This is a genomic window from Olleya namhaensis (assembly GCF_900114005.1).
GTDB lineage: Bacteria > Bacteroidota > Bacteroidia > Flavobacteriales > Flavobacteriaceae > Olleya > Olleya namhaensis.
The window spans coordinates 1-56592 of record NZ_FORM01000008.1 but is presented as its reverse complement, the minus strand read 5'-3'; the positions used below and the strand labels follow the sequence as shown (position 1 = coordinate 56592).

The 56592-nt window shown below is 33.5% G+C and carries 64 protein-coding genes (1 of these 64 only partly in view); 49 read left to right on the top strand and 15 right to left on the bottom strand.

The genetic code is table 11. The features are described 5' to 3' along the window. From fusA to BMZ09_RS12755, 34 genes are all read left to right on the top strand, one after another. On the top strand, nt 1–1514 hold the 3' portion of the coding sequence (fusA, locus tag BMZ09_RS12920) for an elongation factor G (RefSeq protein WP_090841288.1). It extends 613 nt beyond the left edge of the window; 1514 of the gene's 2127 nt are visible here — the last part of the coding sequence; its start codon lies off the left edge, out of view; its stop codon occupies nt 1512–1514. An 11-nt stretch (nt 1515–1525) separates the two neighbouring features. Beyond that, complete coding sequence (gene rpsJ / locus BMZ09_RS12915) at nt 1526–1831, top strand: 30S ribosomal protein S10 (protein ID WP_010181931.1); 306 nt, start codon at nt 1526–1528, stop codon at nt 1829–1831. 144 nt (nt 1832–1975) lie between these two features. Then, complete coding sequence (gene rplC, locus BMZ09_RS12910; RefSeq protein ID WP_090841286.1) at nt 1976–2593, top strand: 50S ribosomal protein L3; 618 nt, start codon at nt 1976–1978, stop codon at nt 2591–2593. Next, complete coding sequence (rplD, locus tag BMZ09_RS12905; RefSeq protein ID WP_090841283.1) at nt 2593–3222, top strand: 50S ribosomal protein L4; 630 nt, start codon at nt 2593–2595, stop codon at nt 3220–3222. The genes rplC and rplD overlap by 1 nt, the downstream gene beginning before the upstream one ends. A 7-nt stretch (nt 3223–3229) precedes the next feature. Further along, nucleotides 3230–3520, top strand: a complete 291-nt coding sequence (gene rplW / locus BMZ09_RS12900; RefSeq protein ID WP_090841281.1) for a 50S ribosomal protein L23 — start codon at nt 3230–3232, stop codon at nt 3518–3520. Nucleotides 3521–3530: 10 nt separating this feature from the next. Beyond that, nucleotides 3531–4355 (top strand): 50S ribosomal protein L2, encoded by an 825-nt coding sequence (rplB, locus tag BMZ09_RS12895; protein ID WP_090841279.1) that lies wholly within the window; start codon nt 3531–3533, stop codon nt 4353–4355. A 6-nt stretch (nt 4356–4361) separates the two neighbouring features. Then, nucleotides 4362–4640, top strand: coding sequence for a 30S ribosomal protein S19 (gene rpsS, locus BMZ09_RS12890; protein ID WP_090841277.1), 279 nt, complete (start codon nt 4362–4364; stop codon nt 4638–4640). A 3-nt stretch (nt 4641–4643) separates the two neighbouring features. Further along, nucleotides 4644–5051, top strand: coding sequence for a 50S ribosomal protein L22 (rplV, locus tag BMZ09_RS12885; RefSeq protein ID WP_090841275.1), 408 nt, complete (start codon nt 4644–4646; stop codon nt 5049–5051). A 7-nt stretch (nt 5052–5058) separates the two neighbouring features. Further along, entirely contained in the window at nt 5059–5775 is a 717-nt protein-coding gene (rpsC, locus tag BMZ09_RS12880) for a 30S ribosomal protein S3 (RefSeq protein ID WP_090841273.1), read from the top strand. A 20-nt stretch (nt 5776–5795) separates the two neighbouring features. Further along, on the top strand, nt 5796–6215 hold the full coding sequence (gene rplP / locus BMZ09_RS12875; RefSeq protein WP_090841271.1) for a 50S ribosomal protein L16: 420 nt from the start codon (nt 5796–5798) through the stop codon (nt 6213–6215). Between the two features lie 13 nt (nt 6216–6228). Further along, the gene (gene rpmC / locus BMZ09_RS12870) at nt 6229–6420 is read left to right on the top strand and encodes a 50S ribosomal protein L29 (protein WP_090841268.1); all 192 of its coding nucleotides are present in this window, start codon (nt 6229–6231) and stop codon (nt 6418–6420) included. Between the two features lie 13 nt (nt 6421–6433). Beyond that, nucleotides 6434–6691: a 30S ribosomal protein S17 gene (rpsQ, locus tag BMZ09_RS12865; protein ID WP_028283878.1), complete on the top strand. Its 258-nt coding sequence runs from the start codon at nt 6434–6436 to the stop codon at nt 6689–6691. A 2-nt stretch (nt 6692–6693) separates the two neighbouring features. Further along, entirely contained in the window at nt 6694–7062 is a 369-nt protein-coding gene (rplN, locus tag BMZ09_RS12860) for a 50S ribosomal protein L14 (protein ID WP_028283879.1), read from the top strand. Between the two features lie 11 nt (nt 7063–7073). Beyond that, a complete protein-coding gene (rplX, locus tag BMZ09_RS12855) occupies nt 7074–7385 on the top strand; it encodes a 50S ribosomal protein L24 (RefSeq protein ID WP_090841266.1) in 312 nt (103 codons plus the stop codon). Between the two features lie 2 nt (nt 7386–7387). Further along, a complete protein-coding gene (rplE, locus tag BMZ09_RS12850) occupies nt 7388–7939 on the top strand; it encodes a 50S ribosomal protein L5 (protein WP_090841264.1) in 552 nt (183 codons plus the stop codon). 3 nt (nt 7940–7942) lie between these two features. Next, entirely contained in the window at nt 7943–8212 is a 270-nt protein-coding gene (gene rpsN, locus BMZ09_RS12845; protein WP_090841262.1) for a 30S ribosomal protein S14, read from the top strand. Between the two features lie 59 nt (nt 8213–8271). After that, nucleotides 8272–8670 (top strand): 30S ribosomal protein S8, encoded by a 399-nt coding sequence (gene rpsH, locus BMZ09_RS12840; protein WP_090841260.1) that lies wholly within the window; start codon nt 8272–8274, stop codon nt 8668–8670. An 18-nt stretch (nt 8671–8688) separates the two neighbouring features. After that, nucleotides 8689–9231 carry a 50S ribosomal protein L6 gene (gene rplF, locus BMZ09_RS12835; RefSeq protein ID WP_090841258.1) on the top strand — a complete coding sequence of 181 codons (543 nt, stop codon included), beginning with the start codon at nt 8689–8691 and terminating at the stop codon, nt 9229–9231. Between the two features lie 5 nt (nt 9232–9236). Then, the gene (gene rplR / locus BMZ09_RS12830) at nt 9237–9590 is read left to right on the top strand and encodes a 50S ribosomal protein L18 (RefSeq protein WP_090841255.1); all 354 of its coding nucleotides are present in this window, start codon (nt 9237–9239) and stop codon (nt 9588–9590) included. 6 nt (nt 9591–9596) lie between these two features. Further along, complete coding sequence (gene rpsE / locus BMZ09_RS12825) at nt 9597–10121, top strand: 30S ribosomal protein S5 (RefSeq protein ID WP_090841253.1); 525 nt, start codon at nt 9597–9599, stop codon at nt 10119–10121. Nucleotides 10122–10132: 11 nt separating this feature from the next. Continuing rightward, complete coding sequence (gene rpmD, locus BMZ09_RS12820) at nt 10133–10315, top strand: 50S ribosomal protein L30 (protein WP_028283887.1); 183 nt, start codon at nt 10133–10135, stop codon at nt 10313–10315. A gap of 11 nt (nt 10316–10326) precedes the next feature. Continuing rightward, complete coding sequence (gene rplO / locus BMZ09_RS12815) at nt 10327–10779, top strand: 50S ribosomal protein L15 (RefSeq protein WP_090841251.1); 453 nt, start codon at nt 10327–10329, stop codon at nt 10777–10779. A gap of 14 nt (nt 10780–10793) precedes the next feature. Beyond that, a complete protein-coding gene (gene secY, locus BMZ09_RS12810) occupies nt 10794–12143 on the top strand; it encodes a preprotein translocase subunit SecY (protein ID WP_090841249.1) in 1350 nt (449 codons plus the stop codon). Between the two features lie 11 nt (nt 12144–12154). Further along, the gene (infA, locus tag BMZ09_RS12805; protein WP_007094967.1) at nt 12155–12370 is read left to right on the top strand and encodes a translation initiation factor IF-1; all 216 of its coding nucleotides are present in this window, start codon (nt 12155–12157) and stop codon (nt 12368–12370) included. Nucleotides 12371–12374: 4 nt separating this feature from the next. Continuing rightward, the gene (gene ykgO / locus BMZ09_RS12800; RefSeq protein WP_013305171.1) at nt 12375–12491 is read left to right on the top strand and encodes a type B 50S ribosomal protein L36; all 117 of its coding nucleotides are present in this window, start codon (nt 12375–12377) and stop codon (nt 12489–12491) included. 2 nt (nt 12492–12493) lie between these two features. Then, nucleotides 12494–12868, top strand: coding sequence for a 30S ribosomal protein S13 (rpsM, locus tag BMZ09_RS12795; RefSeq protein WP_090841247.1), 375 nt, complete (start codon nt 12494–12496; stop codon nt 12866–12868). Between the two features lie 8 nt (nt 12869–12876). Continuing rightward, nucleotides 12877–13269, top strand: coding sequence for a 30S ribosomal protein S11 (gene rpsK, locus BMZ09_RS12790; protein WP_090841244.1), 393 nt, complete (start codon nt 12877–12879; stop codon nt 13267–13269). A gap of 177 nt (nt 13270–13446) precedes the next feature. After that, nucleotides 13447–14052, top strand: coding sequence for a 30S ribosomal protein S4 (rpsD, locus tag BMZ09_RS12785; protein WP_090841241.1), 606 nt, complete (start codon nt 13447–13449; stop codon nt 14050–14052). 94 nt (nt 14053–14146) lie between these two features. Beyond that, a complete protein-coding gene (locus tag BMZ09_RS12780; protein WP_090841239.1) occupies nt 14147–15139 on the top strand; it encodes a DNA-directed RNA polymerase subunit alpha in 993 nt (330 codons plus the stop codon). 60 nt (nt 15140–15199) lie between these two features. Further along, nucleotides 15200–15664, top strand: coding sequence for a 50S ribosomal protein L17 (rplQ, locus tag BMZ09_RS12775; protein ID WP_090841237.1), 465 nt, complete (start codon nt 15200–15202; stop codon nt 15662–15664). A gap of 90 nt (nt 15665–15754) precedes the next feature. Beyond that, nucleotides 15755–16858: a glutamine-hydrolyzing carbamoyl-phosphate synthase small subunit gene (gene carA, locus BMZ09_RS12770; RefSeq protein ID WP_090841234.1), complete on the top strand. Its 1104-nt coding sequence runs from the start codon at nt 15755–15757 to the stop codon at nt 16856–16858. 151 nt (nt 16859–17009) lie between these two features. Then, on the top strand, nt 17010–18305 hold the full coding sequence (gene eno, locus BMZ09_RS12765) for a phosphopyruvate hydratase (protein WP_090841232.1): 1296 nt from the start codon (nt 17010–17012) through the stop codon (nt 18303–18305). 182 nt (nt 18306–18487) lie between these two features. Next, nucleotides 18488–19774: a citrate synthase gene (locus BMZ09_RS12760; protein ID WP_090841229.1), complete on the top strand. Its 1287-nt coding sequence runs from the start codon at nt 18488–18490 to the stop codon at nt 19772–19774. Between the two features lie 65 nt (nt 19775–19839). Next, a complete protein-coding gene (locus tag BMZ09_RS12755; RefSeq protein WP_090841227.1) occupies nt 19840–20754 on the top strand; it encodes a dimethylarginine dimethylaminohydrolase family protein in 915 nt (304 codons plus the stop codon). Between the two features lie 94 nt (nt 20755–20848). Here the strand turns inward: BMZ09_RS12755 and BMZ09_RS12750 are convergent, their stop codons facing one another. From BMZ09_RS12750 to BMZ09_RS12740, 3 genes are read right to left on the bottom strand one after another with little or no spacing between them, the layout of a single operon-like run. Further along, on the bottom strand, nt 20849–23125 hold the full coding sequence (locus tag BMZ09_RS12750) for a TonB-dependent receptor plug domain-containing protein (protein WP_090841225.1): 2277 nt from the start codon (nt 23123–23125) through the stop codon (nt 20849–20851). Further along, a complete protein-coding gene (locus tag BMZ09_RS12745) occupies nt 23118–24017 on the bottom strand; it encodes a FecR family protein (RefSeq protein ID WP_090841223.1) in 900 nt (299 codons plus the stop codon). Before BMZ09_RS12745 ends, BMZ09_RS12750 begins: the two co-directional genes overlap by 8 nt. Nucleotides 24018–24073: 56 nt before the next feature. Beyond that, on the bottom strand, nt 24074–24589 hold the full coding sequence (locus BMZ09_RS12740) for an RNA polymerase sigma factor (RefSeq protein ID WP_090841221.1): 516 nt from the start codon (nt 24587–24589) through the stop codon (nt 24074–24076). A 137-nt stretch (nt 24590–24726) separates the two neighbouring features. On the opposite strand from BMZ09_RS12740, the gene BMZ09_RS12735 reads away from it, so the two are divergent. From BMZ09_RS12735 to BMZ09_RS12720, 4 genes are all read left to right on the top strand, one after another. Continuing rightward, a complete protein-coding gene (locus BMZ09_RS12735) occupies nt 24727–26382 on the top strand; it encodes a hypothetical protein (protein WP_143067822.1) in 1656 nt (551 codons plus the stop codon). 132 nt (nt 26383–26514) lie between these two features. Beyond that, nucleotides 26515–27843, top strand: a complete 1329-nt coding sequence (ffh, locus tag BMZ09_RS12730; protein ID WP_090841217.1) for a signal recognition particle protein — start codon at nt 26515–26517, stop codon at nt 27841–27843. Nucleotides 27844–27958: 115 nt separating this feature from the next. Continuing rightward, the gene (locus tag BMZ09_RS12725; RefSeq protein ID WP_090841215.1) at nt 27959–28843 is read left to right on the top strand and encodes a bifunctional 5,10-methylenetetrahydrofolate dehydrogenase/5,10-methenyltetrahydrofolate cyclohydrolase; all 885 of its coding nucleotides are present in this window, start codon (nt 27959–27961) and stop codon (nt 28841–28843) included. A 58-nt stretch (nt 28844–28901) separates the two neighbouring features. Continuing rightward, nucleotides 28902–29609: a YwaF family protein gene (locus tag BMZ09_RS12720; protein WP_090841213.1), complete on the top strand. Its 708-nt coding sequence runs from the start codon at nt 28902–28904 to the stop codon at nt 29607–29609. 73 nt (nt 29610–29682) lie between these two features. Here BMZ09_RS12720 and BMZ09_RS12715 read toward each other — a convergent pair whose 3' ends face one another. From BMZ09_RS12715 to BMZ09_RS12690, 6 genes are all read right to left on the bottom strand, one after another. Then, nucleotides 29683–30105: a VOC family protein gene (locus BMZ09_RS12715; RefSeq protein ID WP_090841211.1), complete on the bottom strand. Its 423-nt coding sequence runs from the start codon at nt 30103–30105 to the stop codon at nt 29683–29685. 3 nt (nt 30106–30108) lie between these two features. Continuing rightward, on the bottom strand, nt 30109–31011 hold the full coding sequence (rluF, locus tag BMZ09_RS12710) for a 23S rRNA pseudouridine(2604) synthase RluF (protein WP_090841209.1): 903 nt from the start codon (nt 31009–31011) through the stop codon (nt 30109–30111). A gap of 6 nt (nt 31012–31017) precedes the next feature. Beyond that, the gene (locus BMZ09_RS12705) at nt 31018–31857 is read right to left on the bottom strand and encodes an alpha/beta fold hydrolase (RefSeq protein ID WP_245741150.1); all 840 of its coding nucleotides are present in this window, start codon (nt 31855–31857) and stop codon (nt 31018–31020) included. Nucleotides 31858–31860: 3 nt separating this feature from the next. Further along, a complete protein-coding gene (locus tag BMZ09_RS12700) occupies nt 31861–32232 on the bottom strand; it encodes a cupin domain-containing protein (RefSeq protein WP_090841207.1) in 372 nt (123 codons plus the stop codon). Nucleotides 32233–32282: 50 nt separating this feature from the next. Continuing rightward, a complete protein-coding gene (locus BMZ09_RS12695; RefSeq protein ID WP_090841205.1) occupies nt 32283–32834 on the bottom strand; it encodes a hypothetical protein in 552 nt (183 codons plus the stop codon). Between the two features lie 72 nt (nt 32835–32906). Further along, nucleotides 32907–34448 carry a helicase HerA-like domain-containing protein gene (locus BMZ09_RS12690; RefSeq protein WP_090841203.1) on the bottom strand — a complete coding sequence of 514 codons (1542 nt, stop codon included), beginning with the start codon at nt 34446–34448 and terminating at the stop codon, nt 32907–32909. A 106-nt stretch (nt 34449–34554) separates the two neighbouring features. Here BMZ09_RS12690 and BMZ09_RS12685 point away from each other — a divergent pair, with 106 nt between their 5' ends. The 9 genes from BMZ09_RS12685 to secDF all read left to right on the top strand — a co-directional run bounded on the left by BMZ09_RS12685 (nt 34555) and on the right by secDF (nt 47233). Beyond that, nucleotides 34555–35184 (top strand): 7-carboxy-7-deazaguanine synthase QueE, encoded by a 630-nt coding sequence (locus tag BMZ09_RS12685; protein ID WP_090841201.1) that lies wholly within the window; start codon nt 34555–34557, stop codon nt 35182–35184. 64 nt (nt 35185–35248) lie between these two features. Further along, a complete protein-coding gene (locus BMZ09_RS12680) occupies nt 35249–35797 on the top strand; it encodes an HNH endonuclease (RefSeq protein ID WP_090841199.1) in 549 nt (182 codons plus the stop codon). 467 nt (nt 35798–36264) lie between these two features. Continuing rightward, nucleotides 36265–37941: an asparagine synthase B gene (asnB, locus tag BMZ09_RS12675; RefSeq protein ID WP_090841197.1), complete on the top strand. Its 1677-nt coding sequence runs from the start codon at nt 36265–36267 to the stop codon at nt 37939–37941. 302 nt (nt 37942–38243) lie between these two features. Further along, nucleotides 38244–40193 (top strand): DNA topoisomerase (ATP-hydrolyzing) subunit B, encoded by a 1950-nt coding sequence (gene gyrB, locus BMZ09_RS12670; protein WP_090841195.1) that lies wholly within the window; start codon nt 38244–38246, stop codon nt 40191–40193. A gap of 174 nt (nt 40194–40367) precedes the next feature. Continuing rightward, entirely contained in the window at nt 40368–41381 is a 1014-nt protein-coding gene (locus BMZ09_RS12665) for a DUF6588 family protein (protein WP_090841194.1), read from the top strand. A gap of 93 nt (nt 41382–41474) precedes the next feature. Next, entirely contained in the window at nt 41475–42401 is a 927-nt protein-coding gene (locus BMZ09_RS12660) for a malate dehydrogenase (protein WP_090841192.1), read from the top strand. Between the two features lie 298 nt (nt 42402–42699). Further along, entirely contained in the window at nt 42700–43350 is a 651-nt protein-coding gene (locus BMZ09_RS12655; RefSeq protein ID WP_090841190.1) for a DUF4412 domain-containing protein, read from the top strand. Nucleotides 43351–43472: 122 nt separating this feature from the next. Then, on the top strand, nt 43473–44063 hold the full coding sequence (locus BMZ09_RS12650; RefSeq protein WP_090841188.1) for a hypothetical protein: 591 nt from the start codon (nt 43473–43475) through the stop codon (nt 44061–44063). 155 nt (nt 44064–44218) lie between these two features. Beyond that, the gene (secDF, locus tag BMZ09_RS12645; protein WP_090841186.1) at nt 44219–47233 is read left to right on the top strand and encodes a protein translocase subunit SecDF; all 3015 of its coding nucleotides are present in this window, start codon (nt 44219–44221) and stop codon (nt 47231–47233) included. 229 nt (nt 47234–47462) lie between these two features. On the opposite strand, the gene BMZ09_RS12640 is transcribed toward secDF, so the two are convergent. The 6 genes from BMZ09_RS12640 to folE form a co-directional block, all read right to left on the bottom strand. After that, nucleotides 47463–48320, bottom strand: a complete 858-nt coding sequence (locus BMZ09_RS12640) for an alpha/beta hydrolase family protein (protein WP_090841184.1) — start codon at nt 48318–48320, stop codon at nt 47463–47465. A 9-nt stretch (nt 48321–48329) separates the two neighbouring features. Next, nucleotides 48330–48833: a DUF192 domain-containing protein gene (locus tag BMZ09_RS12635; RefSeq protein ID WP_090841182.1), complete on the bottom strand. Its 504-nt coding sequence runs from the start codon at nt 48831–48833 to the stop codon at nt 48330–48332. Further along, nucleotides 48833–49762, bottom strand: a complete 930-nt coding sequence (gene lgt / locus BMZ09_RS12630; protein ID WP_090841179.1) for a prolipoprotein diacylglyceryl transferase — start codon at nt 49760–49762, stop codon at nt 48833–48835. Before lgt ends, BMZ09_RS12635 begins: the two co-directional genes overlap by 1 nt. A 187-nt stretch (nt 49763–49949) precedes the next feature. Continuing rightward, complete coding sequence (gene yidD, locus BMZ09_RS12625) at nt 49950–50171, bottom strand: membrane protein insertion efficiency factor YidD (protein ID WP_090841177.1); 222 nt, start codon at nt 50169–50171, stop codon at nt 49950–49952. Between the two features lie 43 nt (nt 50172–50214). Next, complete coding sequence (gene cysS, locus BMZ09_RS12620) at nt 50215–51699, bottom strand: cysteine--tRNA ligase (protein ID WP_090841175.1); 1485 nt, start codon at nt 51697–51699, stop codon at nt 50215–50217. 9 nt (nt 51700–51708) lie between these two features. After that, nucleotides 51709–52386, bottom strand: a complete 678-nt coding sequence (folE, locus tag BMZ09_RS12615; RefSeq protein WP_090841173.1) for a GTP cyclohydrolase I FolE — start codon at nt 52384–52386, stop codon at nt 51709–51711. Between the two features lie 198 nt (nt 52387–52584). Here folE and BMZ09_RS12610 point away from each other — a divergent pair, with 198 nt between their 5' ends. Continuing rightward, complete coding sequence (locus BMZ09_RS12610) at nt 52585–53061, top strand: hypothetical protein (RefSeq protein ID WP_090841171.1); 477 nt, start codon at nt 52585–52587, stop codon at nt 53059–53061. Between the two features lie 46 nt (nt 53062–53107). Then, a partial coding sequence (locus tag BMZ09_RS16365) for a PKD domain-containing protein (protein WP_245741149.1) occupies nt 53108–56592 on the top strand: 3485 nt, incomplete at its 3' end.

Sequence of the window (56592 nt, the reverse complement as noted above, 5' to 3'; positions counted from 1 at the left end):
CTTTCGATGTAATCGAAATCCCTGAGGATATGAAAGAAGAAGCTCGTAAGTACCGTGCACTTTTAATTGAAGAGGTTGCAAGTTATGATGAGAATCTTTTAGAAAAATTCATGGAAGATGAAAATTCTATTACTGAAGACGAGGTGCATAAAGCGCTTAGAGCAGCAGTAATGGATATGGCAATTATTCCTATGATTTGTGGTTCTGCGTTTAAAAACAAAGGTGTTCAGTTCTTATTAGATGCTGTATGTCGTTACTTGCCTTCTCCAATGGACAAGGAAGGTATTGTTGGTATGAACCCAGATACAGAAAAAGAAGAATTACGTAAGCCAAGTGTAGACGAGCCTTTCGCTGCATTAGCCTTTAAAATTGCAACGGATCCTTTTGTTGGACGTTTAGCATTTTTTAGAGCATATTCTGGTCGTTTAGATGCAGGTTCTTACGTGTTAAATAACCGTTCTGGTAAAAAAGAGCGTATTTCACGTATCTATCAAATGCATGCTAATAAGCAAAATGCAATTGATTTTATCGAAGCTGGAGATATTGGAGCTGCTGTTGGATTTAAATCTATCAAAACAGGAGATACACTTTCAGATGAGAAACATCCAATAGTTTTAGAGTCTATGGACTTCCCTGATCCAGTAATTGGTATTGCGGTTGAACCAAAAACTAAAGCTGATGTTGATAAATTAGGTTTAGGTTTAGCTAAGTTAGCTGAAGAAGATCCTACATTTACTGTGCGTTCTGACGAGGCTTCAGGTCAAACTATTATTTCTGGAATGGGCGAATTACACTTAGATGTAATTGTAGACCGTTTAAAACGTGAGTTTAAAGTGGAAGTAAATCAAGGACAACCTCAAGTTGAGTACAAAGAAGCTATTACACAAGCTGCTGATCACAGAGAAGTTTACAAAAAGCAATCTGGTGGACGTGGTAAATTCGCAGATATTGTATTTACAGTAGAGCCAGCAGATGAAGGAGTTGTTGGACTTCAATTTACATCTGTAATTAAAGGTGGTAACGTTCCTAAAGAATTTATCCCTTCAATTGAGAAAGGATTTAAAATGGCAATGGTTAATGGACCATTAGCTGGTTTTGAAGTTGATGCGATGAAAGTTACTTTAAGAGATGGATCTTACCATGATGTGGATTCTGATCAATTATCTTTCGAATTAGCAGCAAAGTTAGGATTTAAAAACTGTGCAAAAGCTGCAAAAGCAGTAATCATGGAGCCTATTATGAAGCTAGAAGTTATTACTCCAGAAGAAAACATGGGTGATATCGTAGGAGATTTAAATAGAAGAAGAGGTCAAGTTAGTGATATGGGAGATAGAGCAGGTGCAAAAACTGTAAAAGCTACTGTACCATTATCAGAGATGTTTGGATATGTAACAACATTAAGAACATTATCTTCTGGTAGAGCTACTTCTACAATGGAATTTTCTCACTATGCTGAAACACCTTCAAATATTTCTGAAGAAGTAATCAAAGCAGCTAAAGGCGTTGAATCGTAAATCTTAATAAAATGAGTCAAAAAATTAGAATAAAATTAAAATCTTACGATCATAACTTAGTAGATAAGTCTGCTGAAAAGATTGTAAAAACAGTAAAAAGTACAGGTGCTGTTGTAACTGGTCCAATTCCATTACCAACGCACAAGAAAATTTTCACTGTGTTACGTTCACCTCACGTTAATAAGAAGTCTAGAGAACAATTTCAATTAAGCTCTTACAAGAGATTATTAGATATTTACTCTTCATCTTCTAAAACAATTGACGCTTTAATGAAACTTGAATTACCAAGTGGAGTAGAAGTTGAAATTAAGGTTTAAGTAAATTTATTCGTTTAACGTTGATTAAACGAAACATGTCCTAAGCTTCGAGCGAAGGAAAAACGGTTAAAATACAATTCAAGGCTGAAACGTATTTTTCAGCCTTGTGTTTTAATAAATAGTAATAACAAATAAATAAAAATTATGTCTGGGTTAATTGGAAGAAAAATCGGTATGACCAGCATTTTCGATGAAAATGGTAAGAATATGCCATGTACAGTAATCGAAGCTGGACCATGTATCGTTACCCAAGTCAGAACTGAAGAAGTTGACGGCTATAGTGCTGTTCAACTTGGTTTCGATGACGCGACAGAAAAAAGTGCTACTAAAGCTGACTTAGGTCATGCTAAAAAAGCAGGGACTTCTGTAAAACGCAAAATCGTTGAATTTAGAGGTTTTGATTCGGAGTACAAATTAGGTGATGCAATCACTGTAGATCACTTTGCAGAAGGTGAATTTGTTGATGTATCAGGTACATCAAAAGGAAAAGGATTTCAAGGGGTTGTAAAACGTCATGGTTTTGCGGGTGTAGGTCAAGCTACTCACGGACAACATAACCGTTTAAGAGCACCGGGATCTATTGGAGCAGCGTCTTATCCAGCTAGAGTATTCAAAGGAATGCGTATGGCAGGAAGAATGGGAACGGACTCAGTTAAAGTTGAAAATTTAAGAGTTTTAAAAGTAGTTCCTGAAAAGAATTTACTTGTTGTTAAAGGTTGTGTACCTGGACACAAAAACGCTTATGTAATTATTAGAAAATAATGAAAGTAGCAGTTTTAGATATAAACGGAAAAGAAACAGGTAGAAAGGCAGACCTTTCTGACGGTGTTTTTGCTATTGAACCTAATAATCATGCTGTATATTTGGATGTTAAGCAATACTTAGCTAACCAAAGACAAGGTACTCACAAAGCTAAAGAGCGTGCTGAGATAACTGGAAGTACACGTAAGATTAAAAAACAAAAAGGTACTGGTACAGCCAGAGCTGGTAGTATTAAGTCAGGAGTTTTTAGAGGAGGTGGACGTATGTTCGGACCAAGACCTAGAAATTATTCATTTAAACTTAACAAAAACCTGAAGCGTTTAGCACGTAAATCAGCGTTTAGTATTAAGGCAAGTGAAAAGTCAATTATTGTTTTAGAAGACTTTAATTTTGACGCTCCAAAGACTAAGAATTTCACAGCGGTTTTAAATGCGTTAGACCTACAAAACAAAAAATCATTGTTTGTGTTGGGTACGTCAAATAATAATGTATATTTGTCATCACGTAATTTAAAAGGCTCTGAAGTTATAATGAGCTCAGAATTAAGTACTTATAAAATATTAAATGCAAATCAAGTTATTCTTCTAGAGAGTTCTTTAGAAGGTATTGAGTCGAATTTAAGCAAATAGAAACAAAATGAATATCTTAATTAAACCTATAATCACAGAAAAAGCAACTGCTAACAGCGAGTTAAACAATTGTTTTAGCTTTTTTGTGAACACTAAGGCGAACAAGGTAGAAATCAAAAAAGCAGTGGAAGCTGCTTATGGAGTTTCTGTTGAAAAAGTTCGTACTATAAATGTCCGTCCAGATAGGAGTACCAAGTTTACAAAAACTGGTATTCAGCATGGTAAAACAAATGCTAAGAAAAAAGCAATTGTACAACTGGCGGAAGGTGAAATGATTGATTTATACACTAACATGTAATTAAAGACAAATGTCAGTAAGAAAATTAAAACCAATCACACCAGGTCAGCGATTTAGAGTAGTAAACGGATTTGACGCCATTACTACTGATAAGCCGGAAAAAAGCCTATTGGCTCCGAAAAAACGATCAGGTGGTAGAAACAGTCAAGGACGTATGACAATGCGCTACAAAGGTGGTGGTCATAAACGTAGATATCGTATTATCGATTTCAAGAGAACTAAAGCAGGTATTCCTGCTGAAGTTGCTTCAATCCAATACGATCCAAATAGAACAGCATTCATCGCTTTGTTAAATTATCAAGATGGTGAAAAGACTTATATCATTGCTCAAAATGGTTTACAAGTTGGACAAACTGTTGTTTCTGGTGAAGGTGCAGCTCCTGAAATAGGAAATGCAATGCCATTAGCAAATATTCCACTTGGAACAATTATTTCTTGTGTAGAGTTAAGACCAGGACAAGGTGCTGTAATGGCAAGAAGTGCTGGAGCTTTTGCTCAATTAATGGCTAGGGATGGTAAATTTGCAACAATTAAATTGCCTTCAGGTGAAACTAGATTAATACTAGTAACATGTGCAGCGACAATTGGAGCAGTATCTAACTCTGATCATCAACTATTAGTTTCTGGTAAAGCGGGACGTAGCAGATGGTTAGGTAGAAGACCAAGAACAAGACCAGTTGTAATGAACCCAGTTGATCACCCAATGGGAGGTGGTGAAGGTAAGTCATCAGGTGGACATCCACGTTCTAGAAACGGTATACCAGCTAAAGGATATAGAACACGTTCTAAAACTAAAGCGAGTAATAAATATATTATAGAACGTAGAAAGAAATAAGAAATCATGGCAAGATCATTAAAAAAAGGACCTTACGTTCACTATAAATTAGAGAAAAAAGTAGCTGCTAATGTTGAAGCTGACAAGAAAACAGTAATCAAAACTTGGTCAAGAGCAAGTATGATTACTCCAGATTTTGTTGGACAAACAATCGCAGTACATAACGGTCGTCAGTTTGTTCCAGTTTATGTTACAGAAAACATGGTTGGGCATAAATTAGGAGAATTTTCACCAACAAGATCTTTTAGAGGTCATGCAGGTGCTAAAAATAAAGGTAAAAAGTAAGCTATGGGAAGTCGTAAAAAACAAATGGCAGACGCTATTAAGGAAGGTAAAAAGCAAATCGCTTTTGCTAAGCTTAATAACTGTCCTACGTCACCAAGAAAAATGCGTTTAGTAGCCGATTTAGTAAGAGGTGAACGCGTAGAAAAGGCACTTAATATTTTGAAATTCAGTCAAAAAGAAGCTTCAAATCGTTTAGAGAAATTATTACTTTCAGCGATAGCTAATTGGCAGGCAAAAAACGAAGATGCAAGTATCGAAGATGCTGAATTAGTCGTTAAAGAAATAAGAGTAGATGGTGGATCTATGTTAAAAAGATTACGTCCAGCACCACAGGGACGTGCTCACAGAATAAGAAAACGCTCTAACCACGTAACAATCGTGGTTGGTGCTAACAATAACACACAAAGCTAAGATAGATATGGGACAAAAGACAAATCCAATCGGAAATCGCTTAGGAATTATCAGAGGATGGGAATCTAACTGGTACGGAGGAAACGATTATGGTGATAAACTTGCCGAAGACGATAAGATCAGAAAATACGTTCACGCGCGTTTATCTAAAGCTAGTGTATCTCGTGTAATTATTGAGAGAACTTTAAAACTTGTAACCGTTACTATCACTACTGCTAGACCTGGTATTATTATTGGGAAAGGTGGACAAGAGGTAGACAAGTTAAAAGAAGAACTTAAGAAAATTACAGGAAAAGAAGTTCAAATAAATATATTTGAAATTAAAAGACCTGAGCTTGATGCATTTTTAGTAGGATCTAGTATTGCTCGTCAAATTGAAAACAGAATTTCATACAGACGTGCAATTAAGATGGCTATTGCTGCTACAATGAGAATGAATGCTGAGGGAATTAAAATCCAGATTAGTGGACGTTTAAACGGGGCAGAGATGGCACGTTCAGAACACTACAAAGAAGGACGTATTCCTTTATCTACATTCAGAGCCGATATTGACTATGCTTTAGTTGAGTCTCATACTACTTATGGTAGATTAGGGGTTAAAGTATGGATCATGAAAGGTGAAGTATATGGTAAAAGAGAACTTTCTCCTCTTGTTGGCTTAGCTAAGAAGCAAGGAAAAGGTGGACGCCAAGGTGGAAAGCCACAACAACGTCGTAGAAAGTAATTTTTTAAAGAACAGAAAAAATGTTACAGCCTAAAAGAACAAAATTTAGAAAAATGCAAAAGGGACGTATGAAAGGGAACTCTGGTAGAGGTCACTTACTTTCAAACGGAACTTTTGGAATAAAATCATTGGATTCTAATTTTTTAACATCACGTCAAATAGAAGCAGCTCGTATTGCCGCTACTCGTCACATGAAAAGAGAAGGTCAGCTTTGGATTAAGATATTTCCAGATAAGCCGATCACTAAGAAACCTCTTGAAGTACGTATGGGTAAAGGTAAAGGGGGAGTAGAGTATTGGGCAGCAGTTGTTAAACCAGGAAGAATCCTTTTCGAAGTTGGAGGAGTGCCTTTAGAAATAGCTAAAGAAGCATTAAGACTTGCAGCTCAAAAATTACCAGTAAAAACTAAGTTTGTAATCGCTAGAGATTACGAAGCATAATTTATTTGATATTATGAAACAATCAGAAATTAAAGAATTATCTGTAGCTGAGTTACAAGAGAAACTTAGTGAAACAAAGAAGAGTTATTCAGATTTAAAAATGGCTCATGCAGTTTCTCCTTTAGAGAACCCAATTCAATTACGTCAAGTAAGACGTTCGGTTGCAAAAATTGCAACAGAATTAACTAAAAGAGATTTACAATAATTCTGCTTACAAGATGGAAAAAAGAAACTTAAGAAAAGAGCGTATCGGGATAGTTACTAGTAACAAGATGCAGAAATCAATTGTGGTTGCTGAAGTTAAAAAAGTAAAACACCCTATGTACGGAAAGTTCGTGTTAAAAACAAAGAAATATGTTGCACACGATGAGACAAACGATTGTAATATTGGAGATACAGTAAAGATCATGGAAACAAGACCTTTAAGTAAATCTAAATGTTGGAGATTAGTTGAAATAATTGAAAGAGCGAAGTAATTATGGTACAACAAGAATCAAGACTAAGAGTAGCAGATAACACTGGAGCAAAAGAAGTATTAACAATACGTGTTCTAGGTGGTACTAAGAGAAGATACGCTTCTGTAGGTGACAAAATTGTTGTCACTGTAAAAGATGCAACTCCTAATGGAAACATTAAAAAAGGAGCGGTATCAACAGCAGTTGTTGTACGTACAAAGAAAGAAGTTAGACGTCCAGACGGATCTTATATTAGATTTGACGACAATGCTTGTGTACTTTTAAACCCAACGGGTGAAATGAGAGGAACACGTGTATTTGGACCTGTAGCTAGAGAACTTCGTGATAAACAATTCATGAAAATTGTATCATTGGCACCAGAGGTGCTTTAATTGATAAAAAAATGACAAAGCTTAAAATTAAAACAGGAGATACAGTCAAAGTTATAGCTGGAGACCATAAAGGTTCTGAAGGTAAAGTCCAAAAGGTCTTTATTGAGAAAAATAAGGCTATAGTTGAAGGTGTGAACATGGTTAAGAAACATACTAAACCAAGTGCACAAAGCCCTCAAGGAGGTATCGTAGAAAAAGAGGCGCCAATCAATATTTCTAACTTATCATTGTTAACTTCTAAAGGAGAAGCTACAAGAATAGGTTATAGAGTTGAAGGTGATAAAAAAGTCAGATTTTCTAAAAAATCTAATGAAGTAATATAGTTATGGGATATTCACCGAGACTTAAAGAAGAGTATAAAAGCAAAGTAATTGCTGCTCTTACAGAAGAATTTGGATACAGTAATGTAATGCAAGTTCCAAAACTAGAAAAGATAGTATTATCTAGAGGAGTTGGAGCTGCAGTTGCAGATAAAAAGCTTGTAGATCATGCAGTAGACGAGTTTACAACAATAACTGGTCAAAAAGCAGTTGCTACTATATCTAAGAAAGATGTTGCATCTTTTAAACTACGTAAAGGGATGCCAATTGGTGCGAAAGTTACGTTAAGAGGAGAAAGAATGTATGAGTTTTTAGATCGTTTAATAACTTCAGCACTTCCACGTGTTAGAGATTTTAACGGAGTTAAAGCTACAGGATTTGATGGAAGAGGTAATTATAACTTAGGAGTTACTGAGCAAATTATCTTTCCAGAAATAAATATCGATAAAGTTAATAAAATTGACGGAATGGATATTACATTTGTAACTTCTGCTCCGACAGATAAGGAAGCAAAATCATTATTAACTGAATTAGGTTTACCTTTTCAAAAAAATTAAGATATGGCTAAAGAATCAATGAAGGCCCGTGAGGTCAAAAGATCAAAAACTGTAGCTAAATATGCTGAAAAACGTAAGGCTTTGAAAGAAGCTGGAGATTATGAGGCGTTACAAAAGTTACCGAAAAACGCTTCACCAGTTCGTCAACATAATAGATGTAAATTAACTGGTAGACCAAAGGGATATATGCGTACCTTTGGTGTTTCTCGTGTAATGTTTAGAGAAATGGCTAACCAAGGGTTAATCCCGGGTGTTAGAAAAGCAAGTTGGTAAAATTATAATTGGTCTAAGGTTCGGAATAGTCCGAAAACCCAGTCCGCAAATCAATACATATGTATACAGATCCAATTGCAGATTACTTGACTAGAATTAGAAACGCAGTGCGTGCTAATCATAGAGTTGTAGAAATTCCTGCATCAAATTTAAAAAAGAACATGACTAAAATTTTATTCGATCAAGGATATATTTTAAGTTATAAGTTCGATGATAGCACTGTTCAAGGTACTATCAAAATAGCCTTAAAGTATAATAAGGAAACAAAAGAACCAGTAATTAGAAAATTACAAAGAATCAGTAAGCCTGGTTTAAGAAAATATTCTAGTTCTACTGAATTACCACGTATTCTTAATGGATTAGGTATTGCTATCGTTTCAACTTCACATGGAGTTATGACAGGTAAGCAAGCACAAAGAGAAAACGTAGGTGGTGAAGTTTTATGTTACGTTTACTAATCTAAAATCCAGAAGAAAATGTCAAGAATAGGAAATAATCCAGTTGCCATTCCAGAAGGAGTAACTGTAACAGTAGACAATAGCACTATAACAGTAAAAGGAAAATTAGGAGAATTATCTCAGAATTTTGATACTGTAGAAATTAAAGTTGAAGATGGTAACATATTGGTTACGCGTTCAGCTGATACTAAAGATCAAAAGGCTAAACACGGTTTATATCGTTCATTAGTTAACAACATGGTTGAAGGTGTATCTAAAGGATGGAAGAAAGAATTAGAATTAGTTGGTGTTGGGTACAGAGCATCAAACCAAGGTAATATCCTTGATTTGGCTTTAGGTTTTTCTCACAATATAGTTTTAAGTGTAGCTCCTGAAGTTAAAGTAGAAACAGTTTCTGATAAAGGTAAAAACCCAAAAGTAATTTTAACATCATTTGACAAACAGTTAGTTGGTCAGGTTGCTGCTAAAATTAGAGGATTTAGACCACCTGAGCCTTATAAAGGAAAAGGTATCAAATTTGTTGGAGAAATATTAAGAAGAAAAGCAGGTAAATCAGCATAATAGTTATGGCGTTAACAAAAAACGAAAGACGATTAAGAATTAAAAACAGAATCCGTAAGGTTGTTTCTGGTACAGAAGCTAGACCTAGATTAGCTGTTTTTAGAAGTAATAAAGAAATTTATGCTCAAATTGTAGATGACGTTAATGGTAAAACATTAGTAGCTTCATCTTCTAGAGATAAAGATATTGCTGCAAAAGGAAATAAAGTAGAAGTAGCTGCATTAGTAGGTAAGTCTATCGCAGAGAAAGCCCTTAAAGCTGGAGTTGCAACTATAGCTTTTGATAGAGGTGGATATTTATATCATGGTAGAATCAAATCATTAGCTGAAGGAGCTAGAGAAGGAGGACTTAAATTCTAAGAAATTATGTATCAAAAATACAAAAGCGCAGAGCTAGTAAAGCCAAGTGGATTAGATCTTAAAGATCGTTTAGTTGGTGTACAGAGAGTTACTAAGGTAACAAAAGGGGGTAGAGCATTTGGTTTCTCGGCAATCGTAGTGGTTGGAGATGAAGCTGGTGTTGTCGGTCATGGTTTAGGAAAATCGAAAGATGTTGCAAGTGCAATCGCAAAGGCAATTGAAGATGCTAAGAAAAACTTAGTTCGTATTCCAATCATGAAAGGAACTTTACCTCATGAACAAAAAGGAAAATTTGGTGGTGCAAGAGTAAATGTTATACCTGCAGCTCCTGGAACAGGGGTTATTGCTGGTGGAGCTGTTAGAACAGTTTTAGAAGCAGTAGGTGTACATGACGTATTATCTAAATCTCAAGGTTCATCAAATCCTCATAATGTTGTAAAAGCAACTTTTGATGCTTTATTACAACTAAGAGACCCAAGAACGATTGCTCGTGAAAGAGGTATCTCTTTAGAAAAAGTTTTTAACGGATAATCATAACAGCAATGTCTAAGATAAAAGTAACAAAAGTTAAAAGCGCAATCAATAGAACACAGAGACAAAAGAGAACTTTATTGGCTCTTGGTCTTAAAAAGATTGGGCAAACTATAGAACACGAGGCTACTCCTAATATCTTAGGAATGGTAGCAAAAGTAAATCACTTAGTTTCTGTTGAAGAAACTAAATAATAATACTGAAAATGGATTTAAGTAATTTAAAACCTGCAGAAGGTTCAGTTAAAAATCAAGGTAAAAGAATAGGTAGAGGTCAAGGTTCTGGTAAAGGTGGTACTGCAACACGTGGTCACAAGGGAGCTAAATCTAGATCTGGTTATTCTAAAAAGGTAGGTTTCGAAGGAGGGCAAATGCCACTTCAACGTAGAGTACCTAAGTTTGGTTTTACTAACATTAATCGTATAGAGCATCAAGGTGTAAACTTAGATGTGATACAACAATTAGTTGACGATAAGAAAATTAAAGATACTTTAGATTTTGATACCTTAGTAGGTCTTGGATTAGCTGGTAAAAACGAGCTAGTTAAGATTTTAGGAAGAGGAGAATTAAAAGCTAAATTAAGTATCACAGCTCATAAATTTACTGCTACTGCAAAAGCTGCTATTGAAGCTGCAGGAGGAGAAGCTGTAACTTTATAAGAATAATTGAACGGATGAAATTTATAGAGACATTAAAAAATGTTTGGAAAATTGAAGAGTTAAGAAACAGAATCGTAGTTACACTAGGACTGTTATTAGTTTATCGTTTCGGAGCACAAGTTGTATTACCAGGTATTGACGCTACTCAATTAGAGAGTTTACAAGCTGGTACATCTGATGGTATATTCGGTATCTTAAACGCATTTACAGGAGGGGCTTTCGCTAATGCTTCTGTATTTGCACTTGGAATTATGCCATACATTTCTGCTTCTATTGTAGTTCAGTTAATGGGAATAGCTATTCCTTATTTACAGAAACTACAAAAGGAAGGAGCTAGTGGTCAGAAAAAAATCACTCAGATAACACGTTGGTTAACTATTGCTATTTGCTTAGTACAGGCACCTGGTTATTTGGCTAGTTTACAGCCTATGTTTGGGATTCCGAACTCAGCGTTTTTACTTGGTCAAGGTGGGGTGTTTTATTTCTCATCAATAGTTATTTTAGTTACAGGTACTATTTTTGCTATGTGGTTAGGAGAAAAGATTACGGATAAAGGAATTGGTAATGGTATTTCATTATTAATTATGGTAGGTATTATTGCTACTTTGCCTAAGTCTTTCTTACAGAATGCTGCATCAAGATTAGAAACTGGAAACAACGTTATGATGATTTTATTTGAAATCGTAATTTGGTTCGTTATTATTTTGCTATCAATATTATTAGTGATGGCAGTACGTAAAATCGCAGTTCAGTACGCTAGACGTTCTGCAACTGGAGGATATGAGAAGAATGTGTTTGGATCAAGACAGTACATTCCTTTAAAATTAAATGCTTCTGGTGTAATGCCAATTATATTTGCTCAAGCAATTATGTTTGTTCCTGGGTTAATAGGAGGATCTTCTTTATTAAAGGATACAGCTACTGGTTTATGGATGCAATCAAACTTTTCGGATATATTCGGATTTTGGTATAACTTAGTATTTGCATTGTTAATTATAATATTTACTTATTTTTACACTGCAATTACTGTTCCTACAAATAAAATGGCAGATGATCTAAAACGAAGTGGAGGATTTATTCCTGGTATTCGTCCTGGATCTGAAACATCAGAGTATTTGGATAAAATTATGTCTCAAATAACTTTACCTGGTTCTATATTTCTTGCTTTAATAGCTGTGTTCCCAGCGTTTATAGTTAAGTTGTTAAATGTACAACAAGGTTGGGCCTTATTTTTTGGAGGTACATCTTTATTAATTATGGTTGGAGTTGCAATAGATACTATGCAACAAGTAAATTCTTACTTGTTAAATAGACATTATGATGGCTTGATGAAAACAGGTAAAAACAGAAAAGCAGTAGCTTAATATTTTTCACTATGGCAAAACAAGCAGCAATAGAACAAGACGGTACGATAATAGAAGCATTATCAAATGCAATGTTTCGTGTTGAATTAGAAAATGGTCATATTGTGACCGCACATATTTCAGGTAAAATGCGTATGCATTACATTAAATTGTTACCAGGAGATAAAGTGAAATTAGAAATGAGTCCTTACGATTTAACTAAGGCTCGAATAACCTATAGATACTAATACGATGAAAGTAAGAGCATCAGTTAAAAAAAGAAGTGCAGATTGTAAAATCGTACGCAGAAAAGGTAGACTTTACGTCATTAACAAAAAGAATCCTAGATTCAAACAAAGACAAGGGTAATTATGGCAAGAATCGCAGGTGTAGACATACCAAAACAGAAAAGAGGAATAATCTCTTTAACTTATATCTACGGAGTAGGTAGAAGTAGATCTCAAGAAATTTTAGCAGCAGCTAAAGTAGACGAAAGCATCAAAGTACAAGATTGGACAGATGATCAAATTGGAGCAATCCGTGACGCTGTTGGAACTTTTACAATTGAAGGTGAATTACGTTCTGAAACACAATTGAACATTAAACGTTTAATGGATATTGGATGTTACAGAGGTATACGTCATAGAGCTGGTTTACCTTTAAGAGGTCAACGTACTAAAAACAACTCTAGAACAAGAAAAGGTAGAAGAAAAACTGTTGCTAACAAGAAAAAAGCAACTAAATAATAAGTAGTATGGCAAAGACAAACGCTAAAAGCACAAAAAAACGTAAAGTTATTATTGACGCTGTTGGAGAGGCTCACATTACTGCTTCATTTAACAATATCATTATTTCACTTACCAATAAAAAAGGAGACGTTATTTCATGGTCTTCTGCAGGTAAGATGGGATTTAGAGGATCTAAGAAAAACACACCTTATGCAGCACAATTAGCAGCAGAAGATGCTTCTGGAGTAGCTAAAGAGGCAGGTTTAAAAAAGGTGAAAGTTTACGTTAAAGGACCTGGGAATGGTAGAGAATCTGCTATCCGTTCAATCCACAATGCGGGAATAGAAGTAACAGAAATTATTGATGTTACACCTTTACCACATAATGGATGTCGTCCTCCAAAAAGAAGAAGAGTTTAATTACTTTTTTTAAATACAGCAAATTGAAAAATTAATATCATCTGTTTACAGATGGTATTAATTTTTTGTATAAATTTGCAAACTGAAATTATTAACAAGTATCAACAAGAGATTAACGATTATCGAAGGATAAGATTAAGACCTTAATTCATAATCACTCTTAAATCAATTAAAGAAATGGCAAGATATACTGGTCCTAAAACTAAAATAGCTCGTAAGTTTGGTGAAGCTATCTTCGGAGATGATAAATCTTTCGAAAAAAGAAATTACCCACCTGGGCAACACGGAAACGCAAGAAGACGTGGAAAGAAATCTGAATATGCAATCCAATTAATGGAGAAGCAAAAAGCTAAATATACTTATGGTATATTAGAGCGTCAATTCAGAAACATGTTCAAAAAAGCTACTGCTTCTCCAGGAATTACAGGAGAGGTTTTACTTCAATTATGTGAGTCTAGATTAGATAATGTAGTATTTAGAATGGGAGTTTCTCCTTCTAGAAGTGGTGCTAGACAATTAGTGTCTCACAGACATATTACTGTTAATGGACAATTAGTAAATGTACCTTCATACCAGTTAAAAGCTGGAGATGTTGTTGCAGTTAGAGAAAAGTCTAAATCTCTTGAAGCTATTGGAAGTTCTTTAGCTAACTCAAGTAACGTATTTGAATGGATTACTTGGAATAGTGAGAAAAAGGAAGGGACTTATGTTTCTGTTCCTGCTAGAATTCAGATTCCAGAAAACATCAACGAGCAATTCATCGTTGAATTATACTCTAAATAATAAATAATCATATTGGTATTTAGCCAAAGGATTTGTTAGTGATCTTCAAACTTTTAAATCGCGCAACTAAATAACAATTAAAACGAAGAACAATATGGCAGTATTTAATTTTCAAAAGCCTGATAAGGTAATCATGATTGATTCTACTGATTTCGAAGGAAAATTCGAATTCAGACCACTAGAACCTGGTTACGGTCTAACAGTAGGAAATGCTTTAAGAAGAGTTTTATTATCTTCTCTTGAAGGATTTGCAATAACTTCTGTTAGAATAGAAGGTGTAGATCATGAGTTTTCAGCAATCGCAGGGGTTGTTGAAGATGTAACAGAAATTATCTTAAACTTAAAGCAAGTTCGTTTTAAGCGTCAGATAGAAGATGTAGACAATGAGTCTATTTCTATTTCAATTTCTGGTCAAGATAAAATAGTTGCTGGAGATTTTCAGAAGTTTATTTCAGGGTTTCAAGTATTAAATACAGATCAGGTTATCTGTAATCTTGATTCTAAAGTAAGCATCAATATGGAAATTACAATTGAAAAAGGAAGAGGTTATGTTCCTGCTGAAGAAAATAAGAAGGCTTCTGCACCAATTGGAACAATCTTTACTGATTCAATTTACACGCCGATAAAAAATGTTAAATATAGCATTGAAAATTACCGTGTAGAGCAAAAGACGGATTATGAGAAATTAGTTTTTGAAATTCAAACTGATGGATCTATTAGTCCTCAAGATGCTTTAACTGAAGCAGCAAAAACGTTAATCCACCACTTTATGTTATTCTCTGATGAGCGTATTACTTTAGAGGCGGATGAAATTGCACAAACTGAAACTTATGATGAAGAATCACTTCACATGAGACAGTTACTTAAAACAAAATTAGTTGATATGGACTTATCTGTTCGTGCTCTTAATTGTTTAAAGGCTGCAGAGGTTGATACTTTAGGAGACTTAGTATCATTCAATAAAAATGATTTAATGAAGTTCCGTAACTTCGGTAAGAAATCTTTAACTGAGCTAGAAGAGCTAGTAAATGTAAAAGGTCTTAATTTCGGAATGGACTTATCAAAATATAAACTAGATAAAGACTAATACATCATATTTTGCTCCTCGTAAGAGTTGTAGCAAGATGGTGATTAAACAAAAAATGTCATGAGACACGGAAAAAAAGTAAACCACTTAGGTAGACAAACAGCTCACAGAAAAGCAATGTTAGCTAATATGGCTTGTTCTTTAATAGAACACAAACGTATTAACACAACTGTTGCTAAGGCTAAAGCTTTAAGAGGATTCCTAGAGCCAATGATTACAAAATCAAAGAATGATACTACGCACAACAGACGTATAGTATTTTCTAGATTACGTCAAAAAGAGGCAGTAACGGAATTATTTAGAGATGTAGCAGCTAAGATTGGAGACCGTCCAGGTGGTTATACAAGAATTATCAAGTTAGGAAACCGTTTAGGTGATAATGCTGATATGGCTATGATCGAATTAGTAGATTACAATGAAATCTACAATGCAGATAATAAAGCTAAGAAAACTACTCGTAGAAGTAGAAGAGGAGGTAGTGCTAAAACAGTTACGCCACCAGTAGCATCTAACGAAGAAGAATAAGAAATGTTAATAAGCATTTAATATAAAAAGGATAATCTATTTTAGATTATCCTTTTTTTTATGCAATTTTGCTAAACTTTTTTAAAGACTATGAAGTATCAAAAATTAAAAAAAGCCTTAATCTTATTAGAGGACGGTACCATTTTTCATGGTAAAGCAGTAGGTAGAGAAGGATCTGCATTTGGTGAAGTTTGTTTCAACACTGGAATGACGGGTTATCAAGAGATTTTTACAGACCCTTCGTATTATGGACAACTTATGGTAACTACTAATGCACATATTGGTAATTACGGGGTAAATGATAATGAGGTTGAATCAGATTCAATTAAAATTGCTGGTTTAATTTGTAAAAACTTTAGTTATGATTATTCTAGAGTAGATTCTAACGGATCTCTTGAAGATTTTTTAAATGCAAATAATCTTTTGGCAATATGTGACGTGGACACACGTGCATTAGTTAGTTACATTAGAGATAATGGTGCTATGAATGCTGTAATTACTACTGATGTTGATAATCTAGAAAACCTTAAAAAAGAATTATCTGATATACCTTCTATGGATGGTTTAGAATTAGCTTCTAAAGTATCTACTAAAGTCCCTTATTTTGTAGGTGATGAAAATGCACCAATCAAAATTGCAGCTTTAGATATTGGTATTAAAAAGAATATCTTAAGAAATTTAGTTAAGCGTGACGCTTACGTTAAAGTATATCCTTACAATGCCAGTTTTGAGGATTTAAGTTCTTGGAATCCCGATGGTTATTTCTTGTCTAATGGACCAGGAGATCCACAACCTTTGGTAGATGCTCAAGCGTTAGCTAAAGAAATTATTAGCAGAGATTTACCATTATTTGGTATTTGTTTAGGACACCAAGTGATTGCTTTAGCTAATGGTATTTCCACTTACAAGATGCATAATGGACATAGAGGTATTAACCATCCTGTTAAAAATTTAGTAACAGGTAAAGGAGAAATAACATCTCAAAATCATGGTTTTGCTGTTAATAGAGAGGAAGCAGAAGCACATCCAGATTTAGAAATCACGCACTTACATTTAAATGATGATACTGTAGCAGGTTTAAAAATGAAATCGAAAAATGTTTTTTCTGTTCAATATCACCCAGAAGCAAGTCCTGGGCCACATGATTCATCTTACTTATTTGATCAGTTTATAAGTAATATTAAAAATAAATAATATTAAAAAGGCAACGATATTCATATTTCGTTGTCTTTTTTATTATACTAAAACGTTATAGGTAGATTATTATGTATTTCTACTGTAAATCTTATTTATAGCTAATAATTAAACATTAAATTTGAATTTAATAAATTAAAACCACACTTATATGAGTATTATAATCAACGTTCACGCAAGACAAATTTTTGATTCTAGAGGAAACCCAACTGTTGAAGTAGATGTAGAAACTGAAAATGGTTTTTTTGGTAGAGCAGCTGTACCGTCAGGAGCTTCTACTGGAGAACATGAAGCTGTAGAATTACGTGATGGTGGTGATAAGTATATGGGTAAAGGGGTATCTAAAGCTGTAGATAATGTAAATTCTATTTTAGCTTCAGAACTTTTAGGTGTTAATGTTTTCGAACAGAATTATATAGATACATTAATGTGCGAAATAGATGGTACACCTAATAAATCTAAATTAGGAGCTAATGCTATTTTAGGAGTATCTCTAGCGGTGGCTAAAGCTGCTGCAGCAGAATTAGGTTTGCCATTATACAGATACATTGGTGGGGTAAGTGCTAATACACTTCCTGTACCTATGATGAATATTATTAATGGAGGATCACATAGTGATGCACCTATTGCTTTTCAAGAGTTTATGGTGATGCCTGTAAAAGCTAAAAACTTTACACATGCATTACAAATGGGAACGGAAATTTTCCATAATCTTAAAAAGGTGTTACATGACAGAGGTTTAAGTACAGCTGTTGGTGATGAAGGTGGTTTTGCACCAAATCTAGAAGGAGGTACTGAAGATGCTTTAGAAACTATTGCATTAGCTGTTAAAAACGCAGGATACACTTTAGGAGATGATGTTATGATTGCTTTAGATTGTGCTGCTGCAGAATTTTATGTAGATGGTAATTATGATTATTCTAAGTTTGAAGGTCCAACAGGTAAAGTACGTTCTAGTAAAGAACAAGCTGATTATTTAGCAGAATTATCAAGAAATTATCCTATTATCTCTATTGAAGATGGTATGGATGAAAACGATTGGGAAGGTTGGAAATATTTAACTGAGCAAATTGGAGATAAAGTGCAATTAGTTGGTGATGATTTATATGTAACTAATGTAGAACGTTTAGCTAAAGGGATTTCTCAGGACATAGCTAATTCAATTTTAATTAAAGTAAATCAAATTGGAACCTTAACAGAGACTATTGCAGCTGTCAATATGGCACATAATGCAGGTTATACGTCTGTGATGTCTCATAGGTCTGGAGAGACAGAAGATAATACAATTGCTGATTTGGCTGTAGCTTTAAATTGTGGGCAAATTAAAACAGGTTCTGCATCAAGAAGTGATCGTATGGCAAAATACAATCAATTATTACGTATTGAAGAAGAATTAGGAGAAGTAGCATACTATCCTGGTGTAAAAGCTTTCAAAATAAAAAAATAAGAAATTTTTAAAGTTCTTGTAAAAAGCCTTTCAATGTAAATTGAAAGGCTTTTTTATGTTAAATTTATAAGAATAAGTTTATCCTATAGTAAAATTGTTAAAACCATTATAAATAGACTTTCTAAATCGTTATAGTTTTTGTAAATTTACAATCCAAAATAACTTACAATAAATTAATATATATGTCAGATAAAGCAACGATTGAAATTAATGGAGAAAAGCACGAATTTCCTTTAATTGTTGGTACAGAAAATGAAATAGGAATAGATATTAAAAATCTTAGAGCTGTTACGGGAGGAGTAACAACTATAGATCCAGGTTTTAAAAACACAGGATCTTGCGAAAGTGCTATTACATTTCTAGATGGAGAAAAAGGAATTTTAAGATATAGAGGTTATTCTATTGAAGAATTAGCCGAAAAAGCAGATTTCTTAGAAGTTGCATTTTTATTGATTTTTGGAGAGTTACCAACTAAAGAAGAATTATTAAAGTTTGAACAAGATATTAAAGAACAATCTGTTGTTGATGATGACGTAAAGAAAATCGTAGATGCTTTTCCTAAGTCAGCACATCCAATGGGAGTGTTATCATCTTTAACAAGTGCTTTAACAGCGTTTAACCCATCTTCTGTAAATGTAGACTCTGAAGAAGATGTTTACAATACAGTTTGTAAGATAATGGGTAAATTTCCTGTGTTAGTAGCATGGACAATGCGTAAGCAAAAAGGATTGCCATTAGATTACGGTGATGATTCTTTAGGTTATGTAGAAAACATCCTTAAAATGATGTTTAAAAAACCAAATCAAGAGTATACTCAAAATCCAATTTTAGTAAATGCTTTAGATAAGTTATTAATCTTACATGCAGATCATGAGCAAAACTGTTCTACATCTACTGTTAGAATTGTAGGATCTTCTCACGCTGGTTTATTCGCGTCTTTATCTTCAGGTATTTCTGCATTATGGGGACCATTACATGGTGGTGCTAACCAAGCAGTTTTAGAAATGTTAGAAGGTATTAAGGAAGATGGTGGAGACACTAAAAAATATATGGCTAAAGCTAAGGATAAACAAGATCCTTTCCGTTTAATGGGCTTTGGACACAGAGTTTATAAAAACTTTGATCCTAGAGCAAAAATTATTAAAAAAGCAGCTGACGAAGTCTTAGCTGATTTAGGTATTGATGATCCAGTATTAGATATAGCAAAAGGTTTAGCAGAAGAAGCTTTAAGTGATCCTTACTTTGTAGATCGTAAATTATATCCAAACGTAGATTTCTACTCAGGAATTATTTACAGAGGTATGGGGATTCCAACAGAAATGTTTACAGTAATGTTTGCATTAGGACGTTTACCAGGTTGGATTGCACAATGGAAAGAAATGCGTAACCGTAAAGAACCAATTGGAAGACCAAGACAAATTTATATTGGTGAAAACCTAAGACCTTTCAAGTCAATTACAGAAAGATAAAATTTCAAAATTATATTAAAGAAAGCTTCATATATTACTATGGAGCTTTTTTATACCCACACTTTATGTTAAAAATAAACGTAAAAAACGAAACATCTAGATTAAGAGCAGTTGTTTTAGGAACAGCAGTTAGTAATGGACCAACACCTAAATTAGAAGAGGCTTACGATCCAAAATCTTTATTACATATTAAAGCCGGAACTTATCCTTTAGAAAAAGATATGGTTACAGAAATGGAAGCTGTGGCTAAAGTTTTTGAGAAATATGATGTTAAAGTTTACAGACCTGAATTAATTCAGGATTGTAATCAGATTTTTGCTCGTGATATTGCATTTGTAATTGATGACGTTTTTGTAAAAGCTAATATCCTTCCAGATCGTGAGAACGAGCTAGAAGCAATACAATATGTTATTGACCAGATAGATCCTAAAAAGGTAATTCGTCCACCAGAGGAAGTACATATTGAAGGTGGAGATGTTATGCTTTGGAATGACTATATTTTTATAGGTACTTATAGAGGTGAAGATTATTCTGATTATATCGTGGCTAGAACTAACAAGGCAGGAGTAGACTTTATTACAGAACAATTTCCTAATAAAACAGTAAAGAGTTTTGACCTTAATAAATCGCAAACTAATCCACATGATAATGCATTGCATTTAGATTGTTGTTTTCAGCCTATTGGAACTAATAAAGCTATTTTGCATAAAGAAGGTTTTAGAGATGAAACTGAATTTGAATGGTTATTAGACTTTTTTGGCAAAGACAATTGTTTTATAATTTCAAAAGAAGAAATGTTTAATATGAATAGTAACATATTTAGTATTTCTGAGGATGTTATTATTTCTGAAAAAAACTTTACACGTTTAAACGGGTGGTTAAGAAACAATGGTTTTACTGTTGAAGAAGTACCGTATGCAGAGATTGCAAAACAAGAAGGCTTGTTACGTTGCAGTACAATGCCTTTATTAAGAGATTAAGTATACTTTTAAGTAAACTATTTATTATAAAAAAACGCCTCTTATTTAAGAGGCGTTTTTTGTTTGTATATTTTTTTATTAGACCAAAATTAAATTAAAATTTTACTCTAAAACTAACATTAGGGGTTAGGCCTAAAGATACATTTTCTATTTTAGAGACTTGATCCTCTTTTACAGTATAATAGGTGTTTAATATGTTTTCTTTATCTAGGATATTCCAAATTGATGCGCCAATAACAGCCTTATTGATTCCTAGTTTAAATTGATATGTAGCAGATAAGTCGGCTCTGACATAGGATTCTAATCGACTACTATTTGGTGCTTGATAGTTAATAGTGTTACCTGTATTAGGCGTATTGCTATCTGGTTTAGTGTAAGGCTTACCGGAGCGCCAATTAACTCCAAAGGCTAATTTTAGTTGCTCCCATTGATAAGTGCTCCCAAAGTTTATCTGATGTTTTACATCAAAATTACTTGGAAAAGCATCGTTATTATTTAAGTTATCAAAAGTGTAGTTGTTATCACTATAACTGTAGCTTATCCATGTGCTTAGAGCATCCGTTTTTTTGTTTATTAAGACATCTAAACCTTTAACGGTATAGTCTCCGATTGCATTTGTAAATTGGTATTGGTTCTGGAATCCTTGGCTTCTAGTGGTAATACCATTTACAGTTTTATAATACCCTTCAGCACTTAGTAATAATTTGTGTTTGTTATATATTAATCCTAAACTTATTTGTTTGCTTTTTTGAATCGGAATTGTATTGTCATTGGCTAAAACCCATCGTCTTTTTTCTACTCCTAAAAAATCGTTTTGCAAATCTATAAGTTGAGAAGTGCTTTGACTTTTATATTCTCCAGATAATTCCAACCTAAAATCTTTTAGAAAACGTTGACTAAAATAAAAACGAGGTTCGGTAATGGAAATATTAAATTTTCGGAAATAATTTTGTCGCAGTCCCAGTTTTAGTTGTGTGTTTTTATTAATAGAACTAAACACAGTTTCCGCGTAAGCGCTATAAGTACGAAGGACACGTTTTATATTGCGTTTAAAAAAGGGCGCATTTACTTCTTCTAGATTACTGATACCAATTTCGTTAAACTGAATGCCTCCATTTACCTTTATTACCTTATTAAAGGTATAACTAGCATCTATGTTAAACCCATTGTCAATGACTTTGTTTTCTTGAATCAGGCGCTGGTTATTAACAATATCGTAGTCTGAAGATCTTAAATCATAATTAGAATAATATCCTTTTATACTTGTTGTTAATTTATTATTCCAAACATGTTCATACTGTAATGCCGATGCTCGATTTTGTTGCTTTAATTGATTAGTTCTGTTTTCTGAATCTGATGTATTGCTAGCATCTTCAAAATCCAATTGATTAAATACATTTAAGAGTGTAAATCTTAGTTTGTCTTTTTTACTAAAATCGTGTAATAATTTTAAAGAGATGTCACTAAACTTGAAGGTTTGGTTTTTAGTAGTGGATATTGCATTATTACTAACATTAGCGTCTTGAAAGACACGTTTAAAGTATTGGTTGTAAGTTGGAGTATTTAATACATCTGTTAAAGATCGTCTTGTAGATAACTGTAGTTGTGTGTTTTTAGCTAAGGGCATTATTGCAAAGCCATCTGCGGTAATCATATTTATACCAATTCCAGCACTAAATTCTTCGTTAGAACTATCCGATAATTGCATATCTACAATACTAGATACACCATCTCCAAATCTAGCACTTGTACCGTTTTTTGTTATAGCAACACTTTTTGTTAAGTAAGGGTTGAAGGCCGAAATTAATCCAAAAAAATGACCGGATTGATACATCTTAATACCGTCATATAAAATCAGATTTTGGTCATGCGTACCACCTCTAACATTAATATTAGATACGGTCTCGTCAACACTTAAAACACCGGGTAAGTCTTGTATGGTCTTTAAAATATCTGGTGCAATCAAACCAGGTAAAATACCAAATTGTTTGGGTGCAATAGTAATAGCTCCGGAGTTGTCTTTATTGATTCCGGTTGTTAAATAATTGGATATAGTAATTTCGTCTAATTTTTGAAAAGAAAAGGCATCTTTATTAGTAGTAACTGTAATAAAGTGACTGTCTAAACGGTTAAATTTTAAGTCCGTTTGAGATTCTAATTTTAAAAGGGTAGTACTAAGGTTATCTTTTACGTTATAGTCAACCATAACGCCATTAATGACTTTGTCAGCATAAGAAAAACTGACTTTAAATTGATACTCTATTGTAGACAAAACATCTAACAATGGTAGTTTTTTATTTTGGGCATAAACGGAAAAACTACAAACTAGTAATAGGTAAATAAGTAGTGTAGTCTTTAACGATTTACTCACGCGTTAAAATAATGGTTTTGTTAACTTTTTTGTATTGTAATTGTAATGGTTGCGTTATAGATTGTAATGCAATATTTATGTCATTATGTGTAAACTTACCAGAAAACAATGTACTTGTTGTTATAGTATTAACTTCTATTTTGACATTATATTGTCTTTCAAACTCAGCTAATACCTCTTTTAAAGGTACGCTAATAAAACTACTTACACTATTTATCCAATCAGGTTGTTGGCTGTTAGTTTTTAAGCGTTCTATTTGATTACCATCTATAATTAAAAAAGAATCTCCAGCTTTTAATACAGTAGTTTGATCTTTAAGAGTTACGCTTACTATACCTTCAAAACAAGTAACTTCAAAATAATTCTGACGTTGCTTAACATTAAACTGTGTCCCAACGACACTTACAATTCCGGCATCTGTGATAACGTTAAAAGTGCTTCCTTTTTCAACTTTAAAAAAGGCTTCACCTTCAAGGTTAATATTACGTTTATTAGCATCCCATTGATTCTTATTATAAGTAATTTTTGATAATGCGTTTATATTTACTTTGGAATGATCCGGAAGATTTATTTGTGTTTTTTCTGCGTATTGTGTGGCTATAGTAGTGTCTAAAGTTGTGGTATAATAATAAGTGCTAAAGCAGATGGCTAGTATGGCAGCTACTTTTAGTAACGGTGCAAACCATTTGTTTTTAGAAACAGATTTAGATTCTAATTTAGATAATGTAGACTGTAAAGCAGCTTCAGTATTAAATTCTGGTGCTTTAAATTCCTTGGTATAATTAGATAATTTTGTAATAGACTCATACTCCTCCAGAGCTTTGAATGCTTCAAGCTCTTCGGGCGATAAGTTATTATCTAACCATTTTAATATTAATTCTTCTTTATTCATAATTGCAATTCAAACATATAACAAGGTCAAGAGTAAAAATCCTACCTTAATTACTATTATAATTCTTCTATGTCTTGTCTTAATTTTTTTAAAGCGCCATAGATTCGCTTTTCTACTGCTTTTGTGCTAATATCCAAAAGGGATGCAATTTCTTTAAAACGTTTACCTTCTACACGATTCATTAAAAAAGCGACACGTTGCGCTTCTGTAAGATTAGATATTGCTTTTTCTAATTTTTGACGGTATTGATCTTCTTCCATTAAAAATTCAGGAGACAAATTGGTATGGTGTGATGTTATTGTTTTTTGATGTTTTAAGACCACTTTTTGATGCGCAACTTCGTTTAACATTAAATTATTAGCAATTGTAAATAGAAAGCTTTTTGCTTTACTTGGCGTCACTTTTTCGCAGTTTTGCCATAACTTAATAAATGCTTCTTGTGCTTTATCTTCTGGATTTAAGCGATCACCAAATTTGTAATACAAAAAGTCATGGAGGTTTTTAGCATGCTGTTTAAATAGCGCTTCAAATCTTGATTTATCGCAAATATCTTTATGTAAATTTTTTGACATAGTATTTTATAGAGCTACAAAGTAGAACTATTTTTTTTGATTTTTAGGGTAGGAGTTTCTTAAAAATAAATGTTTTATTAACGAAGCCCGAAATGTATACCCTTGAAAAAGAGAAATTAACCAATCACAAAACAATTATGAATTTTAAAACTACCCTTGTATTTCCGTTATTAGTTTTGATGTTATTTTTTTCTTGTCAAAATGAAGAGTCAGAAATTGTAAATCAGCAAGACGATTTAATATCAGGTAATTCAACAATTGCCAACCTTATAAGTAATACCGTTTTAAATGATGGGTCTATAGATAATATTATAGATTATGCTAATTGTTTGGAGGTCGTGTTACCGGTTACCATTACAACAAATGGCGTTACAGTAACTATTGAAAGTATTACAGATTACAATGTGTTGGAAACATTATTAGAAGCCTTTACAACAGATGATGATATCATTGGGATCACGTTTCCTATTACCGTTGTTTTAAATGATTATTCTCAAATTGTAATAAATAATCAAGACGAATTAGAAGGGCAAATAGAAAATTGTAATGGTGAGAATGAAGCAGATGATGATATTGAGTGTATTGATTTTCAATATCCAATTGCGTTTTCTATTTATAATACTGATTTTCAGGTTACAGAAGTAACAATAATAGAGGATGATCAAGCATTATATCTGTTTTTAGAATCGTTACAAGGACCGATACTGGCAAGTTTAAATTTTCCTGTAACAATGGTTTTGGCTAATGGTGATACTATTGAAGTTAATAGCAATCAAGAATTAGAAAATGCTATAAATGATGCCGATGGTAATTGTGATGAGGATGATGATTACGATTATACAGATGATAATGACTGCACACAAATAGATGTTAGTGATTATTTACTAAGTTGTGGTCAAATCCCTAGTTTAAATGGATATACTCCATCCTTTACCACATTTAGTTTTCAAGATAATACTATAATATCAACATTGTTTGAAGGTGATTTGTTTTATGATGGTAGTTGGGATATTGCTACAATTGGAGGTTACTTGTATGTGTTTATAGATTTTAATGGTTTAGAAGAATATAATGGACAATGGAAAGTTGTGGAATGTGCTTCGGGTGAATTAATTTTGGAACAAGGTGATGATACATTAGTACTACTTAATAATTGTAATACGGCTAATCTTTTTGATTGTTTTGAAGATATTACTGTTACAATATGTGATAATGACGATACATTGGATTTATTTACCGCTTTTGATATTGATACAATCTATCAAGACTGTGCACAAAATGATTTAGTAGTTTACTATTATAATACTAATGCAGACGCAGAAGCAAGTATAAACGCATTAGTATCTCCATACACAAATATGGCAAACCCAGACGTGCTTTATGCTAGAGTTGAGTTAGCTAATGATCCTAATACATTTCAAATATTTGAGGTTACTATTCTTGTAGAAAACTGTTTTACTAGCTGCACAGAAGACGATGTTGATGGCACCTTACAAATGTGTGTGTGGACTATTACCAATTACGCCGGAGATAGTAGTTTTGATATATTTGACATTAATTTTCAGGATGATCAAAACATGACAATCGCATCAGATACTGAAACTTACACCGGTAATTGGGCTACTTCTGGTAGTAGCGGTCAAGTAGTGGTTTCTTTTTCAAATATATCTGGAGGAAATGTACAGGTTTTAAATGGCGATTTTAATGTTGTGGAGTGTACTGGAGAGCAAATGATACTGCATGACGTCAGCAATAGTAATAACGAGTTAGTTTTGGATAAAGATTGTATTTAAAACTTAGTTTAAGTTAAGTTGATTAAAGGTTGCTAATTTTAGTAGCCTTTTTTTATGGAATTATTTATATATGAAACTTCGTAAATACGCTTCAAATTGCTATTTTTGTGCTTCTTAAAACCAGAAAAAATTATGTTTAATAATTTAAGCGAAAAGTTAGATAAAGCGTTACACGTATTAAAGGGACATGGTAGCATTACAGAAGTAAACGTTGCCGAAACCCTAAAAGAAGTACGTAGAGCACTTTTAGATGCCGATGTTAACTTTAAAATTGCTAAAGATTTTACTAATAGAGTAAAAGAAAAAGCACTAGGTCTAAACGTTTTAACAACGTTACAACCAGGACAATTAATGGTTAAAATCGTTAAAGACGAATTAACTGAATTAATGGGTGGTGATGTAGAAGGCATTAACATGTCTGGTACACCAACTATTATTTTGATGTCTGGTTTACAAGGATCTGGTAAAACTACCTTTTCAGGTAAGTTAGCTAACTTCTTGAAAAATAAAAAAACTAAAAAGCCTTTATTAGTAGCTTGTGATGTCTATCGTCCAGCTGCAGTAGATCAATTACATGTTGTAGGAGATCAAATAAAAGTTGATGTTTATAGTGATAAAGGAAATACTGATCCTGTTGCTATTGCAAAAGCGGGTATTGCGCATGCAAAGCAAAATGGACATAACGTGGTTATTATTGATACAGCCGGTCGTTTAGCTGTTGATGAAGCAATGATGAAAGAAATTTCTAATATCCATGAAGCTATACAACCACAAGAAACATTATTTGTGGTAGATGCAATGACAGGGCAAGATGCAGTAAATACAGCAAAAGCCTTTAATGATGTTCTTAATTTTGACGGTGTTATCTTAACTAAATTAGATGGGGATACACGTGGTGGAGCAGCAATATCTATTAAATCTGTAGTAAATAAGCCAATTAAATTTATTGGTACTGGAGAGAAAATGGAAGCTATTGATATATTCTATCCTTCTCGTATGGCAGATCGTATCCTTGGTATGGGAGATGTTGTGTCTTTAGTAGAGCGTGCTCAAGAGCAGTTTGATGAGGAAGAAGCTAGAAAGCTTCAAAAGAAAATTGCTAAAAATCAATTTGGGTTTGACGATTTCTTAAAGCAAATTCAGCAAATCAAGAAAATGGGGAACATGAAAGACCTTATTGGAATGATTCCTGGTGCTGGAAAAATGATGAAAGATGTAGATATAGATGATGATGCTTTTAAAGGTATCGAAGCTATTATCCACTCCATGACAGTTAAGGAGCGTACTAATCCAGCTATAATTGACGCCAGTCGTAAAAAACGAATTGGTAAAGGATCTGGAACATCTGTGCAAGAAGTTAATCAGTTGCTAAAGCAATTTAATCAAATGAGCAAGATGATGAAAATGATGCAAGGGGGTAAAGGAAAAGCCATGATGCAAGCCATGAAAAACATGAAATAAATTAGAAGTAAAAAACAGTCCAAAGTAGGCTGTTTTTGCTTTTTACGTTGTTTTACAATATATATTAATTTGTAGATCGCCAACTGAGGCCTACAACCTGAAGACTATTTAAACCATGACAATTTTAGACGGAAAAAAAGTTAGTAACGACATCAAAAACGAAATAAAAGCAGAAGTCGATAAGATGAAAGCTAATGGCGAAAAAGTACCCCATTTAGCTGCTGTTATAGTTGGAAACGATGGTGCAAGTTTAACTTACGTAGGAAGTAAAGTTAGAGCCTGTGAACGTGTAGGTTTTGAATCTACAATGGTAAGATTATCTAATACTACAAGTGAAGTTGAGTTGTTAGATAAAATTGAAGAGCTTAATAATAACGATGATATTGATGGTTTTATCATTCAATTACCATTACCGGATCAAATAGATACACAAAAGGTTTTAATGGCTGTAAACCCTGATAAAGATGTTGATGGTTTTCACCCAATGAATTTTGGGAAGATGGCATTAGATATGTCTACTTTTATTCCTGCAACACCTTTCGGGATTTTAGAATTGTTAGACAGGTATAATGTAGATACTAAAGGAAAACATACTGTAGTAATTGGTCGTTCTCATATTGTTGGAAGACCAATGAGTATTTTAATGGGACGTAAAGGATTTCCTGGTAACAGTACCGTAACGTTAACACACAGTCATACTAAAAACATAACACAAATTACTAGTCAAGCAGATATTATTATTTCGGCATTAGGTGTTCCTAATTTCTTAAAAGCAGAAATGGTAAAAGATGATGTAGTTATTATTGATGTTGGTATTACACGTGTGCCGGATGAGACTAAAGAGAGAGGTTACCGTATTACTGGAGATGTAGATTTTGAAAACGTAAGTAAAAAGGCAAGTCATATAACACCTGTTCCTGGAGGCGTAGGACCAATGACTATAGCAATGTTATTAAAAAACACATTATTGGCAAGAGAGCGTCATATTCAAAGATCATAACGATATAAAAATAATTACTTATTTTACAGCCTGAAACTAATTGTTTCAGGTTTTTTTTATGGAATTAACTACACGAGTACTGTTTGGAAGTTTACAACATATACTACCAATACTATTAACTATAGTATTGGGTTTTGTTGTTATTTTATATGCAAAAAACAAACATGAGAGTATACAAATACAAGTGTTTAAATTACTTGGGGTTTTTGTATCAGGGGTTATGGTTGTTTTTCATGGGTATCAAATTAGTAAAGGTGGGTACAGTTTACAAACAGATTTACCGTTGTTTTTATGCAGTTTTATGGCCTTATTTATAGTGGCGTTTACTGCAACCAGGCGATTTGTCTTATTTGAATTTTTAGTATTTTGGGTTATTATTGGCACTACTCAAGGCGTTATTACACCAGAGATTGAAGTTGGTTTTCCTAGTTTTGATTACTTCCGATATTGGGTGGTCCATTTAGGATTAATATTGATAATTGCTTATGCTATTGTAGTTTTTAAAATGAAACCAAACCTGAAAAGCGTTGTTAAGTCATTTATAGGTTTACAAGTGTATTTACTAATATTAATGGGTATAAATAAATTGCTTGATGCTAACTATGGCTACTTAAATCAGAAACCAAAATCAGCTACTATTTTAGATTATTTTGGAGAGTGGCCCACTTATGTTATTACAGCGCAGTTAATTTTAATACCTGCTTTTTTTCTTATTTATTTTCCTTTCTTTTTAGTTAGTAAGAAAAATAAAAATGCGGTTAATTAGTAAGTTTAATTTGTGCTAAAAAAAATAGCCTCACTAGTTTTTCTAGTGAGGGCTATTTTATATTGTGTAATTATTACTTCGCAAATAATTGGCTATTATCTTTAAAGGTCTTAAACTCTAAAGCATTGTCAGAAGGATCTTTAAAAAACATTGTTTTTTGTTCTCCAACTAAACCTTCAAATCTCACGTAGGGTTCAATAATAAAATGAATCTTTTTAGTTTTCAAGTGTGCTTCAAATTCCGCGAAAGCGTCCCAATCTAAAACAACACCAAAATGCGGTACAGGTACGTGTTTTCCATCAACTTCATTGGCAACAGTTTCTGTTGTAGTTTTTTCTTTATAATGAATGACTAATTGGTGTCCAAAAAAATTGAAGTCAACCCATTGATCACTGCTACGTCCTTCTTCACAATTTAAAATATCTCTATAAAACAGACGACAAGCTTCTAAATTATGAACTGGAATTGCTAAATGAAAAGGAGATACGCTGCCCATAATTTAATCTTCTTTACGACGGTTTCTAATTGGACGTTCTCTATTTTCTCTAATAGGTTGTTCTTCCTTTAAATCATCTCTAGACGGTTCTGCTTTATGCTCAGTAGTTTCTCGAGATTGTCTCTCTTTACTCGCTTTACTTATTCTAGTAGTGTTTTCTTTGGCAGTTTTAGCTTCATGTATTTTAGTAGAGTCTTCTAAAAGTAAGTGTAGTGTTTTTAACTCTTTTTCTGTAAACTCACGGTATTCTCCAACAGGAACATCTAATTTGATATTCATTATCCTAACACGTCTAAGTGATGTTACTTCATAAGTTAAGTACTCACACATACGTCTAATCTGTCTGTTTAAACCTTGCGTTAAAATAATTCTGAATGTATGAGAATCTATTTTTTTAACAGAACATTTTTTAGTCGTACGGTCTAAGTCTTCAAGATATATTCCGCTAGCCATTCTGTTTATAAAGGTTTGCGATATTGCTTTGTCAACCGTTACCAAATATTCTTTATCGTGATTGTTACTAGCACGTAAAATTTTGTTTACAATATCACCATCATCTGTCATAAAGATCAAACCATCACTTAATTTATCTAAACGTCCAATTGGAAAAATACGTTTTGGATAATTAATGTAATCTATAATATTGTCTTTTTCAACATTTGTGTCTGTTGTACAAACAATACCTACTGGTTTGTTAAACGCTAAGTATATAGGCTTTTCTGTATTGGCTTTAATAATCTCGCCATCTACAGCAACAACATCACTAGGCGTTACTTTTGTTCCCATTTCTGGTACAACACCATTAATAGTAACGCGTCCAGCATCAATTAGTTTATCGCCTTCACGACGTGAGCAAAAACCAGCTTCGCTGAGGTATTTATTAAGTCTTGTTAATTTTTCTTCCAAAATGTTTTACGATTTAATAAAGTTAATAATAGCCTTGTTTACACTATCGTCGCGTAGTCCGTGACCAAAACCTTGTGTGGTAATTAATGTTGAATTTTTAAAGTTAGACGAAATTAGCTCTGCTTCGTCATAATGTATAATCTTATCTCCTTTATCATGAATAATAAGACCTTCTAAATCAATTTCTTTTATAAACTTAGCAGCTGAAAAATGTGATGGTAAATTATTAAAACGCTCTAAAACTAATTGGTTTAATCCGTTCTCAATACGTTTATTAAAACCTAACATATTGACATAGTTTTTAAAAACGTTTGTAAATTCTGAAGGTGCGCCAAGCAAAATCATTTTTTGTAACGAATCATTTTGATATTTATGTTGAAAAAACACAGAAGCCATACCACCAACCGAATGACCAATAATCACATTTGCCTTATAGTGTTTAGCAACTACATTTAAAAACTCAGAATATAAAATAGCATTAAACTGTGTACCGCTAGAATTTCCATGAGCAGGACCATCTAAGGACACTATATTATAGTCTAAAAGCTGTAACGCTTCAACTAATTTTTTCCATCTAAAGGTATTGCTTTCCCAACCATGCGCCAGTAAGATTGTTTTTTTAGTTCCAGCCCAATTGTAGGTTTGTATAGTGTTATTATCGTAGTTTAAAGTATGTTGTTTAGCAGTATCTAAAAACGCTTGATGTTTGTCTTTAAAGCGTCCTTGTCTAGGCGTTGCAAATATGTCTAATGCTTTTGCGCTTGCGTATTTAGGCGCAACATAGCTAACCGCGTTTAAACCGTTACCAATTATTTTAGGCAGTACTTTAGCAATTGTTTTTTTCATTTTTTATTCTTCTCTGTTTACTAAGTCCATTGAAAAAGCAGGCGTGCAAATGGCAATATATTCGCAAGCTATTGTAAATGGGTTTGAGTATTGTACACGAGTATTTTTTTCTATTTTAATAGATTGTCCAGCTTCTAATATTATTTCTTCATCATCAATAATAAATTGCTTCTTTCCTTTAATAATGTAAGTATACTCATCAAATGCAGGGGTTTGAAACGGTTCGCTCCAACCAGCAGGAGCAACCATGTGGGCAATGCTAATATCTTTATTGCCATCTGTTGCTAAACCAACATGCTCTTCTATTAATTTACCATCCGTTGTAGGAACAACAAATGGACTGTTTTGTATGGTATATTTTTTTTTGTTTTCCATTTTTTTTGAAATATTGATGAGCAGTTTTTAAGTCTAGTAAACTAAAGGTTTTACCAACCTAAAATAAAATGCTTAACCTTAGCAGTTTCTGGAATGTTAGTTGCTTCGATTGTTTTGTGCGTATCAACTTTAAATTCTGCTGGTAATTCTTTTTTATCAATTAAGAAAAACGCATCACTTTCTTTTACAAAAATAGAAGCACTTTTAAATGAGTTCTGAATTTTTGTTATTGTGTAATTCTTTTTTATGTCTCCAAAAGTACTATTACTAGTAATCCCTTTATCGGTTTTAAATCTTGGGTCTTTAAACTTGATACTAGATATTGTTGAAGTAGAATCTAATAATTGTTTTGGAATAATACTTAATAAATGTTTTCCTCCTTTTTCGTATACCTCGATAGTGTTTATTGATCCGGAAAACTCATCTCCAGCAATTGGACTTATTATGGAGTCGTTTGCATATATCGTTTTTAATTCTTTAACTTGAGTAGAGTCGGTTAATAATCCTACGTTTTGGTTTTGAACTAAATATGGATCTGTTCCTTTACCACAAGAAGTAAGGATTAATGCTAAAATACTAAGGGATACTATTGTTTTTTTCATTGGTGTTATTTTTTATTTCCGCTTAAGCGAAATACTTTTTATAGTGTTTTGTTGTGCTGACGTGTTTTAAAACTATTTCATTACACGTTTTAAAATACCGAAGACACTTCTAATAAAAGTGGCACTTGTTAGTACTTTAATTATCGGGTTTTGGGCAGTGCTTCTTCGTCTTGTGCTTGTTGATCTAGATTGTTTTGCTGCTTGTTCTTTCTCTTTTTCTTTTTCCGCTTTAGCGTCTTCTTCAATTTGTAAAGCTTCAGCCTTTTCTATTTTTTTATTTAATAACTCATAGGCGCTTTCGCGATCTATTGTGTCGTTATATTTTAAAACTAACTTAGAGTCGTCTAGTAATGCTTGTAGCTCATTATCGTTTAAAACATCCATTCTACTCATTGGTGCACGCATCATAGTTGATGCAAGTGGTGTAGGTCTTCCTTTTTCGTCTAAGGCAGATACCAAAGCTTCTCCTGTACCTAATGAGGTTAAGACCTCTCCGGTGTCATAATAATCCGTGTCTGGATAATTTTGAGCAGTTAATTTAATTGCTTTTCTGTCTTTTGCTGTAAAGGCACGCAGGGCGTGTTGTATTTTTAAACCTAACTGACTTAATACACCTTCTGGCACATCTGTTGGGTTTTGTGTGACAAAGTATAAACCAACACCTTTACTACGGATTAGTTTTACAATACTTTCTATTTGGTTTAATAAGGCTTTAGAGGCTTCGTTAAAAATTAAGTGTGCTTCATCAATAAACATGATTAGTTCTGGTTTTCCAGAATCACCTTGCTCGGGTAAAGTCTCATATAATTCGGCTAATAAACTTAGCATAAATGTCGAGAATAATTTTGGTCTGTCTTGTATGTCTGTTAATCTAATAATGTTAACATACCCACGACCATCTCTTGTGGTTCTTAATAAATCTTCAACTTCAAAACTTTTTTCGCCAAAAAATAGATCACCACCTTGTTGTTCTATTTCTATGACTTTTCTAAGGATTGCTCCAGTAGAGGCAGAGGAGATACGTCCATATTCTTCTTGAAACTCTTCTTTACCTTCGTTAGTGCAGTATTGTAATATTTTTTTGAAATCTTTTAAATCTAATAACGGTAATTTATTGTCATCACAATATTTAAAAATAACAGACACTACTCCAGATTGTGTATCTGTAAGGTCTAAAATTCTTGATAATAATACAGGACCAAATTCGCTTATTGTAGCACGAAGTCTTACACCATCTTGTTCCGATAGACTTAATATCTCAACAGGAAAACCTTTAGCTTCAAAGGGTAATCCAATTTTAGCATGACGTTCGTCAATTTTTTCATGTCCAGGACTAGGTTGTGCAATACCACTTAAATCCCCTTTAATATCCATAAGTAAGACCGGAATTCCTTTATCACTTAGGTTTTCTGCTAAAACTTGTAGGGTTTTAGTTTTACCTGTTCCTGTAGCACCTGCGATTAAGCCATGTCTATTCATGGTTTTTAATGGCACGTTTACAAAAGCATCTTTAACCGTTTGGCTATCTAGCATAGCAGATCCCAAAGTTATATAGTCGCCTTTACAAGTGTTTCCCTCTGTGATGTGTTTGAAAAATTCGTCTTGTCTACTCATTCTTGAAATTATTTGATGTAAAAATACTAATCTTAGCGTAAATCATTGAAAACTTTCAACTTTAAATGCTTAAAATTTCCAATAGATAAGATTATATTTGCAGTCCATGAAACAAGAGATACAAGATTTAGTTAACAAAGGATTGATGCTGCCTTTAATGGAAGAGTTTTATACTATCCAGGGAGAAGGTTTCCATAAAGGAACTGCTGCTTATTTTATAAGAATTGGTGGTTGTGATGTTGGATGTCATTGGTGTGATGTTAAAGAAAGTTGGAATGCTAATTTACATCCGCCAACTAGTACAGATGTTATAGTTGCTAATGCTAAAAAGTATAGTGATACTGTAGTAGTTACTGGAGGTGAGCCATTAACTTGGGATATGACAGCATTAACAGATAAGCTTAAAGCTGAAGGCTGTAAAATCCATATTGAAACTTCTGGTGCTTACGAGTTAACTGGGCAATGGGATTGGATTTGTTTATCCCCTAAAAAAATGAAACTACCTACTCAAGGAGTTTATGATAAGGCACACGAGTTAAAATGTATTATTTACAATAAAGACGATTTTAAGTTTGCTGAAGAGCAAGCTGCTAAAGTGAATAGTGATTGTATTTTATATCTACAGCCAGAATGGAGCAAGCGTGATACTATGATCCCTATGATTGTGGATTATGTTATGGCTAATCCAAAATGGAAAGTATCATTACAAACGCATAAGTATTTAAATATTCCGTAAAAAAGTTGTACTTTAGACTATAACTATTAATCACAGCGTAAGTAATCCTTATACACTTTGCTTTATGATTAGAAATTTTTACAACGAAACTTGGAAACCCGTAATTTTTGACCAAATTATTTCGGAACAAATAAAATTTAAAATATCTAACCTTGGACGGCTTTGTAAAGTCGTAGATGGGGTAGATGTTTTAATAGAGAAGCCATATCCTATTAATGGATATAGTACCATACCTGTTTTTAAAAAGGACGGTAAGCGTACTGCAAGATACATTCACAAATTAGTTGCCCAACACCATTTGGAAAAACCTGAAGACGCTAAATTTGTGTTGCACTTAGATTACGATAAAAGCAATAATATTATCGAAAATTTAAAATGGGCAACTAAGCGAGAAAAGGAAGTGCATCAATTTAATAATCCGCATTACAAAACCAGAAAAAAAGTCATTCCAACTTCTAAATTAACCGAAACGGAGGTGATAAGACTTAAAAAACGACTTTTTGATCCTAAAAGGCGCACAAGGTTAAAAATACTAGCACGACAATTTGGTGTGTCCGAAATGCAGTTGCATCGTATTAAAACAGGTGAGAATTGGGGGCATGTTAAAATCTAATTTTTGCTTTAGTGCAGTGTTTGGTTTAAATCTGTCTTTCGATATGTCTACATGTTATCTTATGTTTTTTAAGTAACCTAAATACTATAATAATTTATAAAAAGTGCTTCAATTGGAATATGTGTTCCTTTTGGAGCACTTTTATATTATTGTAGTTTGTCATTTGTATTTAATGTCATGCTATTGTTTTAAATAGTATAACTTAAATAAGTTAAGAAAATATGTAATCTTGCTTTTTTCTGTAATACTGTTGGTTAGTATTTGGTTTTTATGCTAAAATGGTTGTTTAAAATTAAAAATCTATATCAAACCTTACATATTTATTGGTTTAGAGATACAATTGATGGTGAATTTGTATTTTTTAGTTTCAATTTGTAAGCGTTTTAATGTTTACTGTTTTAAAATTGAAACATAAAGCCAATATTTGCTACATCAATTAGAATTAAAGAATTTAAAATATATAAGTTATGTGTGGAATTGTATGTGCTTTCGACCTAAAACAAAAAAGTGAAGATTTAAGACCTCAGGTTTTAGAAATGTCTAAAACTATTCGTCATCGTGGACCAGATTGGTCAGGAATTTATAGTGATGATAAAGCTATTTTAGCGCATGAGCGTTTAGCAATTGTTGATCCAGCATCTGGAAAACAACCGTTATTTAGCCCTGATGGTAAATTGGTTTTAGCAGCTAATGGCGAAATCTATAATCACAGAGCATTACGTAAGCAGTTTGAAGGTAAATACGAGTTTCAAACAGAAAGTGACTGCGAAGTTATTTTAGCGCTTTATAAAGAAAAAGGTGTTGATTTTGTAGATGAAATGAATGGAATTTTTGGATTTGCAATCTACGATGTTGAAAAAGACGAGTACTTTATTGCACGTGACCACATGGGGATTATTCCATTGTATATTGGTTGGGATCAAAACGGAACTTTTTATGTTGCTTCAGAATTAAAAGCTTTAGAAGGTGTTTGTACTAAGATAGAATTATTTCCTCCAGGACATTATATGTCTAGTAAAGATGGTGAATTTGTAAAATGGTACAATAGAGATTGGAGTGAGTATGATGCTGTAAAAGAAAACGAAACAAGTATTGCCGAAATAAAAGAAGCTCTAGAAGCTGCGGTACACAGACAATTAATGAGTGATGTGCCTTATGGTGTTTTATTATCGGGAGGTTTAGACTCTTCAGTAGTATCAGCAATTGCTAAAAAGTATGCTCAAAAACGTATTGAAAGTGATGACACGTCAGAAGCTTGGTATCCACAAACGCACTCTTTTGCTGTAGGATTGGAAGGGTCTCCAGATTTAGCTGCAGCACAAAAAGTAGCGGATCATATTGGAACAGTGCATCATGAAATTAAATTTACTATTCAAGAAGGTTTAGATGCTATAAAAGATGTGATTTATAACATAGAAACCTACGATATAACCACAATCAGATCGTCTACACCAATGTATTTAATGGCGAGAGTTATTAAATCTATGGGAATAAAAATGGTATTGTCCGGTGAAGGTGCTGATGAGATTTTTGGAGGGTATTTATATTTTCATAAAGCGCCCAATGCACAAGAGTTTCATGAAGAAACTGTACGTAAATTAGATAAGTTGCACATGTACGATTGCTTAAGAGCAAACAAGAGTTTAGCAGCTTGGGGAATAGAAGGTCGTGTACCTTTCTTGGATAAAGAATTTATGGATGTTGCCATGCGTATCAACCCACAAGATAAAATGATTAATGGAGAGCGCATGGAAAAATGGGTAGTCCGTAAAGCATTTGAAGATATGTTGCCAGAAAGCGTAGCATGGAGACAAAAAGAACAATTTAGTGATGGTGTGGGATATAGTTGGATTGATACTTTAAAAGAAGTAGTAGATACAGCAGTAACAGATGAGCAAATGGCAAATGCTAAATTCCGTTTTCCAATACAGACACCGCAAAACAAAGAAGAGTTTTATTACCGTTCTATTTTTGAAGGACACTTCCCTAGTGATGCAGCTGCTTTAAGCGTGCCACAAGAAGCAAGTGTTGCATGTAGTACTGCGACAGCGTTAGAGTGGGATGAAGCCTTTAAAAACATGAATGAGCCATCTGGACGTGCAATTGCCAATGTACATGATAAATCTTACGCAACATCCAAGTAATTTTGTGTAATTGATTGAATATTATAAAGATTATTAGCCTCAAAACCTCGCTTCTGCGGGGTTTTGTGTTTTTTAGCTTTTTTACGACTATTTTAAATTCTGTATTTTAATTTTAAAGCTGTTTTTAGACGTTTTAAGAGGGTTTTGTAATAATTAACAAATGTTAATAATTTTTCATCTCTACGCTTAAATACACTTGAAAAACGTTTTTAATTGTGTATATTTGTTTGTATTCAAAAGGATGCTTAATCGCATCTTTTTTTATGCCTAAATAACAGAAATAGATCATAAACAATATAAATATGAGCGAAAAAAAGGAAGAGTTCAATAAAGATGGATATTCAGCAGATAGTATCCAAGCTTTAGAGGGTATGGAGCATGTACGTATGCGTCCTTCAATGTATATTGGAGATGTCGGAGTACGTGGTTTACACCATTTAGTATATGAAGTTGTAGATAACTCGATTGATGAAGCCTTAGCTGGTCATTGTGATAATATTACAGTTACAATTAACGAGGATAACTCGATTACTACAGAAGATGACGGTCGTGGTATTCCTGTAGGAATGCACAAAAAAGAAGGTGTTTCAGCTTTAGAGGTTGTAATGACTAAAATTGGTGCCGGTGGAAAGTTTGATAAAGATTCTTATAAAGTCTCTGGTGGACTTCACGGTGTTGGTGTAAGTTGTGTAAATGCATTGTCAGATCATTTAACAGCAACAGTATATAGAGAAGGAAAAATTTGGGAGCAAGAGTATTCTAAAGGAAAAGCATTATACCCAGTAAAAGCAATTGGAGATACAGATAAAAGAGGAACAACAGTTACTTTTAGACCGGATCCAACAATATTTACACAAACGTTAATTTATAACTATGATACTTTAGCTAGTAGAATGCGTGAATTGGCGTATTTGAATAAAGGTATTACAGTACATTTAGTTGATAGAAGAAGTAAAAAAGAAGATGGTTCTTTTGAAGGTGAAACATTTCATTCTGAAGAAGGATTAAAAGAATTTATCAAGTTTTTAGATGCTACAAGAGAGCCTTTAATGAAAGATGTTATTTCTTTTGAAGGTGAAAAAAACGGAGTGCCAGTTGAGGTTGCAATGATTTATAATACATCATATGCAGAAAACTTACACTCTTATGTAAACAACATTAATACGCACGAAGGTGGTACGCACCTTTCTGGTTTTAGACGTGGTTTAACACATACGCTTAAAAAGTATGCGGATGAGTCAGGAATGTTAGACAAGTTAAAGTTTGATATTGCAGGAGATGATTTCCGTGAAGGTTTAACAGCTATTATTTCGGTAAAAGTTCAAGAACCTCAATTTGAAGGACAAACAAAAACTAAATTAGGAAACAGAGAAGTTTCTGCAGCGGTAAGTCAATCTGTTTCAGAAATGTTATCTGATTATTTAGAAGAAAATCCAGACGATGCTAAAATCATTGTGCAAAAAGTAATACTTGCAGCACAAGCCCGTCACGCCGCTCAAAAAGCACGTGAAATGGTACAGCGTAAGACAGTAATGAGTATAGGTGGTTTGCCTGGAAAATTATCTGATTGTTCTGAGCAAGATCCTGCAAAATGTGAAGTATACTTAGTCGAGGGGGATTCGGCAGGTGGTACGGCAAAGCAAGGTCGTGACAGAGCGTTTCAAGCTATTTTACCGTTACGTGGTAAGATTTTAAATGTTGAAAAAGCGATGACACATAAAGTGTTTGAAAACGAAGAGATAAAAAATATCTTTACAGCTTTAGGTGTAACTATCGGTACAGAAGAAGATAGTAAAGCCTTAAACCTTTCTAAATTAAGATACCATAAAATAGTAATCATGTGTGATGCCGATATTGATGGTTCGCATATTGAAACTTTAATTTTGACTTTCTTCTTTAGATATATGAAAGAATTAATTGAAAACGGACATGTTTATATTGCAACACCACCTTTATACTTAGTTAAAAGAGGTGCTAAAAAGCAGTATGCTTGGAGTGATGAAGAACGTATTAAGATTATGGAAGAGTTTGGTGATTCTTCAAAAATTCAACGTTATAAGGGTCTTGGAGAGATGAATGCAGAACAACTTTGGGATACAACAATGAATCCTGAATTTAGAACATTACGTCAAATTCAAATAGATAATGGTGTTGAAGCTGATCGCGTATTTTCTATGTTAATGGGGGATGAAGTACCACCAAGACGTGAGTTTATTGAGAAAAACGCTATTTACGCAAACATTGATGCATAATTAGTAAAGTATTTTTATATTAAAAAGGAAACATTTTTTAATGTTTCCTTTTTTTATGTCTTTTGTGAATCGGTTTAAGTCAACACGATACTAGTTTTTGATGGTAATAATTTTACTCAGAAAAACCAAAACACATATTTTTACGTTTATACCTATAGAAACAAATATATAACAATGAAAAAAACAATTATTTTAATAGTATTAGCGCTTTCTTTTCAGATGTCTTTTGCGCAACAAAACTTAAACGATTTATTGGCAGCAGGTATTAATGATGCACAGCAGTTTGCCGGACAATATGTATTGCCAGCAACAGATGGATTGGCTTATGGGATTAGTTCTGGATGGTTTAATAATGCTAAATCACCAGAAAAGTATGGTTTTGAATTCTCAATTATAGGAAATGCTTCTTTTATAAAGGACGAAAACAAAGCATTTGATTTAAATGTGTCAGATTACGAAAACATAAGATTTTCAGATAATAGTGCCTCAAAAACTGTAGCAACAGCTTTAGGACATAATGATCCAGAAATAAATGTTATTGTAACCTATAGCGATCCTATTTTTGGTAATCAAGAGGTAGAGTTAACTTTGCCGACAGGCGTAGGATCTGCTAATGTAAATTTAATTCCGACTGCTTTTTTACAAGGAAGCTTTTCTGTATTTAAGGGCACACAAATAAAAGCTAGATATTTTCCAAAAGTAGAAACAGACGATACTAAAATAGGATTGTACGGTGTTGGTCTTCAGCAAGAATTTACAGCTTGGTTACCAGAAGGGACTAGTTTTCCGCTTTCAGTTTCGGGTTTGGTGGCATACACACATTTAGATGCTAATTATGATTTTACAAAAACAGATGTCGTTGATGGCGAGAATCAACAAGTGCAAACCAATGTCAATAGTTTGTTATTTCAATTAATTGCTGGGACTAATTACGATGTTTTTAATGTTTACGGAGCGATAGGATATTTAAGTGCAACATCAGAAACAGATTTATTAGGGACTTACAGAGTCTCAAACGGTATTTTGTTTTCAGAAGAAATTGTAGATCCATTCTCTGTAAAATCAGACACAAGTGGTGTTACAGCTACGCTTGGCGCGAATTTAAAATTGGGCGTTTTTGGTTTAAACGCCTCTTATACACTAGCAGATTTTGACACAGCATCATTAGGAATAAATTTGATGTTCTAGATTTATAATTTTCTTAATAAAAAGTAATTTTAAAATGTTAATTTTGTAAGAAGTAAAAAACATACACAATTAATTTTAAATAGTAAATAAGATATGAAAGTAACAGTAGTTGGAGCAGGAGCAGTAGGAGCAAGTTGTGCAGAATATATTGCAATTAAAGACTTTGCATCAGAAGTAGTTTTATTAGATATTAAAGAAGGTTTTGCTGAAGGTAAAGCAATGGATTTAATGCAAACTGCATCATTAAACGGTTTTGATACAAAAATTACAGGAGTAACTAACGATTATACTAAAACAGCAGGAAGTGATGTTTGTGTGATTACTTCAGGTATTCCAAGAAAACCAGGAATGACTCGTGAAGAGTTAATTGGTATTAATGCAGGAATTGTAAAAACAGTGTCTTCTAACTTAATCAAAAATTCTCCAAACACTATTATTATAGTTGTAAGTAACCCTATGGATACTATGACTTATTTAGTGCATAAAACAACAGGATTACCAAAAGAAAGAATTATTGGTATGGGTGGAGCTTTAGACTCTGCACGTTTCAAATACAGATTAGCAGAAGCTTTAGGAGCACCTATTAGCGATGTTGACGGAATGGTAATTGGTGGACACTCTGATAAAGGAATGGTGCCATTAATTAATAAAGCAGCTAGAAATAGTGTAAAAGTTTCTGAGTTTTTATCAGAAGAAAGAATGGAGCAAGTAGTACAAGATACTAAAGTAGGTGGTGCAACACTTACAGGTTTATTAGGTACATCTGCATGGTATGCGCCAGGAGCAGCAGTATCTGCAATGGTTCAAGCAATTGCTTGTGATACTAAAAAAATCTTCCCATGTTCTGCTTTATTAAGTGGTGAGTTTGGTTTAAGTGATTTATCAATTGGTGTACCTTGTGTATTAGGTGCAAAAGGAATTGAGAAAATTGTAGAGATTAGCTTAAGTGATGCTGAAAAAGCAAAATTAGCTGAGTCTGCAGAAGGTGTTAAAAAAACTAACGCATTATTAGAGCTATAATAAGTATCTAATATTTATATAAATTAAAAGACTGTCTGTAAAGGCAGTCTTTTTTTTGTTTAAAGTAGTATTATTTAATAATCCAAATGCAAAATAATATGCATTTGAACTATTACTTTTTATTTTCTGTTTTAAGTTTGAGATATAAATCCTACTTTTACGTTCTAAGAAATTAGTATTTAAATAAAAAGCTAATATTGTAGCTTTCTATTTATTGTTGTAAAATTGTTGTGGCAAGGTATTTGTCATTAATGAGGCAAACAACATAACCGTAATTAATCATAACAAATTTTACAAAATGAAAAAATTAGTATTCTTATTAGTAGCGACTTTTAGTTTATCTATGGTTGCTCAAGAAAAATTGACCGAAGGTGTAATCGATTCTAAAATGACTATGTCTAGTGATAATGAGCAAATGAAGGCTCAATTCGAAATGATTGGAGATATCGCTATTAAAACATATTTTAAAGGAGATAAAACAAGATCTGAAACTAATAACCCAATGTCTGGTGAGTCTGTTTCAATAATTGATACACAAGCTAAAAAGATGTTAACGTTACTTAATAACCCAATGATGGGTAAGAAGTACTCAGAGACAGAAATCGAAGCTAATCCTGATACATCAGGAATTACTATTACAAAAGGAGAGGGGACTAAAACTATTTTAGGATACACTTGTAATGAGTATAATGTAGCTATGGACCAACAAGGGGTTACTATGACTATGGATATTTATACTACTGAAGCTATTGAAGCTTCAAACCAACAAACAGTTGAGTTTGGAGAGGACTTTAAAGGGTTTCCATTATTAATGACCATTAATGTTAATCAGTCAGGAATGCAAATGAAAATGACTTATGAAGTTACAGGAGTTAATAAAGAATCTGTATCAGATGATAAGTTTGATATGACACCTCCAGAAGGATATGAGAAAATGGAAGGAATGTAATAGCTCCTTTTAAAACAAATACAAAAAAAGAGCAGCGTAATAGCTGCTCTTTTTTTGCGTTATAACTTTATTTAATTGCTTAAAAACTATAGTAATATCACCTTATTTTCTATATTTGAGGCATGAAGTCTAAATGGTACTTTGGTATTGTAATCACTGCACTTGCATTTTTTGTTGTTTGTCAACAAGAAATGACTGTGCCTAATCAGCAAATTGTATTTCAATTTACTGATAACCAAACCACTGTTTCTCAAACAGAAACTACTATTGCTGTTGTAAAACGCCAACTTAAAAGTATTGGTGTAAAAAACACATCAATTATTGAGCAAAACGGAACACTAAAAATCACGTATTATAGTGATGCCACTGTTGCTAGTGTAAAAGCTATTTTACTAAAAGAGAAGTTAATCAAACTTGTTGGACAAGATAAACCGTCTGATAATCCGCAAAGTCAGAATTACAACTTTGATGTTTTTGAAATTAAAACTACAACCCAGTCCGGTACAGGTTTTGATGGTAAATATTTTGTCGAAGCAAAACAAGAATATACTAGAGCCTCTCAGGTTACGGTATCTTTTTCTGCCATATCAGAAAACATTATACAATTAAATCAACCTATTGTGGTTGGTGAAAAAGTAAATACTAATATCTCTATTAGTATAGATAAGGGGACCTTCAATATACCAGAAGGCAGAGCGGGACCAACTGCTTAATATTTTTCAATAACATCATATTACCTTATAGACTTCAAAACATCGCGTTATTGGAGTCATAAACAATTCATTTTAAACCATTAAAAATAATTGTCAAATTTACGTGCATACCATATATTTGCGCGATCAAAAAAATTGACTAAATAAACAAAACCATGCAAAATAAAGGATTAGTAAAATTATTTGCAGTATTGTTTGGGTTGGTAAGTATTTACCAACTGTCTTTCACATTTAAAAATAATGCGATTGAAAACAGTGCAGCACAAGTGGCCGAAAGTAAGATTGACGCCTCAGCAACAGACCGTAACAACCTAGTAAGCGAGTATGCGGCTAAGTATTTAGATACGTTAGCAGCTTCAAAAGAAAGCGTTTTCTTGGGTAACACTTATGAGGACGTTAAGCAAAACTCAATGAAGTTAGGTCTTGACCTTAAAGGTGGTTTAGAAGCAATATTACAAATCTCAGTTAGAGATTTATTAGTAGGATTATCAAACGATAGTAAGGATCCTACATTCAGAAAAGCATTAGACGATGCAGACGAAATCCAAAAAGATAGTCAAAACACCTACTTAGAAGATTTCTTTACAGCATTTGAAGATATTGACGGAGATAAAAAATTAGCATCTCCAGATATCTTTGCTAACAGATCTTTAGTAGGAGAAATTGACTTAAATATGTCTAATAGTGATGCGCAAGCAGTTTTAGAAACAAAAGTTGACGAGTCAATCGTTTCTGCTTTTGAAGTATTACGTAAGCGTATTGATGAGTTTGGTGTAACGTCTCCAAACATCCAACGTTTAGGTAACTCTGGGCGTGTATTATTAGAATTACCAGGTGTTAAAGATGTGGCACGTGCTACAGATTTAATTACTCAAACAGCACAGTTAGAGTTTTGGGAAGGTTTAAAAGGAGAGCAATTTAGCCAGTTTTTATTATCTGCAAACGATTTATTAAAAACTAAATTAAACGCTTCTACTAAGACGGACGCTACTGCAGACGCAGAAGAAAAAGAAATGACTGAAGAGGAAAAAGCAATTGCTGCTCTTACAGGAGAACAAGACGAAACTATTAATGAAGTTAACCCATTATTAGACCTAATTGCAGGACCTGGTTTTGGTGCAACTTTAGCACAATTTAATATTGCAGATAGAGAAAAAGTAGCTAACTACTTAGCAATGCCAGAAGTTAGAGCGTTACTACCAGCAGATTTAAGGTACACTAAATTCTTATTTGGTAAGCCAGTAGAAGATAGCGAATTAGTAGACCTATATGTATTAAAAGGTAACAGAGATAACGAGCCACCATTAAATGGAGCAGTAGTTACAGATGCACGTCAATCTTACAACCAAGCTAACAAGGTTGTTGTAAGTATGCAAATGAACAGTAAAGGAGCAAAAATCTGGGAGCAATTAACAGGAGATGCTTTTAAAACGCAAAGTCAAATTGCAGTTGTTTTAGATAAAACAGTATACTCTGCACCAACATCATCTTCTGGACCAATAGCAGGAGGAAGTACAGAGATTTCAGGAAGCTTTAAATTAAGCGAAGCTACGGATTTAGCAAATGTGTTACGTGCAGGTAAATTACCGGCAACTGCAGAGATTATTCAAAGTAGTGTAGTAGGACCATCTTTAGGTCAAGAAGCTATTGATAGTGGTACAATGTCTTTTGGTATTGCATTAGCATTAGTTTTAATATGGATGGCATTTTACTACGGTAAAGCAGGTTTATTTGCAGACATTGCAATGTTATTTAACATCTTATTAATCTTTGGTGTATTATCAGGTATTGGAGCAGTATTAACGTTACCTGGTATTGCAGGTATTGTATTAACAATTGGTATGTCTGTGGATGCAAACGTACTTATCTTTGAGCGTATCAGGGAAGAGTTGTCCAAAGGTAAAGATCAAAAAGCTGCCATCCAAGATGGATTTAGTAATGCATTATCTTCAATTTTAGATGCCAACATTACAACAGGTTTAACAGCATTAATCTTATTTATATTTGGTACGGGTCCAATTAAAGGATTTGCAACTACTTTATTAATAGGTATTGGTACATCATTATTTACTGCAATTTTTATTACTAGATTATTAGTAGACTGGTATGCAGAAAAAGGTGGAAAATTAGACTTCTCAACAGGTTTAACTAAAAACTTATTTAGAAACATTAATATAGAGTTTCTTAAAAAACGTAAAGTTGCTTACATGATTTCTGCAGTAGCATTAGTTATAAGTTTAGGATCTTTATTCATGAATGGTTTAGATCAAGGTATTGATTTTGTTGGAGGACGTACAACGCAGGTTAGATTTGCAGAGCCAGTAAGTGCAGCAGAAATAGAAGGTATTTTAGCTTCTCAAGATGTTTTTGGAAGTGCTACAGTAAAAACTGTTGGTGACGAGAATAACTTAAAAATATCTACTAAATATAAAATTAACGAAACAGCTAACGAAGTTGACGAAGAAGTAAGAGTTAAAATGTTTGATGCATTACAACCTTATTTAACAGGTGTTTCTTTCCAAGATTTTAAAGACCTATCTAAAGCTAATAAGCAAGTAGGTATTATGGATCAATATAAAGTAAGTCCATCAATTGCAGATGATATTAAGCAAGCGTCTTTCTGGGCAGTCTTAGGATCTTTAGTTGTAGTGTTCTTATATATCTTATTCCGTTTCAAGAGATGGCAATTCTCACTTGGTGCAGTAGCAGCAGTATTCCATGATGTTATCATCGTATTAGGAGTATTCTCTTTAACATACAAGTTTATGCCATTCTCAATGGAAATCGACCAAGCATTTATAGCAGCAATCCTTACAGTAATTGGATACTCATTAAATGATACGGTAGTAGTATTTGATAGAATTCGTGAATTTTTTAACGAGCATACAGAGTGGGCATTTGATAAAGTAATTGATACCTCATTAAGTAGTACTTTAAGTCGTACGTTAAATACATCTTTAACTACTTTAGTAGTATTATTAGCAATCTTTATTTTTGGTGGAGACTCAATTAGAGGATTTATGTTTGCCTTAATTATTGGTGTAGTAGTAGGTACATACTCATCTTTATTTATAGCAACGCCAATCATGTTTGACTTTGTTAAAAAAGGAAATGCAGCAGATGCATTAAAAAAGAAAGAAGTAGTAGTTGACGAAACAGTAGTGAAGTAGTCATAAACTAAACAGTATAAAAAAAGCCTTTCTATTAATTTAGAAAGGCTTTTTTGTTTTGTGTCATTGCGAGTAGAGTTAAGCAATCTTTTTAAATCAATCCATATGATTTTTTAGGGCGTTACCCACTTTTGCTTTTAGTTGCAAAAGTGCGTCAGGCTTTCCGTTACAATCTTTTTGCTCGTGCCTCACAAAAAGGATTTCCACATCAATCCTTAACGCGGGCTAATTAGCTTAAGTCGTTTTTTTCTATCCAATGTTTAGTAAATGACCAAAGTGGATTTTTAAAAGACTCCTTAAAAAAGCCAAAATGACCAATAGTATTGGTATTTATATCTTTAGGGATAATATGCTGCCTAGTTACATTAGCTTTGCTAAATCTATTAGTTAGCCAGTCTACACTGGCTTTAGAAGCAAACGCGTCTTCAGGAAAGCTTATAGATACAACGTCGCAAGTAATGTTTTTAAACTGTAAATCGTTGGTGTTATATTCCGAAAGGAAATACTCAGGATGTAGTCCCCATTTTCTCCATTGATAGACCACTTGTTTTGGGATGTTTTCAAAAAGACCTAAATGTTTAGCAGGAAAATAACCATATAAAGGCGTTAGAACAGGTATTAATACATGCCAAAATGTATACATTTTAAAACGTGAAAAACCATTAAATAATTTCCAATAGCCACTTTGAGAGCAAACCATAATAATGGAATCTGCTAACTTAATGTTTGGATTTAATCCAATAAGTTGCCCACCAATACTATGTGTAACAAGTGTTAAGTTGTGTGCTGTATTTTCTTTTTTTGCAAAAGCTAAAACCTTGCTTTGGTCAATAGCCCAATCATTAAGGTTACACGTGTTTTCTTTTAAATTATTGGCATCAGAGTCTCCAATGCCTGAATAATCAAAAGTGTAAATAGTATACCCTAATACCGCAAAATGTAAAGCAAATTTTGAATAATATCTTTGTAAAACACCTGTTGCGGATGATATAACAATGCTTTTGTTATTAGATAATTTTGGTTTAAATTTTGAAACCGAAATACATCTGTTTAAGCCAGTTTGTATTTTAAAAGTTTCAATAGACATAAAGTGAATTTACTTTTCTAAGATGTACTCAAAATAGTCCATTTTATCACCAACATCAAGTAATAGCTTTTGCGCCATTCCTGCGTTAAGTTCTAAAACAAATTGTGCTGGCGTGTTAGACGGTAAACCGCTTTCGTCCATTGGTTTTGCGTTTTCTTGAAAACTAACAATACGTTTGTTGTGGTCAAAGAAGATTAAATCTAAAGGCATACGTGTGTTTTTCATGTAAAAAGAACGTTGTCTTACTTCTGGAAACACAAATAACATCCCTTGGTTATCCTTCATGCTGTCACGGTACATTAAACCGGTTTGTATCTCGTAATCCGTTTTTGCTACCTCAATATTAAAGACTTTAATTATTGTGTCTGTAGTGCCTTTAAAAAGGGTTAGTTCTCCTTCTTTTTTAAATTCTATTTTAACAGGTGTAATTGCTTTGTCTTCTTTGCAAGATGTAAAGCTAAACGCGATAAGCACAATTAAAATAAGAGTATAAGGTTTTAAAAATAGTTTCATTATTTGATAACAGTTTTTGGTTTGTAAATAAACATAAAATAAAGACCAATTAAAATAAAAGGAATACTTAACCATTGTCCAGTGTTAAGTCCAAACCAATTAATAAATTCGTCTCCTTGTGGTTCTTTAACATATTCGACAAAAAATCTAACACTCCAAAGTAGTATTAAAAAGAACCCGAATAAAAATCCAGTTTGATCTTTTTTGGTTGTTTTAGTATAAACAAACCATAAAATTAAGAATACAAAAATATAGCAAAACGACTCATATAATTGTGCAGCATGTCTATAAGGTACAGCGTTTAATAGCTCGACCATATTTGGATTATCAGTTATAGAAGCATAGGCTTTTTTAACGTCTTCAATACCTGTTTTTTGTACAATTTCATATTTATTATAAAAGTTTTGTACAAATCTAACGCCTAAATCAGAGTCGGTTACTTTTCCAATAATCTCTGAGTTTATAAAATTACCTAATCTTATAAAAATAGCTCCAGAAGCTACAGGTATAACAATACGGTCTAAAATCCACATTAAAGATTTGTAGTTGTATTTTTTGCGGTACAAGTACATCCCGACAATAATACCTATTGCTGCTCCGTGACTTGCTAATCCTTGAAAGCCTTGAAACTCAAATCCACCTTTAAATTTAAACGGTAAAAAGACACTAAAAAAGTCTTGAGTAAATAATTCAGGTTGATAAAATATAACATGTCCTAAACGTGCACCAAGCATGGTTGCTAAAACGGTGTATATAAATAAAGGATCTAAAAATTCTAGATTTATTTTTTCGCGTTTAAAAATACGTTTCATTATGGCGTGCCCGATAACAAATGCTGCTATCCACATTAAGCTATAAAAGTGTATTTTAAAATTACCTATTATGTCGATTCCTGTTAAAGGATTCCAATCAAATTTAAGTATGTACATAGTTTGTTTTTTGGAGTTGTAAATATAGTATTTATGCTGTATTTATCAGAATTACTTTGCAAAGGTTTAGCAATAAATTAATGTTATTACTAAATCTTGTCGCATAGGCGTTAGGGATGGAAGTGGCATCCTTTTTTATTTTTCTTAAAAAAGATATAACGGACAGCCTGTTAAAACGCCCAAATAATTAGGGTACTGGGTCGTAACCGCTACCGCCCCAAGGATGACAGCTAAAAATGCGTTTAATGCTTAATTTTAATCCTTTAAGTAATCCGTGTTTTTGTAAGGCTTCTTTTGTGTAACTTGAACAGGTAGGTTGGTATCTGCAAGTTGCGGGTGTAAATGGAGAGATGAGGTTTTGATAAACCTTAATTAAAAAGAGGAATGGTGCGATTATTATTTTTTTCATAATAAAAAAGTCCTTTCTTGAAGAAAGGACTTGGGTAATTTATTTAGTTTGTAGAAAAGGTTGTGCCTTCTCTACCATCGTTAAGTTGTATTCCTGCTTCCGCTAGCTCGTCTCTGATTTGATCGGATAAAGCAAAGTCTTTATTGATCCTAGCTTCTTGACGTAATTTGATTAATAGTTGTACGGCTCCTGCTAATTTATCTGTTCCAGTTCCGGCTGCTGCTTTGTCATTTTTTAATCCTAGAATATCAAATACAAAAGCATTTATTGTTGCTTTAAAAGTTTCTAAATCTTGCGCTGAAATTGTCTCAGTTCCTTCTTTTATTTGATTGATGTATTTAACACCTTCAAATAAGTTTGCAATTGCAATTGGTGTGTTAAAATCATCATTCATGGCATCGTAACATTTTTGCTTCCAAGCGTCAATGTTTAATGTAGATGTTTTTGATGTTTTTAAATGGTCTAGTTGGCTTACGCCTTCCATCAAACGATTGTACCCTTTTTCACTGGCTAATAACCCGTCATCAGTAAGGTCTAAAATACTACGGTATGATGATTGTGCTACAAAAAACCTGATAACACTTGGTGTATAGGCTTTACTAAAAAAGGCATTATTACCGGATAATAACTCGTCAGGATTTACAGTATTACCCGTAGATTTAGACATGCGTTGTCCGTTAAGCTCTAGCATGTTGGCGTGCATCCAATAGTTTACTGGAGATTTTCCTAGTGCTGCTTGATTTTGAGCGATTTCGCACTCGTGATGCGGGAATTTTAAGTCCATTCCGCCACCATGGATATCAAAATGATCCCCAAGATATTTAGTACTCATAGCAGTACATTCTAAATGCCATCCAGGAAAACCGTCACTCCAAGGAGATGGCCAACGCATGATGTGCGTAGGTTCGGCTTTTTTCCAAAGGGCAAAATCTTGTGGATTTTTCTTGTCCGATTGCCCGTCTAGTGCTCTAGTGTTATGTATTAAATCTTCTAACTTACGTTTACTTAAAATGCCGTAATTGTTAGTTTCGTTATATTTATGTACATCAAAATAGACAGAGCCATTAACCTCGTAACCAAAACCATTGTCAATAATGGTTTTAATTAACTCTATCTGCTCAATAATATGACCGGTTGCAGTAGGCTCTATGCTTGGTGGTAAAAAATTAAATGTATTTAATATGTTATGGAAATCTACTGTGTAACGTTGTACAACTTCCATAGGTTCAATCTCTTCTAACCTTGCCTTTTTAGTAATTTTATCTTCGCCAGCATCCGCATCATTTTCTAAATGTCCAGCATCGGTGATATTTCTAACATAGCGGACTTTGTATCCAAGATGTTTAAGATATCTAAAGATCACATCAAAGGACATAAAGGTCCTAACGTTTCCTAAATGGACGTTACTGTAAACGGTTGGTCCACAAACATACATGCCAATATAACCCTCGTTAATAGATTTAAAGTTGTCTTTTTCTCCTGATAAAGAGTTGTATATTTTTATATTTTGATGTTTGTAAAGTTCCATTGCTGTTTACTAAAATTTTGTCTCTAGTTTAATATATTCTAAGAATTCGTGTCTAGTAGATTTCTTTTTAAATTGCCCTCCAAATTCTGAAGTTACTGTGCTGCTTTCAATATCTCTAATTCCTCTAGAGTTTACACATAAATGTTTTGCATCTATAACACAAGCAACATCATCCGTACCTAAAGCTTTTTGTAATTCTTTTACAATTTGTATTGTTAAACGCTCTTGTACTTGTGGGCGTTTTGCGTAGTAATCTACAATACGATTCATTTTAGAAAGTCCAACTACAGTTCCGTTAGAGATGTAAGCAACATGTGCGCGTCCTACTATTGGAAGTAAATGATGCTCGCAAGTAGAGTAAACGGTTATGTTTTTTTCTACTAGCATTTCTCCGTATTGATATTTGTTGTCAAAAGTCGATGCTTTTGGTTTTTTATCTGGGTGTAACCCTCCAAAAATCTCGTTAACAAACATTTTTGCAACACGGTTAGGTGTACCTTTTAAACTGTCGTCAGTTAAGTCTAAACCTAAAGTCTCTAATATTTTAGTGACATCTTTTTTTATGCTCTCAATTTTATCAGCATCTGATAAGTCAAAAGCATCGGCTCTTAATGGAGTATCGTGATTTGTGCCAATATGGTTTTCGCCAATAGCATCGTTGTCGTCTATATTGTTTTCAATCTTCATTTAAATAAAGTCTGTAAAATGGTGTTTAAAATAGTTTGCAAAGATAAACAATAAATAAATTTGATTGAGGGTAGGGTTTTGTTAAATGTACTTGTTATATGTATAAGTGTAAAAAAAAAGTTAATTAGATAACGGTATTAACATATTGTTTATTAAAATTTTCTTAATTTTCGAATCTAATTTTATCCTAAAAAAACCATGAGACTTAGAGTTTTCTATACCCTATTATTTGGCTTATTGTTGTTTTCTCAACAAAGTGAGGCACAAACTGAAAAAAAAGCAAAAACACAATTAGTTAAATACAACAAAAATGTTGAGGCACCTTTAACAGCATCAGAGATGGCTATGCTTAAAGAAGTGTATCAAGATAAGCTACAAACGTATGTGTTAAGTTACCCTCAGCGTATTAAAGATTTTAAGCATTTACTTAGAAATAGAGTATCTATTGAGAAAATAACAAGTTTAGTTGGTAATACTGCAAAGTATAAGTTGCTAAGTGAGGTTGGTCTTTTTAATAATTATAATAAAAACCTTGTAGCTGATGCATCTTATGATGCTTCAACTTTTAATGTGTTAAAATATAACCTTCAGTTTTTTGGAGTAGGTTCTAGCATATATAGAATTGATAACACGGAGTACTTCATAATTATCAAATCGCAAACCTTTAGAAAATAATTTATTAGTTAGATTACACTGACTATTATATCATAAACATATACCAATGAAAAAGTTTTTAGTAGCTCTTATATTATTAAATTCATTTATCGCTTTCTCTCAAGATGTATTAATGCAAACTGCTACCGTTAATCAATGTGGTGGTGTATTTTACGATTCGGGAGGGCCATCAGCTAATTATGGTGATAACGAAAGTTTTATTTTAACTATTTGTCCAGATTCTCCTGGTAATCTTGTGCAGTTAGATTTTACTGCTTTTAGTACAGGGCTGAATACGGATGTCATGACTATTTTTAATGGAGATGATGTTTCTGCTCCAGCATTTGGAACCTTCTCAGGAGGAGGAGGAGGCGCTAGTCCAGGTTTTGTTACGGCTACCCCAGAAAATACATCGGGATGTTTAACTATTCAATTTGTTTCTGATGGGGCACCAAACGCATCGGGTTGGGCAGCAACAATTTCTTGTTTTGAACCTTGTCAAACAATAGTTTCTCAAATTGATACAGCAACACCAGCTCCAAATGGCGATGGTTATATTAGAGTTTGTCCTGATGAGCCTATTACTTTAGACGGAAGCGCAACATTTTCAGTAGATGGTACTGGGGCTAGTTATGAGTGGGATTTAGGTGATGGTAATTTTATTGCTGGACAATCGGCAACATTTTCTTATAGCACTCCAGGTGTTTATATTGTCAATTTGAATGTTACTGATACTAATACTAGTGCTGATCCTGACGGTTGTGCTAATACCAATTTAATTAATCAAGTAATACAAGTTGGTACAGCTCCAGATTTTACAGGAACTGATGCAGTGGATAGTGTTATTTGTTTTGGAGACTCTACAACTTTAAATGGCGTTGTAAATCCAGTACAATTTATTAATGACTGTACACCACCAGTAAGTGGTACAACATTTTTGCCAGATGGTAGTGGGGCGTCGTATCAAACAGCTATTACAGTGGATTGTTATGAGTCATCATTAACCTTAACCGATATTAACCAAATAACAAGTATTTGTGTTAATATGGAGCATTCTTTTTCTGGAGATTTAGATATTTTTATTACAGGACCTTCAGGTTTACAAGCGCAGTTGTTTGATCAAGCAGGTGGTGGTACTTATTTTGGAGGTGCTAATGATGATGGAACAAATACTCCGGGTGTTGGAGAAGAATACTGTTTTTCTATGTCTGCTGCGGTTTTGTTAGGTGATGCTCCAACGGTAACAGCAGGATCAAATCCACCTGGTAACTCATGGTTAACAGGAACATATTTACCTGTCGAAAGTTTTAACTCTTTGTTAGGTAGTCCATTAAATGGTGATTGGACCATTCGTGTGGTTGATAATTTATCTGTTGATAATGGGTATATTTTTTCTTGGAGTATAGAATTTGATCCGGCATTACAACCGCCAGAATTATCGTTTACACCAACAACGGTGACAGAAGGATGGGATGCAGATTCTTCAATTACTGCGACTACAGGTAATGATATAACGGTACAGCCAGCAACAGCGGGTACACACTGTTATACTTATAGAACTACGGATGATTTTGGTTGTGAATATACTGAAGTTGTTTGTATCGATGTTTTACCAGAAATAGATAATGATTTACCAAATGATTTGTTTTTATGTAATCCAGGTGCTGCACCATATGTTTTTGATTTGACTCAAAACGATGCTGTTATGACTGCTTCATCTACTATAGCTGGTGATTTAAACATCACTTATTACGAAAGTCTAGCGGATGCAACAAGTGGTACAGGAGCGATTGCAACACCAAATAGTTATAGTTCTACTGCTGTGTTAGGAGTGCCTCAATCTATTTATGTTAGAATAGAATATTTAACATCAGGTTGTTTTGAAACGGAAACATTTACTTTAAATATAACGACTCAACCAACAATTAATCCTGCGCCAGACATGGTTACTTGTGATGATCCATCAAATGATGGATTTGCACCTTTTGATTTAGAAAGTCAAAATCCATTTATTTTAGGGACACAATCTTCTGCTAACTTTATTGTTACTTATTATTTAAGTTTTGCAGATGCAGACGCGGGAATAGCAAGTACTGCTTTAGTTAGTGATTATACCAATACCGTAAATCCACAACCTATTTATGTTAGAGTCCAAGTGGCTGGTGATGCTGCATGTTATATTGCGTCTCCAACACCTGTTTTTGACCTAATTGTAACTGCAAATGATGATTCCTCTTTTACAGTAACGCCAAATTGTTCCGGTGGAACTATTGGTACTGTTGCCACAACAGGTGGAACATTTACTCTAAATCCTGATTTAGGAGATGGTGCAACAATAAATGCAGCTACAGGAGAAGTTACTAATGGACTTAGTGGTGTTAGTTATACAATACAATACACGACAGCAGGTGTATGTCCGTCTTCTACAGATCAAGTTTTACTTGTTCAGACTACTGACGATGCCTCATTTACAATGTTACCAACATGTGATGGAGGTACAGTAGATACAGTAGCTACGCCAGGTGGTACATTTACTTTTAATCCAATACCTACAGATGGAGCTGTTATTGATGCAGCTACCGGAACAATTACTGCCGGTACATCGGGTACAACATATACTGTTGAATATACTACAGGAGGAAGTTGTCCGGAAAGTAGTACTCAAGATGTAACCGTTTTTGCTTCGGAAGATGCAACATTCTCTGTTATTGAAAATTGTGATGGAGCAACAATGAATATAATTGGAGACACTGGAGGTGTATTTGCTTTTAATCCATCAGTTTCTGATGGTGCAGTTATAGATGTAGCAACAGGAGAGGTTACTTCAGGAGTTTCAGGAACAACTTATACTGTTCAGTACACGACGTCAGGACCTTGTCCAGATGATAGTTTCCAAAATGTAACGGTTTTAAATCAAGATGATCCAGGATTTACTGTGTTAGCGGATTGTAATGGAGGTACAGTGGACTCTGTAGTTACATCTGGCGGGACTTATTCATTTAACCCTGCGGTTTCAGATTCAGCTGTTATAGATGTGAATACCGGAACGGTAACTTCTGCAACACCAGGAGCAAGTTATACTATAGAGTATACCACAGCTGGTGCTTGTACAGGGACTAGCACTCAGGTGCTGAATGTACTTTCGGCAGATGACTCTTCATTTACATATACTCCTACTTGTGATGGTGCAATAGCGACTATTACAGGATTAACAGGAGGTGCTTTTACTTTTAATTCACCACCAGCAGCAGGAGATACTGTTGTTTTAGACGCGGCTTCCGGATTAATTACTGGAGGTATTTCTAATACAACTTATAGTATTGATTATTCAACTAATGGAGCTTGTCCTACAACGACTAATGTTGCAGTAACGGTTTATCCAGAACCTGTAGCGGTAACTCCAACCCCCTTAATTGTTTGTGATAATGGTACGCCTGATGGTTTAACTTCAATTGATTTAAGTCTTAAAAACAACGAAATAAGTGGTGGTAACCCTGCATACGCAGTAAGTTATTATTTAACACAAGCGGAAGCAGATTCAGGGACTAATGC

What these genes read in the sequence shown, in the direction of transcription:
- rpsJ (WP_010181931.1), top strand. Translation starts at nt 1,526, where the DNA reads ATGAGTCAAAAAATTAGAATAAAATTAAAATCTTACGATCATAACTTA.
- rplC (WP_090841286.1), top strand. Translation starts at nt 1,976, where the DNA reads ATGTCTGGGTTAATTGGAAGAAAAATCGGTATGACCAGCATTTTCGAT.
- rplD (WP_090841283.1), top strand. Translation starts at nt 2,593, where the DNA reads ATGAAAGTAGCAGTTTTAGATATAAACGGAAAAGAAACAGGTAGAAAG.
- rplW (WP_090841281.1), top strand. Translation starts at nt 3,230, where the DNA reads ATGAATATCTTAATTAAACCTATAATCACAGAAAAAGCAACTGCTAAC.
- rplB (WP_090841279.1), top strand. Translation starts at nt 3,531, where the DNA reads ATGTCAGTAAGAAAATTAAAACCAATCACACCAGGTCAGCGATTTAGA.
- rpsS (WP_090841277.1), top strand. Translation starts at nt 4,362, where the DNA reads ATGGCAAGATCATTAAAAAAAGGACCTTACGTTCACTATAAATTAGAG.
- rplV (WP_090841275.1), top strand. Translation starts at nt 4,644, where the DNA reads ATGGGAAGTCGTAAAAAACAAATGGCAGACGCTATTAAGGAAGGTAAA.
- rpsC (WP_090841273.1), top strand. Translation starts at nt 5,059, where the DNA reads ATGGGACAAAAGACAAATCCAATCGGAAATCGCTTAGGAATTATCAGA.
- rplP (WP_090841271.1), top strand. Translation starts at nt 5,796, where the DNA reads ATGTTACAGCCTAAAAGAACAAAATTTAGAAAAATGCAAAAGGGACGT.
- rpmC (WP_090841268.1), top strand. Translation starts at nt 6,229, where the DNA reads ATGAAACAATCAGAAATTAAAGAATTATCTGTAGCTGAGTTACAAGAG.
- rpsQ (WP_028283878.1), top strand. Translation starts at nt 6,434, where the DNA reads ATGGAAAAAAGAAACTTAAGAAAAGAGCGTATCGGGATAGTTACTAGT.
- rplN (WP_028283879.1), top strand. Translation starts at nt 6,694, where the DNA reads ATGGTACAACAAGAATCAAGACTAAGAGTAGCAGATAACACTGGAGCA.
- rplX (WP_090841266.1), top strand. Translation starts at nt 7,074, where the DNA reads ATGACAAAGCTTAAAATTAAAACAGGAGATACAGTCAAAGTTATAGCT.
- rplE (WP_090841264.1), top strand. Translation starts at nt 7,388, where the DNA reads ATGGGATATTCACCGAGACTTAAAGAAGAGTATAAAAGCAAAGTAATT.
- rpsN (WP_090841262.1), top strand. Translation starts at nt 7,943, where the DNA reads ATGGCTAAAGAATCAATGAAGGCCCGTGAGGTCAAAAGATCAAAAACT.
- rpsH (WP_090841260.1), top strand. Translation starts at nt 8,272, where the DNA reads ATGTATACAGATCCAATTGCAGATTACTTGACTAGAATTAGAAACGCA.
- rplF (WP_090841258.1), top strand. Translation starts at nt 8,689, where the DNA reads ATGTCAAGAATAGGAAATAATCCAGTTGCCATTCCAGAAGGAGTAACT.
- rplR (WP_090841255.1), top strand. Translation starts at nt 9,237, where the DNA reads ATGGCGTTAACAAAAAACGAAAGACGATTAAGAATTAAAAACAGAATC.
- rpsE (WP_090841253.1), top strand. Translation starts at nt 9,597, where the DNA reads ATGTATCAAAAATACAAAAGCGCAGAGCTAGTAAAGCCAAGTGGATTA.
- rpmD (WP_028283887.1), top strand. Translation starts at nt 10,133, where the DNA reads ATGTCTAAGATAAAAGTAACAAAAGTTAAAAGCGCAATCAATAGAACA.
- rplO (WP_090841251.1), top strand. Translation starts at nt 10,327, where the DNA reads ATGGATTTAAGTAATTTAAAACCTGCAGAAGGTTCAGTTAAAAATCAA.
- secY (WP_090841249.1), top strand. Translation starts at nt 10,794, where the DNA reads ATGAAATTTATAGAGACATTAAAAAATGTTTGGAAAATTGAAGAGTTA.
- infA (WP_007094967.1), top strand. Translation starts at nt 12,155, where the DNA reads ATGGCAAAACAAGCAGCAATAGAACAAGACGGTACGATAATAGAAGCA.
- ykgO (WP_013305171.1), top strand. Translation starts at nt 12,375, where the DNA reads ATGAAAGTAAGAGCATCAGTTAAAAAAAGAAGTGCAGATTGTAAAATC.
- rpsM (WP_090841247.1), top strand. Translation starts at nt 12,494, where the DNA reads ATGGCAAGAATCGCAGGTGTAGACATACCAAAACAGAAAAGAGGAATA.
- rpsK (WP_090841244.1), top strand. Translation starts at nt 12,877, where the DNA reads ATGGCAAAGACAAACGCTAAAAGCACAAAAAAACGTAAAGTTATTATT.
- rpsD (WP_090841241.1), top strand. Translation starts at nt 13,447, where the DNA reads ATGGCAAGATATACTGGTCCTAAAACTAAAATAGCTCGTAAGTTTGGT.
- BMZ09_RS12780 (WP_090841239.1), top strand. Translation starts at nt 14,147, where the DNA reads ATGGCAGTATTTAATTTTCAAAAGCCTGATAAGGTAATCATGATTGAT.
- rplQ (WP_090841237.1), top strand. Translation starts at nt 15,200, where the DNA reads ATGAGACACGGAAAAAAAGTAAACCACTTAGGTAGACAAACAGCTCAC.
- carA (WP_090841234.1), top strand. Translation starts at nt 15,755, where the DNA reads ATGAAGTATCAAAAATTAAAAAAAGCCTTAATCTTATTAGAGGACGGT.
- eno (WP_090841232.1), top strand. Translation starts at nt 17,010, where the DNA reads ATGAGTATTATAATCAACGTTCACGCAAGACAAATTTTTGATTCTAGA.
- BMZ09_RS12760 (WP_090841229.1), top strand. Translation starts at nt 18,488, where the DNA reads ATGTCAGATAAAGCAACGATTGAAATTAATGGAGAAAAGCACGAATTT.
- BMZ09_RS12755 (WP_090841227.1), top strand. Translation starts at nt 19,840, where the DNA reads ATGTTAAAAATAAACGTAAAAAACGAAACATCTAGATTAAGAGCAGTT.
- BMZ09_RS12745 (WP_090841223.1), bottom strand. Translation starts at nt 24,017, where the DNA reads ATGAATAAAGAAGAATTAATATTAAAATGGTTAGATAATAACTTATCG.
- BMZ09_RS12740 (WP_090841221.1), bottom strand. Translation starts at nt 24,589, where the DNA reads ATGTCAAAAAATTTACATAAAGATATTTGCGATAAATCAAGATTTGAA.
- BMZ09_RS12735 (WP_143067822.1), top strand. Translation starts at nt 24,727, where the DNA reads ATGAATTTTAAAACTACCCTTGTATTTCCGTTATTAGTTTTGATGTTA.
- ffh (WP_090841217.1), top strand. Translation starts at nt 26,515, where the DNA reads ATGTTTAATAATTTAAGCGAAAAGTTAGATAAAGCGTTACACGTATTA.
- BMZ09_RS12725 (WP_090841215.1), top strand. Translation starts at nt 27,959, where the DNA reads ATGACAATTTTAGACGGAAAAAAAGTTAGTAACGACATCAAAAACGAA.
- BMZ09_RS12720 (WP_090841213.1), top strand. Translation starts at nt 28,902, where the DNA reads ATGGAATTAACTACACGAGTACTGTTTGGAAGTTTACAACATATACTA.
- BMZ09_RS12715 (WP_090841211.1), bottom strand. Translation starts at nt 30,105, where the DNA reads ATGGGCAGCGTATCTCCTTTTCATTTAGCAATTCCAGTTCATAATTTA.
- BMZ09_RS12705 (WP_245741150.1), bottom strand. Translation starts at nt 31,857, where the DNA reads ATGAAAAAAACAATTGCTAAAGTACTGCCTAAAATAATTGGTAACGGT.
- BMZ09_RS12700 (WP_090841207.1), bottom strand. Translation starts at nt 32,232, where the DNA reads ATGGAAAACAAAAAAAAATATACCATACAAAACAGTCCATTTGTTGTT.
- BMZ09_RS12695 (WP_090841205.1), bottom strand. Translation starts at nt 32,834, where the DNA reads ATGAAAAAAACAATAGTATCCCTTAGTATTTTAGCATTAATCCTTACT.
- BMZ09_RS12690 (WP_090841203.1), bottom strand. Translation starts at nt 34,448, where the DNA reads ATGAGTAGACAAGACGAATTTTTCAAACACATCACAGAGGGAAACACT.
- BMZ09_RS12685 (WP_090841201.1), top strand. Translation starts at nt 34,555, where the DNA reads ATGAAACAAGAGATACAAGATTTAGTTAACAAAGGATTGATGCTGCCT.
- BMZ09_RS12680 (WP_090841199.1), top strand. Translation starts at nt 35,249, where the DNA reads ATGATTAGAAATTTTTACAACGAAACTTGGAAACCCGTAATTTTTGAC.
- asnB (WP_090841197.1), top strand. Translation starts at nt 36,265, where the DNA reads ATGTGTGGAATTGTATGTGCTTTCGACCTAAAACAAAAAAGTGAAGAT.
- gyrB (WP_090841195.1), top strand. Translation starts at nt 38,244, where the DNA reads ATGAGCGAAAAAAAGGAAGAGTTCAATAAAGATGGATATTCAGCAGAT.
- BMZ09_RS12665 (WP_090841194.1), top strand. Translation starts at nt 40,368, where the DNA reads ATGAAAAAAACAATTATTTTAATAGTATTAGCGCTTTCTTTTCAGATG.
- BMZ09_RS12660 (WP_090841192.1), top strand. Translation starts at nt 41,475, where the DNA reads ATGAAAGTAACAGTAGTTGGAGCAGGAGCAGTAGGAGCAAGTTGTGCA.
- BMZ09_RS12655 (WP_090841190.1), top strand. Translation starts at nt 42,700, where the DNA reads ATGAAAAAATTAGTATTCTTATTAGTAGCGACTTTTAGTTTATCTATG.
- BMZ09_RS12650 (WP_090841188.1), top strand. Translation starts at nt 43,473, where the DNA reads ATGAAGTCTAAATGGTACTTTGGTATTGTAATCACTGCACTTGCATTT.
- secDF (WP_090841186.1), top strand. Translation starts at nt 44,219, where the DNA reads ATGCAAAATAAAGGATTAGTAAAATTATTTGCAGTATTGTTTGGGTTG.
- BMZ09_RS12640 (WP_090841184.1), bottom strand. Translation starts at nt 48,320, where the DNA reads ATGTCTATTGAAACTTTTAAAATACAAACTGGCTTAAACAGATGTATT.
- BMZ09_RS12635 (WP_090841182.1), bottom strand. Translation starts at nt 48,833, where the DNA reads ATGAAACTATTTTTAAAACCTTATACTCTTATTTTAATTGTGCTTATC.
- lgt (WP_090841179.1), bottom strand. Translation starts at nt 49,762, where the DNA reads ATGTACATACTTAAATTTGATTGGAATCCTTTAACAGGAATCGACATA.
- yidD (WP_090841177.1), bottom strand. Translation starts at nt 50,171, where the DNA reads ATGAAAAAAATAATAATCGCACCATTCCTCTTTTTAATTAAGGTTTAT.
- cysS (WP_090841175.1), bottom strand. Translation starts at nt 51,699, where the DNA reads ATGGAACTTTACAAACATCAAAATATAAAAATATACAACTCTTTATCA.
- folE (WP_090841173.1), bottom strand. Translation starts at nt 52,386, where the DNA reads ATGAAGATTGAAAACAATATAGACGACAACGATGCTATTGGCGAAAAC.
- BMZ09_RS12610 (WP_090841171.1), top strand. Translation starts at nt 52,585, where the DNA reads ATGAGACTTAGAGTTTTCTATACCCTATTATTTGGCTTATTGTTGTTT.